The sequence below is a fragment of the Flavobacterium cupriresistens genome (assembly GCF_020911925.1).
Taxonomy (GTDB): domain Bacteria; phylum Bacteroidota; class Bacteroidia; order Flavobacteriales; family Flavobacteriaceae; genus Flavobacterium; species Flavobacterium cupriresistens.
This window is the reverse complement of record NZ_CP087134.1, coordinates 806,247-863,917: the sequence shown is the minus strand read 5'-3', so window position 1 is coordinate 863,917 and position 57,671 is coordinate 806,247. Positions and strand designations below refer to the sequence as shown.

Here is a 57,671-nt window from a genome sequence, read left to right as displayed (position 1 = left end):
AATAATGTCATTTACGGAACCGGAATTCATCATATGGATTTTGAAGGACGTAACCTTCGTGCTGATTTTGACGACTGTTCGGTGATGAGTTTGTATCTTCCGTCGGGAACAAATATTGAAAGATTAGACCATAAATTTATGTTTATGGATGATTTTCAAACGTATATAAACGAGTTAAAACTTACAATACCAAATTTGGTTATTTGTGGGGACTATAATATTTGTCACGAAGCGATAGATATTCATGATCCGGTTCGTAACAAAACCGTATCGGGATTTTTGCCGGCCGAACGTGCTTGGTTGGATACTTTTATGAAATCGGGTTTTGTGGACAGCTTCCGTCATTTCAATAAAGATCCGCATCATTATTCCTGGTGGAGTTATCGTGCAGGAGCCCGAGGCAATAATAAAGGCTGGCGTATCGATTATAATTTGGTAAGCGACTCCTTGCAACATAAATTAAAGCGTGCCGTTATCCTTCCGGATGCCGTGCACTCCGATCATTGCCCGGTTTTAGTAGAGATTGAGTAATCTTGGTATCGTTATTGTTATAAAAATTACGTTTTCAAGTGATGCCCCTGCATTATGCTGTGGTTTTTCTTTGTTCGAAGGGACAAGTAAAAAACACGGTTATCGTGGAGCTTCAGTAAACAAGATGTTTTAAATTAGTAAACGCCTCAAATAAAAATTAAATAAAATGATTAAAAAAGCCTCAATCGGATTGCTAGTATTAGCCTTATCTACAACTTCTTGTGTCTCTAAGAAAATTTACAACGATTTGGAATCTAAATATTCAGATCTAAAAAAAGAAAATCGTTCTGTTAGTGATGAAAATGCAGATTTAAAGAAAGCAAAAAATCAGTTAGAATTAGACCGTGATAAATTAACTAAAGATCTTGCAGGTACCAAAACCGATCTTGAAAAACAAAAAGCGGATCTGGCTGCAGAACAAAAAAAATACAAAGTGCTACAAGATTCGTACAATGCACTTGAAAAAAACAGCAATGATGCTTTGGAAAGCAACATGAATAAAAACCGCGAATTGTTAGCGCAATTAGAAGCAAAATCAAAAAAATTAGCCGAAGAACAAGCGCGTTTAGACAAAACTGCAAGCCGCCTAAATGAACTTGAAGCTATGATTGCTGCCAAAGAAGCCGCAATGAAAAAACTAAAAGATACCTTGTCTAAAGCTTTAAACGGTTTTGAAGGAAAAGGTCTGACAGTAGAACAGAAGAACGGAAAAGTATACGTTTCTATGGAAAATAAATTACTTTTCAATTCAGGAAGCTGGGCTGTTGGAGTAGAAGGTAGAAAAGCGGTTGTTGAATTAGGTAAAGTATTAGGTGATAATCCTGATCTTTCGGTTCTTATTGAAGGACATACTGATGATGATCCATATGTAGGTTCAGGACCAATTACAAACAACTGGGACCTATCGACAAAAAGAGCAACTGCAATTGTGGCAATTTTGACTGAAAATGAAAAAATCAATAAGCAAAAATTAACGGCTGCCGGACGTAGTGAGTTTTCTCCTCTTGCGAGTAATGCGACTCCGGAAGGAAAAGCGAAGAACCGTAGAATTGAGATCATCTTAACACCAAGACTAGATGAAATCGCAGAGATGCTGAATAGTATTAATTAAGTTGCTAAGGTTCTGAGTTGCTGAGACTCTAAGATTTATAGACAAAAGGCTCAAGGATTTTCCTTGGGCCTTTTGTTATTTCAGTGAAAACTTATAGCTCTGGTTTTTAGTAACTTTGATTTTTAAAAACCTAAAACTATGGGACTTCCGGAATTAAAAGATAAGACTTCAGCTGGATTTAGCAGATGAAAGAGTGTTGCGAATTGTATCTTCTGTTTTTGATAATTATTTAAACGAAGTTGTTTCGTATGATGCAAAAGGGAATCCTATATCATTATCTGAATATCATAATAAAGTCGAAGAAGGACTAGGTGATGTCAAATATAATCGAATAGTCTCAAAAGAAAATTTGTCAAAAGAAATGGAAGATTGGGATAATGTGTTAAGTTGCTAAGGTTCTGAGTTGCTGAGACTCTAAGATTTATATGCAAAAGGCTCAAGGATTTTCCTTGGACCTTTTGTTGTTTCAGTGAAAACTTAAAGCTCTGGTTTTTCGTAACTTTGATTTTTTAAAACCTAAAATTATGGGACTTCCGGAATTAAAAGATAAGATAAGACTTCAGTTGGATTTGGCAGATGAAAGAGTGCTGCAAATTGTATCTTCTGTTTTTGATAATTATTTAAATGAAGTAGTTTCGTGTGACGCAAAAGGATACCCTGTATCATTATCTGAATACCATAATAAAGTCGAAGAAGGACTAGATGATGTCAAATATAATCGAATAGTCTCAAAAGAAAATTTGTCAAAAGAAATGGAAGATTGGGATATTGTGTTAAGTTGCTAAGGTTCTGAGTCGCTGAGACTCTAAGATTTATATCAAAAAGGCTCAAGGTGAAATCTTGAGCCTTTTATCGTTTCAAGTAAAAAAACTCAGCACCTTAGTAACTCAGCACCTCAGTACCTTTAAAAAAAAGTGTAACTTTTTTTTAACTTTTGTCCTACTCCCCATTGCTAATTCCCTTTGTATATTTGAAGTCTTATAATTCAGAACAGGCAATCTCAGAGCCTCAGAAACTTAGTAACTTAGAACCTCAAGAAAAAAAAATGAAATACACAACGTTACCGCACACCGATATAAAAGTTAGTAAAATAAATCTTGGCACAATGACTTTTGGTCAGCAAAATACAGAAGCCGAGGGACATGCTCAAATGGACTACGCACTCGAAAGAGGAGTGAATTTTTTTGATACTGCCGAAATGTATTCGGTTCCGGCACGTCAGGAGACTTATGGAAGTACCGAAAAAGTCATTGGTTCCTGGTTTAAAAAATCAGGTAATCGTGATAAAGTAGTTTTGGCTAGCAAAATTGCAGGTCCAAATCCGGGTTTCACCTATATGAGAGATCAATTAGATTTCTCGCCTGCAAGTATTAAATATGCGGTAGAAAACAGTTTAAAACGCCTTCAGACCGACTATATCGATTTGTACCAAATGCATTGGCCGGAAAGAAAAACCAATTATTTTGGACAACGTGCTTTTAACGGTCATGATGATGTTTGGGAAGATAACTTCAGAGAAATTCTGGAGACTTTTGATGTATTAATCAAAGAGGGAAAAATAAAACATATTGGAGTTTCTAATGAAAATGCGTGGGGAATGATGCGTTTGCTGGAAGAAAGTAAATACAACAATCTGCCAAGAATCAAAACCGTTCAAAATCCGTATTCTTTATTGAATCGTCTTTTTGAGGTAGGTTCTGCTGAAGTTTCAAAATATGAAAATATCGGTTTGTTGGCTTACTCTCCTTTAGCGTTTGGCGTATTGACCGGTAAATTTTTAAGCGGAGAAGAACATCCAAATGCAAGAATCAAACTTTTCCCGCAATACACGCGCTATAACAGTGAGCAATGTACACAGGCTACCCGTTTGTATCAGGAAATTGCATACAAGCATGGTTTGACTCTGACTCAATTGGCAATGGGATTTGTGTTACAACAGCCATTTTTGACCAGTGCCATTATTGGAGCTACAACTTTGGAACAATTAAAAGAAAACATCGATACAATTGATGTGGTGCTTTCCAAAGAAATCATTACGGAAATAAACGAAGTTCAGGCAATAATTCCCGATCCGGCACCCTAATATAAAACTAAACCTGACAGGTTTCAAAAACCTGTCGGGTTTAATTTATTTTTATAATTTTTAAAGATCAAATTCATCATCTACTGATAAAGAATCAACAGGAACCGCTGTTGAATCCGGCGCTTTAATTCGCAATAACGAACGGGCATTTCCGGATATATAAACCGGTAATTGTCCAATAGTATCTTCAGGAATTAAAAGACCCCTGCGAAACATCAAATTCCGTAAGAATTTCTGATTCTTTATGGCGTAGTCTTTCAAATTACCCTGATCATTAAACTGGTACATGAATTTTCGTGGTTTAGGAATAATCGTCGCTAAATACAAACATTCATCAACATTTAAAGCCGACGGGCTTTTTTGGAAATAAAAATGACTCGCCTCTCCAATTCCGTATACGTTAGGTCCCCATTCGATAATGTTGAAATACACTTCGAGCATTCTTTCTTTGCTTGCGATGCGATTATTTTCTAAAATATAAACCAATAAAATTTCTTCAAGTTTACGCGAAAGGGTTTTTTCACGCGTCAAAAAGACATTTTTAATCAACTGCATGCTGATGGTGCTGGCGCCGCGAGAGAATTTTTTGGTTCGGATGTTTTTTAGAATCGATTGTTTAAAGGCTTCATTGATAAAACCACGATGCGAAAAGAACGAAGGATCTTCCGTCGTTAAAACACATTTTCTTAAATAAGGCGAAATCTGGTCTAAAGGCGTGTAATTTGGATTTGCATTTCCAACTAAAACCGGACGCTGCATTACATTTTGAATAATAGCGCGATATACAAATTCACCATTTAATTTATTTAAATCAGCTTCCCCGTATTTTGTGATTCTTAAGTCTTCTTTGTTTAGTTTGCTGTCAAAAACCAAGGTGTTCGGTTTGTTTTTGTTGAATTTGAAATCTAGTTTGTAATCAAAATTCCCTGTTGCTTCCATTCCCTGAAAATGAGTAAACAATCCATCGGGAAGCGAGACAATAAAATCCTGCGCTTTCATTTTCGGAATAGCAACTTTTAAGGTGTAGATGGTATCTGATTCTGTATTATAAGAAACATAAGGACGCACTTTTATTTTGTTCAACTGCATGGTCGAAGTACTGTCGATCGAGATAAAATCGTTACCCAATAAGAAACGATAGTCAAAACGCGCATTTTTAATCACTACGTTCTTGCTGGCGATTTTAGGGTGATTTATTTTTAGATTTGAAATCGAAGTGTAACCGTCAATGTGCAATTCACTTCCGCTTTTCTCAATGTTTTCTACATTCAGACGTATAGAATCAAAACTCGCTTTTAGATTATAACGTTCATCCAAATACGGAACTTTTATAGCGCCGGTGTCTAAATTGAAAAAACGAATGTCTGCTTTTTTGTTTCTGGGATCAGCAAATCCTTTTATGTTCCAACGCTGGTCAAAATCCTTGCTTTGTACATGAAGATTGGTTTCGAGTTGTTTGTTGTTTAAAACGAGTTTATTTATGGCAACAGACGTTTTTTTGCCATTGTCGTCAATTTTAAAAATCAGGTTTTCCAATTTCATATCCGTAGGAACCAAATTCAGCAATTTGGAGATAATACGATAAGCAAAAGTAGCATACTTGCGTTTTTCGTTTTTATCGGTGTCGGAAGGGTCTTTTTTAAGAAACGCATCAAAATTGCGGATTTTTCCTTTTTTGACCAATTGAATGTATCCGTTATCTATTTTTAAAGTGCCAACCTGAACGTCACCAATTAATAAATTAGACAAGCTAACGCTGGTTTCTATTTTTTGAATATGAAAAAGAGTGTCCGCATTTTTTGGAGCCAGAATCACATCCGTTAATTTAATACCGGATAAACCTTCAAAAGAAGCGGATTTTACAGAAAAAGTACTGTTGTATTCCACATTCATTTTGAGGGTTACTTTTGCAATGGCTTGTTTTAAAAGCGAATCACGGAAAAAGTAAAATCCTAAAAAAAGCACTGCTAATACCAGGGCTAGTATTAAGAGTGCTTTTTTTGTTTTTTGTTTTGGAAATTTCATAAAGTAGGTTTATAGAAAATTAACCAAAAAGAATACTGGCTACATCTTCAATTTTAGCCACGAGTTCAATTTTGATTCCTGTGTTTTTTAAGGCAATTTTATTGTATTTGGAAACAAAGATAGTATTGAAGCCTAATTTTTCAGCCTCCTGAATTCTTTGATCTACCCGATTTACCGGACGAATTTCTCCAGATAAGCCAACTTCACCTGCAAAGCAAAATCCTTTTGTTACCGGAATATCTTCGTTTGAAGATAAGATGGCTGCAACGACCGCTAAGTCAATCGCGGGATCATCTACAGAAATTCCTCCCGTTACATTGAGGAAAACGTCTTTAGCACCTAAACGAAATCCGGCTCTTTTTTCTAAAACGGCCAGAATCATGTTTAATCTTTTGGCGTTATAACCTGTTGTGCTTCGTTGTGGAGTTCCGTAAACTGCCGTACTTACAAGCGATTGTATTTCGATCATCAACGGGCGCATGCCTTCAAGAGTACTGGCAATCGCAGTTCCTGATAATTCTTCGTCTTTATGTGAAATCAATATTTCAGACGGATTGCTTACTTCGCGTAAACCACTTCCTAACATTTCGTAAATTCCCAGTTCGGCTGTTGATCCGAAACGGTTTTTTAACGAACGTAAAATTCGATACACATGATTTCGGTCGCCTTCAAATTGTAAAACGGTATCGACCATATGCTCCAGAATTTTTGGACCGGCAATGTTTCCGTCTTTCGTAATATGTCCAATTAGAATAACCGGAATGTTGGTTTCTTTGGCAAACTTGATCAGTTCGGCAGTGGTTTCTCTAATCTGAGAGATACTTCCGGCAGTTGATTCGATATAATCCGTATGTAAAGTCTGAATCGAGTCAATAATAACAATTTCAGGTGCCATCGCTTCGATCTGTTTGAAGATGTTCTGCGTTTTGGTCTCGGTCAATATATAACAGTTGTCACTATCCGGCGTGATTCTTTCGGCACGCATTTTTATTTGTTTCTGGCTTTCTTCGCCCGAAACATAGAGTGTTTTATAAGGTAATTTTAGGGAGATCTGAAGTAAAAGCGTACTCTTTCCAATCCCAGGCTCTCCTCCTAAAAGGGTTAAAGAACCAGGAACAAGACCGCCACCAAGAACACGGTTAAGTTCTCCGTCGGTCGTATTCATTCGAATCTCCTGAGCCGAATCAATTTCATTAATTTTTAACGGACGCGGCGCTTTGCCTGTTGGAGTGGGTTCGCTTTTCCAGGCTACTTTTTCCTGTTTTTGAATAATTTCCTCGGCTATAGTATTCCATTCTTTGCAGGCATTACATTGCCCTTGCCATTTGGCATATTGAGTTCCGCAGTTCTGGCAAAAAAAAGAAGTTTTAACTTTTGACATTAGTTATGGTTTTTTTGAAAGCGTATTCATTTCATCAATTTTCTCATACATCACATCCTTATTCAAATCTCCAATAGGCTCCATTTGGGAAGCATTTTGGTATTTTTTAGAGGCTCTTTTCGGGTCGCCCATTTTTTCGTACATCAATCCTAACTCATATTCACCCAACATTGCTTTAGGATAATTGACATTTCCGATTTCTGCCATTTTGCCTAATTCGTCGTAAGCATTCTTTTTTAATATAATGTTCTCAATTACTTTAAAGTCGGTCATTCTAACCGGAATCTGGACTCCTAAAACTTTAGACATTTCATTGTACTTGTTTTCCAGGTAATCCGCGTAACCAGTTTCGAGAATTGCAATTTTATTGTTGTATTCGTCTGAGTTTATCGGTCTGTAAGCTTCAAAAATTTGATATAATGCACTTGGTATAGAGTGCAGAACTTCGGTGTAATGAGTGGTATTTTTAAAAAGATCGTATTTGTAATTTATCAACGGATTATTGGCAATTTTAATGTTGCTGTCTAATTTCTCTATTGGTTCTTTGATCTTTTTGATATCACCGTCGGCTACCGAAAGATAGTAAAAGAATGGTGTTTTTAGTTTTGCTAGTTGTTCCGGAATTCGAACTTCCATTTTAGGAGCAAGTTCAGGACTTAAACAAATATAGGCATTAAAAAGAGGTTGTTCTTTGTACAGATAAAAATTGATAAAACTGGCTGTTGTATCATGTCCGGCAATAAGTCTGAAAGGAGAGGTGCGGTATTTTTTTTCAATATAAGGAACTAATTCAGCGCCAATAAATTCAAAAAAATCAGCTCCCTTTTCAAAAGGCAATCCGGTGTTTTGATCAATAGTAGTATCGTCGTAGCGTTCGCCATCTTTGTTTTGATGAACACCAATAATAATCATTTCGGGTAAATCGTCCCAATAAACACCATAATTTACAGCTCCTGAGAACGGATCAAATAAATAATCACCGTCTAATAAGTATAAAACCGGGTATTTTTTTTCGGGATTAGCTTCGTAAGAGGCAGGAAGTCCGATAGTGATTCTTCTTTCTTCTCCCAGTTTCTCCGATTTGATGTTGTCAAATTTTTTCTGAGAGAAAACGGAAATTGAAATTAAAGTAAGTAGTAGGTAAACTTTTTTCATGATTTGGGGCATTTCAGTGAATTAAAAAGTATTGAAATAGTGTAGCAATATAACATTTTATTTGCTTTTTTAGTATTTCGGAATTCTAAAAACGGTAATGCCTTAATTATCACTTACTATTTACTTTGGATAGGGGTAAAAGAATTCCTCTCTGATAAAAAAAATATCAAATGCTGAAGAAATACGGTGTAAAAGAAAAGCTTAGGTTAGCGAATTATCGTTTTCATTAGGGAAAATGATCCACGGTTTGAAGGTTTTAGCTTCTTCAAATTCCAGGGTTGCATAAGATATGATGATGATGATATCGTCTTTTTGAACTTTTCTGGCTGCAGGACCATTCAGGGTAATATCACCTGAATTTCGTTCTCCTTTAATAGCATAAGTTTCAAAGCGTTCGCCATTATTGATATTTACAATAGCTACTTTTTCGCCTTCAATAATGTTTGAAGCTTCCAGTAGTGTTTCGTCAATAGTAATACTGCCAATATAATTTAAATCGGCTCCCGTTACTTTCACACGGTGAATTTTGGATTTTATAACTTGAATTTGCATGGTGCAAAGGTAATTTAATTTAATGAAATGGTGTCAATCAGTCTTATAGAATTAACAAATACCGCTATAAACGCGCGGTAGTTTTTGTCTTTATTTCTGTGGTCGATAGGTAATAAGGTAGCTTCATCAGCAATAACAAAATATTCTAAGGTAAACCGCTCATTGTTTTGGAAAGATTCTTCAACAAAGGCAATAGTTTCTTCGGGAGTGCTGGTTTGAAAAAGTTCTTTAGCTGCTGTCAAAGTTTTGTAAATTAGGGCAGCTTCTTTTCTTTCTTCCGGTGTTAAACGCTCATTTCGGGAGCTCATTGCAAGTTGATTGTCTTCTCTGAAAATAGGACAGCCAACAACATTTACCGGCATATTGTTTTTTTCTGCCATTTTTTTGACGATTTGCAATTGCTGAAAATCTTTCTCTCCAAAATAAGCATTTGTCGGGGTTACAATTTCGAACAAGCGTTTTACAATTGTTCCGACTCCATCAAAATGTCCGGGTCTGAATTTTCCTTCCATTTGATTTTCTAATCCGTCGAAATCGAAATGCTGAGAAACCGTTTCACCTTCATAAATATCCTCTACAGACGGAGCATATAGAATTATTTTGTCGCTCAGAACACGCATTTTTTTGACGTCTTCTTCGAGAGTTCTAGGATATTTTGCCAAGTCTTCAGGATTGTTAAACTGAGTTGGATTTACAAAAATACTAACTACAGTATCGTCGTTTTCTTTAAGAGATCTCTGCATTAAAGCCAGATGCCCCTGGTGTAAAGCGCCCATTGTTGGTACAAATCCGATGGTCGAATTTGTGGTTTTGATAGTTTTTAAATAGGCTATCAAAGCTACTTTACCGTAGAAAATATGCATGTCGGTATTATTAAAATTTAGTGCAAACATAATATATTAGTTAATAACTGCATAAAATTTTGTAATTTTGCAACGTTTTTATTACCAAAAATTAAGTAAAATACTATTATGAAAGATAAGAGGATATTATATGTATCATCTGAAGTCGTGCCTTATTTGGCTGAAAATGAGGTTTCTTTAATGTCTTATGACGTGCCGAAAATGATTAATGATCAAGGCGGTCAGATAAGAATTTTCATGCCAAGATATGGAAACATCAACGAAAGAAGACATCAGTTACACGAAGTAATTAGACTTTCAGGAATGAATTTGGTAGTGAATGATTTGGATATGCCATTGATTATTAAAGTTGCCTCAATTCCTAAAGAAAGAATTCAGGTCTATTTTATAGATAATGATGAGTATTTTAAACGTAAAGCAACTTTTGCTGACGAAGAAGGGGTTTTGTATCCTGATAATGATGAGAGAGCGATCTTTTTTGCCAAAGGAGTTGTAGAAACCGTAAAAAAACTCAATTGGGTTCCTGATATTATTCATGTTCATGGTTGGTTAGCCGCTATGCTTCCAATTTATATGAAACATTATTACAAAAATGAAGCATTGTTTTCTGAAACTAAAATCGTGACTTCTGTTTACGGACAGTCATTTGATGAAAATTTAGATTTGGAAATGATTAACAAGGTGAAATTTGATGGTGTGCCACACGAATCAGTAGCTGATTTAGAAACACCAAATTATGAGAATATTTTAAAGGCCAGTATATTGCATTCTGATGCTGTCATTATTGCATCACCGAACGTATCTTCAAGTTTAACAAAATTTATAGAATCTTCAGGAAAACCTTTTTTACCTTTCGCCACGAAAGATGCATTCGCTGATGCGTATACAAATTTCTACAAAAGTATGGGTCTTTAAATTTTAACATTATTATAAAACATGTATAATACTTCTTTTTTTAAGAAAACGCTATTAATTGCATCAGTTGTTCTTTTATATTCTTGTGACAAAGATTTTAACGCCATTGGCGACGATTTGATTGGAGATAATCATTTCGGATTAGAATCTGAAAAATACGATGTTGTGGCTTACGATCAGGAAATTAGCCCGATTCAGTCAAATGCATTCACAAATAGTGCTTTAGGTATTTATAACGATGGTGTTTTTGGAGAGCGAACAGCGAGTTATGCTACTCAGGTTGCACTTGAGAGTTACGCTCCGACTATTAGTAAGGATCCTAATCCGGAAGTTGAAACGGTAACACTATCTATCCCTTATTTTAGCCATGCAACAAGTACTAATAATGGTGTAACGACTTATGTGTTAGATTCTATTTATGGTAAACCCGGAGAAAAGTTTAAATTAAGTGTTTATGAATCAGGTGTTCAAATGCGTTCTTCTTATTTTGATAACGGATCTCAGTTTGCACAGTTGTACTATACAGATCAAAATGCTGATTTTAACACGTTTAAAGATCAGGTGAATAGCGGTAAACTTTTGAATGATAGTGGCGATAAGTCACAAAATGCGGAGTTCTTTTTTGATTCATCTGAGCGTTCTGATGATGTAAGAGACCCGACGACGGGTGTGATAACTACAACTAAAGCTATTCCCCAAATGCGTCTGAATTTGAATAAGGAATTTTTTAAAACTAAAATTTTAAAAGCGACTGCTGCAAATCTTTCTTCGCAAGATGTGTTTCAACAGTATTTTAAAGGCTTGTATTTTAAAGTTGAAAAAGCAGGCGGTAGTCCTGGAAATATGGCTTTGTTGAATTTTGCGCAAGGGAAAATTACGATAAAATACAAAGTGAAAACGGATAGCACTACGGATCCGGAAGCTACAACAGAGGATAAATCTATGGTTATTAACCTAAGTGGTGCAACAGCAAGTTTGTTGAATGATGCTAAGGTACCGACTTATCAAAGCGCATTAGATTCAAAAAATGAAATTCTTGGCGATGAATCTCTTTATTTAAAAGGAGGTCAGGGATCACTCGCTATTATTGAGCTTAAGGATTTTGGTTCAAACTTAAAAGATATTAGAGAAAAAAAATGGATGGTTAATGAAGCTAATTTAGTTTTTCATATTGACTCAGAGAAGATGCTTGGAATACCGGATGCAACAGCTGGTACTCGTGAACCTAAAAGAATTTATTTGTATGATTTAACAAATAACACCCCTATTTTAGACTATTTAACAGATGCTACCGGTAGTGGAGCAGCGATGGGGAAAGTAGTGTATAGTGGTATAATTAATGTTGATCCTACCAGTAAAAAGGGAACTACTTATAAAATCAGGCTAACAAATCATATTCGAAATATTATAAGAAACACTACGGCAGTTAATGTTAAATTGGGCTTGGTGGTTACCGGAGATATAAGTACGGCCGGTTCAAATAAATTGAAATTGAAAAATAATTTTATTACTGATGCGCCAAAAGCATCCGTTATAAGTCCGTTAGGAACAGTATTGTTTGGAGGAACATCCACGGTTCCTGAGGCTAAAAGGTTGAGGCTTGAAGTTTACTACACGAAACCAAATTAATAAATATATATGTGTGGAATTGTTGGATATATAGGTCATAGAGAGGCGTATCCTATTATTATTAAGGGATTAAAACGACTCGAATACAGAGGATATGATAGTGCCGGGGTTATGTTGTATGACGGCCAGGATAGCATAAAACTTTGTAAAACAAAAGGTAAGGTTTCAGATCTTGAAGCTAAGACTAAAGAAGGATTTAGTACAAACGGAACTATAGGAATCGGACATACCCGTTGGGCAACTCATGGGGTGCCAAATGATGTGAATTCGCACCCACATCTTTCTAATTCCGGAGAATTGGTAATTATTCATAATGGAATTATTGAGAATTATGCACCTCTTAAAGAAGAATTAATAAAAAGAGGCTATACTTTTAAATCGGATACGGATACAGAAGTATTGGTAAATCTGATTGAAGAAGTGCAGAAAAATGAAGGTATCAAGCTTGGTAAAGCAGTTCAGATTGCTTTAAATCAGGTTGTGGGTGCTTACGCAATTGCGGTTTTTGATAAAAAGAATCCAAATGAAATTGTGGCGGCAAGACTAGGTAGCCCTTTGGCTATTGGTGTTGGAGAAGGTGAATTTTTTATTGCTTCTGATGCATCTCCTTTTATTGAGTATACGTCAAATGCAATTTATCTTGAGGATGGTGAAATGGCAAACATCAGATTGCATAAACCACTTAAAGTTAGAAAAATAAAGGATGATTCTTTGGTTGATCCTTACATTCAGCAGCTTCAGATGAATTTGGAGCAGATTGAAAAAGGAGGCTATGATCACTTTATGTTAAAAGAAATTTACGAGCAACCAAGTGTAATTAAGGATACATACAGAGGAAGACTTCATGCAAATGAAGGAATTGTTCAGATGGCTGGTGTTGAGGATAATATTGAGAAATTCTTAAATGCAAAGCGTATTTTAATCGTGGCTTGTGGAACTTCTTGGCATGCCGGTTTAGTGGCTGAGTATATCTTTGAAGAATTCACTCGTATTCCGGTTGAAGTAGAATATGCTTCTGAATTCAGATACCGTAATCCGATCATTAATAAAGATGATGTGGTAATCGCTATTTCTCAATCAGGAGAAACGGCTGATACTATGGCGGCTATTAAATTAGCAAAAGAAAACGGTGCTTTTGTATTCGGAGTTTGTAATGTGGTAGGTTCTTCTATTTCAAGAGAGAGCCATGCAGGTGCTTATACACACGCAGGTCCGGAAATTGGAGTAGCTTCAACTAAAGCATTTACAACTCAGATTACGGTTTTGACAATGATTGCTTTGCGATTAGGTAAAGCTAAAGGGACTTTGTCAAATAGTGATTTTCATGCCTACTTACAGGAATTAGAGATAATCCCAGAGAAAGTAGCCGAAGCATTAGAAACAAACGATCGTGCAAAAGAGATTGCAGCAGCTTTTAAAGATGCTCCAAACTGTTTGTATTTAGGTCGTGGATATAATTTCCCTGTGGCACTTGAAGGTGCTTTAAAACTTAAAGAGATCTCTTATATTCATGCAGAAGGATATCCGGCGGCAGAAATGAAGCACGGTCCAATTGCCTTGATTGATGAGCATATGCCGGTAATTGTAATTGCACCTAAACAAGGTCATTATGATAAGATCGTTAGTAACATCCAGGAAATTAAATCACGTAGTGGTAAAATTATCGCTGTTGTGACTAAGGGAGATACTCAGGTTCGCGAGTTAGCGGATTATGTGATCGAAATTCCGGAAACTTCGGATGCTTTATCTCCGCTAATTACTACTATACCATTGCAGTTACTTTCGTACTATATTGCAGTAATGAGAGGATGTAATGTAGATCAACCACGTAATTTGGCAAAATCAGTTACAGTAGAATAGATACTAAAAACATATAGATTTTAGAAAAGCGAGATTTAGGTCTCGCTTTTTTTGTGGCAAACTTTTGTCGCATTTTTTTGTTTTCTTTTTGATTAATAAAATGTCTGGGAGTATTTAGGTTTTTAATTATTATCTGGTCATCATGCTGTATAATAAGAGAGGTTGAAATAATTAAAATAAGAACTGGTGATGTCTTAGGTGAGTGCGGAAATGTTTAAAAAAGTGTAGGTTTTGTAAGGAATTAAGTCGGGAAGTTTATTAGTTTAGAAAAGTACATGTCAAAAGATAGTTATATAAATGCAAAGAATGCTATAAGTAAGGTAATTGATATTGCGATTTATTGTTTTAGAAATTATACACCTAATGAGTGGGACACTAAAACATTAGATGTTTTTGTAGAAGCTTATTTAGAATGTAGAGAAAGAGCTTTAAACCCGGAACCACGATATGAGACTTTGAAGAGTTTGAAATATGTGATTAATGATGTGTTTATATACTTTCAAGAAGGTGGTGGTAATTGTGTTGAGGAATTTTGGAAAGAAATAAAAAAGCAAAACTTGCCTTATAAACGAGAGAATAAGATGTTGAAAATCCTAAAGCGAAAAAAGATTAATAACATTCGTGAATATGATTTTGTAATAGATGTGATAGTACCCTACCAGCAAGAAGGATTGATTAATAGTGAGGAAGTTGTACTGTTAAATGAGTTAATAGGTAAATTTGAAAGGTTAGGAAAAAAATAGAAAGCTCAAATATATATAATAATGTGAGTCAACCACGTAGCTAATAAAATCAGTTACAATAGAATAAAAGATTAAAATATATTAAATGTTAAAAAAGCGAGATTTAGGTCTCGCTTTTTTTTATTATCAGATTTTTTTTCTGAACGGTGTATTTTTAGTAAATCCGTAATTTTTCCTTCAAAAATAATATGTGTGCATAGTAATTGTTTTGCATAGGGTTTATTATTTGATTTTAATTTAATAAAAGGCATTGCTAAATCGTCATAATTATCAATTAAAACATGTCGAATATCAGTTTATTTTAACATTTTTTTATACATATGGAAATTATTTGTATTTTGGTAGTATAAACTAACAAAAACTAACTAAATGAGAGTCTATTTATTAATTATGTTGTTTTTCAGCGGAATATCTTTTGCGCAGAATTCAATTACCGGTTCTGTTACCGATGCGAACAGGCAAGCAATCCCAGGTGCTAATATTGTCGTGGTTGGAAGTTCTACCGGAGCTTCTACCGATTTTGATGGTACATTTAAATTGAATGTCTCTACTAAACCGCCTTTTACGATTAAAGTGACGGCTGTAGGTTTTGAGGCTAAAACAATTAATGTAACCTCCTTGAATCAAAAAATAGAGGTAATGTTAAAAGAAGAAGAAACTAAATTGAATGAGATCGTAGTTTCTGCTTCCAGAACTCCTGAGAGAGTGCTTGAATCTCCGGTAACTATTGAAAGAATGGGAATTCAGGATATTAAGAAAACAGCTTCTCCTTCTTTCTATGATGGTTTGGAAAACCTGAAAGAAGTACAGATGAATACCAGTAGTATGTCTTTTAAATCAATCAATACAAGAGGTTTTGCGACTGTAGCCAATACCCGTTTTATGCAATTGGTAGATGGTATGGATAATTCATCTCCTCTTTTGAATTTCGTTTTAGGGAATTTAATAGGTGTTTCCGAAATAGATGTTCAAAGTGTTGAGTTGTTGCCGGGTGCATCATCTGCTTTGTATGGAGCAAATGCTTTTAACGGAATTTTATTTATGAATAGTAAGAGTCCATTCAATTATCAAGGGGTATCTGCTTATTTTAAATACGGAATGACCTCACAAGATGCTGCAGGAGTAAATAATTACTACGATTTTGGGGTGCGATTTTCGCATGCGTTTAATAAATATTTTGCTGCCAAAGCCAACTTTACTTATATGGAAGCTACAGATTGGTATGCTACAAATTATAATGATAAAACAATTGCAGGAATTGACAGAAGCAATATTAACTATGATGGAATAAATGTATACGGAGACGAAGTTTCTACAAATATAAAAGGCGTAGGACAGTCTTTAGCTGCTTTAGGTCTATTGCCGGCAGCTGCTGTGAATTTGTTGCCAAATACAAATGTTAGTAGAACAGGTTATAACGAAATTGATCTTACCAACAACAAGGCCGGAAATACTAAAATTGATTTTTCATTACACGGAAGACCTTTTGGAGATGACAGATTAGAAATTATCTGGCAAAGTAAATTTGGTACCGGAAATGCGGTTTATCAAGGAGCGAATAGATATTACTTAAATGACTTTTTTATGCAACAACATAAAATCGAATTTAAAGGAAGAAACTTTTTCTTGAGAGGATACACAACTTCAGAAGATGGTGGGCATTCTTATGATATGGTATTTACAGGGATTAATGTAAACAGAAAATGGAAAGATGATAAAACTTGGTTTGGTCAGTATGCGGGAGCTTATGCGCAAGCAACTTTAGGGGGAATGACGCCTGAAAATGCTCATGCAGCTGCAAGAGCTACTGCGGATACAGGGCGTTTTTTACCGGGAACATCAGCGTTTAAGAATGCTTTTAATCAGGTAATTGCTGATGAGAGTGTGCTTACAGGTTCAAAACTGGTTGATAATTCAAGAATATACCATTCTGATTTAAATTATAATTTTAAGGATTTGATAAAAGTTGTTGAAATTCAAGTCGGAGGATCTTATAGATTGTATGAGTTAAATTCTCACGGTAGGATTTATACAGATGCAGATGGGCCTATTAATTATAGTGAATATGGTGCCTATACACAGGTGATGAAAAAGTTTTTAGATGAAAGATTGAAATTTACGGGTTCTATTCGTTATGATAAATCAAAAAATTTCGATGGTAATCTTTCTCCTAGGGTGTCTTTGGTTTATTCAGGAGGAGAGAAAAAGAATCATAATTTCAGAGGATCATTCCAAACCGGTTTCAGAAATCCATCCACTCAAGATCAGTATATTGGATTTAATGTTGGAAATGCGGTGTTGTTAGGTTCTGCACCGGATAATTTATTGCGTTTTACTGAGACTTTAAGTGTTTCAACAACGCAAGGTCAGATTTATGCTGGTGGACCAACAGCGATAATGAATGGGGAAAATGCTTATGGTAATTCATATACAGCAAGTTCTGTAAATGCTTTTAGTGCATTAGCCGGAAGTAATCCTGGTGGTGCATTAGGGCTTTTGAGAAAAACAAATGTTGATTATGTTAAACCGGAAGAGGTTAAGGCATTTGAACTTGGGTATCGTTCCTTTATTAATGATGTTTCTATTGATCTTAATGCTTATTACAATATCTATAATCACTTTATTGGGAATCTAAATGTGGTGGCGCCATATTACGGTACTGCGCAAGATTCGCCTACTGCTTCCGGGGGAGTGCCAAATCCTGAGTTTCTTAAGTCAATTCATGCACTTCAGAACGGGAATTACAGAGCGTATCAGTTGTATACCAATACAGATGTTGAGATTAAATCGTTTGGGTTTGGTGTTGGTCTTTCTAAAAAAATAATTGCTGATTACGAATTAGGTGTGAATTACAACTATGCTCAATTTGACTTTGATCAGGCAAAAGATCCAAGTTTTGAAGCTGGGTTCAATACACCGAAACACAGAGTGAAAGTATCTGTTGGGAATGAGAAATTATTCGAAAACTTCGGATTTAATGTTAGCGGAAGATGGAACAGTGAATACAAATGGGAATCAACATTTGCTGATGGTATAATCAAATCGGCTACTGTAATTGATGCACAGATTAACTATGCACTTCCAAAACTAAAATCAGTTGTAAAATTAGGAGCTGCAAATATTGGAGGAAAAGAATATGCTCAGGTACTTGGTGCCGGATTAATCGGCCAACAGTATTTTGCTTCTTGGACAATCAATCCATAATTTGAATTAACGGACGTAACAAACATTTTATTCGCTTTTTGGAATCTCGAATTCGGAAAAGGATAATTATAAAACATACTAAATCATGATAAAAAATTTCAAATGGCTTTTATTGGTTTCGATTACCTTTATGGCCTGTAATAGCGATGATGATACTGCGGCTGTAGTAAACTCATCTGATGGACAGCCCTTGACCTCGGGGACAGCTAATTTTTCGAAATACGTAGCTTTAGGAGATTCTTTTGCGGCTGGTTTTTCAGATAATGCTTTGTTTAAAGCAGGTCAGACAAATGCCTATCCAAATATACTGGCACAGCAATTTGCATTAGTAGGAGGAGGTGTTTTCTCAACTCCTTTTATGGCGGACAATCTTGGAGGGTTTTCTTCGGGAGGTGCTCAGGTGCCGTCACTTGGTGTTAGATTGTATTTGGATGTAGCAACAAGTACGCCTGTTCCGGTAAGTGGTATTTCGGGTACAGATATTAGTACACATTTGACCGGAGCTTTTAGTAATATGGGTATTCCGGGTGCAAAAGCAACGCATTTAGCGTTTGCCGGATATGCTACTGCCAATCCTTATTTCGGTAGAATAGCGTCTTCGCCTACCGCAACTGTTTTGGCAGATGCTTTGGCTCAAAATCCTACTTTTTTCTCTTTGTGGATTGGTGGTAATGATGTTTTGGGATATGCTACAACTGGTGGAGACGGATCAAACCCGATTACTGCTCCTGCTACTTTTGATGCAGTTTACAAAAATCTGGCAACAGAATTATCTAAAAACGGGAAGAAAGGAGTTGTGGCAAACTTGCCATATATCAATACACTGCCGCATTTTACAACAGTTCCTTATAATCCATTAACAATTTCGGTTTTGGGTAATGGGAATGCTGCTGTTGGAACGGCTACTATTAATGCGCTTAATGCACAATTGTACGGACCTTTGAATAAAGTATTAAAGGGATTGGGAGCTGAGGGCAGGATTGCATTGTTGTCTGTAACAGATCCGAATCCGTTGTTGATAAAAGATGAATCTCTGGTTAATTTGGGAGCACAGCTTACGGCTGCTTTTACGCCTATTGTAGGTGCGCAAACCGCAGCTTTTTATGGTGCTGTTTTTGGTCAGGCACGTCAGGCTACAGTAACAGATTTAGTGCTTTTAACCACAAGATCGGCTATCGGGACAGCTCCGACTGCTACTAATTCAGGAATTGGAATGGCGCCACCGGCTCCATTAGACAAGTTTGGAATTACTTATCCGTTACAGGACAAGTTTGTCCTTATTCCAACCGAAATAGATGAAATCAAAGTGGCGACAGATGCTTATAATATAACTATTGAAGCTGCCGCAAAAGCTAACGACTTAGCATTTGTTGATGCAAAGAAAGTGATGACACAGTTGTCATCTGGTGGTGGAATTGTTGCAGATGGCTACACCATGACATCGACGTTTGTAACCGGAGGAACCTTTTCTTTAGATGGTGTGCATCCGTCACCAAGAGGGTATGCATTGATTGCAAATAAATTTATAGAGGAGATCAATCTTAAGTACGGATCAAACTTAAAAGGAGTTAATTTAGGAAAGTATCAGATACTATATCCTAAAGTAATACAATAAAGCCAATTTTTTTTAGTAAAAGAGCCACTTGGTTTTAGACCATGTTGGCTTTTTTTTATTTTGTTAAAAAATACTTTTTTGGCGATTTTGGGCCTGACTTTTAGGAATCAAACAAAATCGTAGTATTTTTTATAAAAAAAATATTGATTTTATATTTTAAAAATTTATCTTTGCGCTCTGAAAAAAGAGGTATTTTCGATAAACCTAAATAGCTATTTAATAAATACATAAGTAATGTCAAAAGTAATAGGAAAAGTTGCTCAAATCATTGGACCAGTAGTTGACGTAGTTTTCAACGGAAAGGATGTTGAACTTCCAAAAATTTATGATTCATTAGAAATCACAAAAAAAGACGGAACATTATTAGTTCTAGAAGTACAATCTCATATTGGAGAAAACACTGTTCGTACCATTTCTATGGACTCAACTGACGGTTTGAGTAGAGGATATGAAGTAGTTGGAACAGGAAATCCAATCCAAATGCCAATCGGTCCAGACGTATATGGTAGATTATTCAATGTAATTGGAGATGCAATTGATGGTTTAGGAAACTTGCCAAAAACAGGAGAAAACGGTTTGTCTATTCACAGACAAGCTCCAAAATTTGAAGATTTATCAACTTCATCAGAAGTTTTATTCACAGGTATTAAAGTAATCGATTTGATCGAGCCTTATGCAAAAGGAGGTAAAATTGGATTGTTTGGTGGTGCAGGTGTTGGTAAAACAGTATTGATCCAGGAGTTGATTAACAATATCGCAAAAGGTCACGGTGGACTTTCTGTATTCGCAGGAGTAGGAGAAAGAACACGTGAAGGAAATGACTTACTTCGTGAGATGTTAGAGTCAGGTATTATTAAATACGGTGATGATTTCATGCACTCTATGGAAAATGGAGGATGGGATTTATCTAAAGTAGATATGCCAGGAATGAGAGAGTCTAAAGCTACTTTCGTTTTCGGACAAATGAATGAGCCGCCTGGAGCTCGTGCTCGTGTAGCACTTTCAGGATTATCTATTGCGGAGTATTTCCGTGATGGAGCCGGAACTGATCAAGGTAAAGACGTATTGTTTTTCGTTGATAACATCTTCCGTTTTACACAGGCAGGTTCTGAGGTATCAGCACTTTTAGGACGTATGCCTTCTGCAGTAGGATACCAACCAACTTTGGCAACAGAGATGGGAGCTATGCAAGAGCGTATTACTTCTACAAATAAAGGATCTATTACATCTGTACAGGCGGTTTACGTTCCTGCGGATGATTTAACTGACCCGGCACCGGCTACAACTTTTGCTCACTTAGATGCTACAACAGTATTGTCTCGTAAAATTGCTGAGTTAGGTATTTATCCTGCGGTTGACCCGTTAGATTCTACTTCAAGAATTTTGACTCCTCAAATTTTAGGAAATGAGCACTACGATTGTGCACAAAGAGTAAAAGAGATCCTTCAAAAATACAAGCAATTGCAAGATATTATCGCGATTCTAGGTATGGAAGAGTTATCTGAAGAAGATAAATTATCTGTATCAAGAGCACGTCGTGTACAACGTTTCTTATCTCAACCTTTCCACGTAGCGGAGCAATTTACAGGTATTCCTGGAGTTTTGGTTGATATTAAAGATACTATCAAAGGATTCAACATGATCATCGACGGTGAATTAGATCACCTTCCGGAAGCAGCTTTCAACTTGAAAGGTTCTATCCAGGATGCAATCGAAGCTGGAGAGAAAATGTTGGCTGAAGCATAATCAAGCCAAGCTTGATAAACTTAAAAAAATAAAAATTCCAAATTCCAATTTTGGATTTTGGAATTTTATAATTTGGAATTTTAAAAAATAGTTATGACTTTAGAAATAGTATCACCAGAAGCAAAATTATTTTCAGGAGAAGTAACTTCGGTTACAGTACCTGGAGTTGATGGAAGCTTTCAAATATTGAATCATCACGCTCCTATCGTTTCTATTTTAGAAAAAGGAACTGTTAAAATTGTAGCTTCAAGCTTCAGTTTTTCTAAAGAAGTAGCGGGTAAATTCACGAAAGTAAATGATCAAACCTATACTTTGGAAATTGAATCAGGTACTATCGAAATGAAAGACAATAAGATAATTGTTTTAGCAGACTAAGACAATTTAAGAATAAGTAAAAAAGCCAGACATCATTGTCTGGCTTTTTTGTTTTTGTTTATTTTAAATGAATGACTTTTTGTTATTGTATTATTCCCCAAAAACCACTCGAAATATAAGTATGTACAGTAAGTCCTGATATAATTGACCAGGATATGATGCCCAAAGCACTTACTGCAAAGGTTTTTGTAAGTTGAAGTTTGGTGTCTTTATTTAAAAACCTATAATAAAAGAGTGTAAAATAAAAGAGCTGAAACAGTAGAAAAAACAAAGCTTGATAATTAGTCGATAAGTGGAATAATAAAGATATGGGTAAAATTAAAAGCGTATTGACGAGTATACAAAAGCCCAACATGTACATACCTGCTACAAGATGCTCCGTATAGTTGTAGTTTTCTTTTTTGTAAAACAGCCAGAAAAAAAAGGCAAGTAGCGGCAGCGCCATCATCGCCATTAGATTGGAATATTTTTTTATGAAATGAAACATTTTTTCTTTTCGTTCGTAAAGATGTATGATTTTCTCTTTTTGAACAGGATTTGAAATAGCGCTAAGCTCCTGATTTTCTTTTGGGATATCAATAGGAGGTGTCTCTTTTGGAATGTTGGAAATGAAAACAAAGATAGCGGCAACCAATAAGAAAAAATTAAGTGGGGGAAAGTACTTCTTTCTTTTGCCATTGATATATTCCTTAGCTACAGTTCCGCTTTTTAATGTCAAAGACATAATAAGTTGAAAAATCCCTTTGTCTGCATGTAAAAAATAATGAATAGCTTCATGAAAAATCTCGTGCGGACTTATACGATGCAAATTTACTCTTTGACTGCACTCAGGGCAATAATTAAAATCCGGATAATTTTCTGTTTCACAGTTTTTGCAAATAATCTTCATTCTTCTCTTTTTTAATGCAATATACAAATTACTCATAATCAGTTTGTGAATTGAAAATTAGAAATATTAATATTTTAATTAACAATACTATTTATGTTAATCGCTAATGATACGTTGCGTTTTTTGCAGAGCCGAATGATTTTTATAAATAGTCTCATTCGCTTAAACAAACAGGATTTCGCGCAAGCTTTTTTGAAAAGATAGAATTCGAAAAGTTGGAATTTGGAATTTCATAAATTGGAATTTCATAACTTTGCTTTTATGAAATTACCTGAAAATCTTATCCAAAAGCTTGAAAACAGAAAGCAGAATAATTCGCTGAGACAATTACCAAGTTTTAATAATCTTGTTGATTTTTCTTCTAACGACTATATTGGGTTTTCTAAATCGGAATCTGTTTTTAAACTTGCACATCATTATTTAATCGAAAACGAACTCATTCAGAATGGAGCGACGGGATCACGATTAATTTCAGGGAACCATTCGTTGTATCAAATCACCGAATCTTTTGTAGCGCAGTTTCATGATGCTGAATCAGCTTTAATCTTTAATTCGGGTTACGATGCCAATGTTGGTTTTTTCGGCGCTGTACCGCAACGAAATGATGTTATTCTGTATGATGAATTGAGTCACGCTTCGATTCGTGATGGGATTATCATGTCTAATGCCAAATCCTATCGATTTAACCATAATGACTTTGAAGATTTAGAACGACTTATTCTTAAATTTCCGGATACGACTATTTACATTGTTACCGAAACTGTTTTTTCTATGGATGGAGATAGTCCGAATTTAGAAGAATTGGTCGTACTCTCTGAAAAATACAATTGCTTTCTGGTGGTTGATGAAGCACATACATTGGGTGTCTTTGGGGAAAAAGGGGAGGGATTAATGCAGTATTTGCAGTTGCACAATCGTATTTTCGCCCGCATCATGACTTTCGGAAAAGGGTTGGGGTGCCATGGAGCAGCTGTCTTAGGGAGTGTTGAACTTAAAGAATACCTAATCAACTTTGCCAGAAGTTTCATTTATACTACGGGATTGTCTCCGCATTCGGTATCTACAATTCTGACTGCTTACCAGCATTTGGAAACTGAAAAGTTGGTTATCGAGAAGTTACGAATGAATATTATCTTTTTTAATCAGCAAAAAAACTTGTTGGGTTTGAAGCCCATGTTTGTTCGAAGTAAATCGGCTATTCAGTCGGCGATCGTTCCGGGCAACGAAAATGTAAAAAAACTGGCGCAACAACTACAAGATAAAGGTTTTGATGTAAAACCAATACTCTCTCCAACCGTTCCGGAAGGGCAGGAAAGACTTCGTTTCTGTATTCATAGTTATAATTCGGAAGAGGAAATCAGTCAGGTTTTGCAGTCATTAGGCAATTTTGTGTTTTAGACGATGTATTGTTTCGCAGAGATTCACAAAGGGTGCGCAGAGAGACGCTAAGTTTTTTGTGAATCTTTGTTTTTTTTCTTTGTGTGTCTCTGTGGAATTTACCATTTGAGAATAAAAAAATCCTTTGTCAGATATTGATTTTACTGATTTTATGTAAAAATGTAAATTTTCTTTGTAACGTTTTTATGCTTTGATTACTTACGAGTCGTAATCAAATAAATCAAAACCATTATGAAAACAATATCACTTTTATCAAAATCAAAAAACTTCCATTTTATTTCTATTTTTTTTACTTCGGCTGTATTTGGATTTGCGGTGGTGAATCAATTTTTGTTAAACCATCCGAACAAACACTTTCTTATTAGTGCTGTGTCCTGTTTTTTATTGGCTGTAGTTTTTTGGCAAAAAAGTAAGATCAGTGAATAAATAGAAGAATTTTTAAATAATTAAACCAAATAATTTTAATCAATCAACAAAATGAAAAATTTTATAAAATCAACAATTGCTATAGTACTATTTATTTTTAATGGAACAACCAACGCTCAAACGAATGCTCCTAAATTAGAAAATTCGCTTCTATGGGAAGTGTCAGGAAAAGGATTAACTAAACCATCTTATTTGTATGGAACCGTTCATATGATTTGCGCAGGGGATTATTTTCTTTCTGAAAAAACAAATAAGGCATTCGAGAAATCAGATAAATTAGTACTGGAAATTAATTTTGCCGACCCTAAAGAGATGGTGGACTTACAGGAAATGGTGATGGGAAAAGTACCATTAAGTAAAAAATTAGCTCCGGAGCAGTTGTCAAAATTGAATGTAATTCTGCAAAAAAATGCCGGAATGACGATACAACAAGTGGACAGTTTTAGTTTGTTGACTGTTATGAGTCTGATCTCAATGAAAAGCTTTGGTTGTACTGACCTGAAATTTTATGAAATGAATTTTATCGAAATGGCAAAAAAACGTCAAATTGAGGTTGGAGGTCTTGAAACCGTAAAATCGCAATGCGAGAGTTTTGAAAATGCCTATTCTGATGTTGAAATGATTGCTATGCTCGAAGAAACAAGTGCTGATGAAACGACTAAATTAGTAGCCAACTATAAAAATGAAGATATGGAGTCTTTGTATAAATTGACGACAGATGAAAAAATAATGAATCTTAAAGCTAAGAAATACATGCTTGACGATAGAAATGCTAATTGGATCAAGATTATGCCGGAGCAGATGAAAAAGGAAAGTGTCTTTTTTGCAGTTGGAGCGGCTCACTTGGGTGGTGATACAGGAATAATTAATTTGTTGAGAAAAGCGGGATACACAGTAAAACCAGTGATGAATTAGAGCTATTTTGAAAGAGAAAGAAAAAGAATTTTTAAATCGAATAGAAAGTCATAAAGGAATCTTGTACAAAGTGTCGAAAATGTACATGGATACGGCCGATGATCAGCAGGATTTGTTTCAGGAAATTGTTTGTCAGCTTTGGAAATCGTATGAGTCCTTTAGAAATGAAAGTCAATTTTCGACGTGGATGTACCGGGTGGCTATTAATACGGCAATTGTTTTCCTAAAGAAAGAAAAACGGAAGGTTGATAAATACGAGATTGCTTCAGAGAATATTAAAGAAGAGGAGGATGATTCGCACATAAGAGAAAGTCAGATTGATCATTTTTATAAAGCAGTTCAAAAATTAGAAAAAATAGACAAAGCAATTATTTTTTACCAATTAGAAGGATTTTCACATAGAGAAATTGGAGATAATTTAGGAATCTCGGAGGGAAATGCCAGAGTAAAATTAAACAGAGCAAAAGAAAAACTAAAAGAAATAATAAAAAATCAGGGATATGGATTTTAACGACATACAAAACGCATGGAACAATGAGAAATCGGATTCGATCATTCTTCCGGATAATTTAGAGAAAATCAGGTCCGCCAATACACCTTTGGACAGGATCAGAAAAAATCTGAAATACGAGCTAATTTTGCAGGTTGTCTTAGTTTTTTTAATCGGATTTGTGCCTTATATCTGTTCGTTTGAACAAAAATTTATTGTGCCTTTCTATTTGTTATACAGTATGGCTGTCGCTGTTACGATATATTATTTGGCGAAGCTGTATTTGTTTTACAAGCGATTGAACACCGTTGCATTAAGTACCAAAGACAGTTTATACGAGACTTATTTTGATATCAGATTAAATATGGAATTGTATAAAACGTTCGGGTTTGCATTGACGCCATTTATGATCTTGTATTTAGTTGTTTTTGTTTATTTTAAATCTTCAAAAGAAGCTGATTTTGTGATGTTTGAATTTAGCAATGCAGAAATTATAAGTGTTTTTTCGGTGGTTGTTTTTGCGATTCTTTCTATGGGATTGGGTTTAGAGTGGTGGGTTCATTTTTTTTATGGCAAGTACGCCAAAGAAATAAAGAAGGTTATAGATCAATTAAAAGAAGAGTAGTTAAACAACAAACCCATCGTAATGATGGGTTTGTTGTTTTTATTGGTATTTTTGCATACTATTAAAAGACAGCAATGAAAATATTTATTACAGGAATTTCTACAGATGTAGGTAAAACGGTGACTTCTGCAATTGTGGTTGAAGCTTTAGAAGCCGACTATTGGAAACCTGTTCAGGCCGGAGATCTGGATAACTCGGACAGTGATAAAATCAAGTCAAAAATTTCAAATTCTAAATCCCGTATTTTTGAGAATAGTTACCGGTTAAATACGCCTGCAAGTCCACATTTGGCAGCAGAAATTGATGGAGTGAGAATTGAATTGAGCGAAATCAAAGAGCCAAAAACCGATAATCATTTGGTGATAGAAGGAGCCGGTGGAATTTTTGTTCCGCTGAATGAAACCGATTTAATTGTCGATTTAATTCAATCCGATTACAAAGTGATTGTAGTCTCAAGGCATTACTTAGGAAGCATCAATCATACGCTGTTGACTATTGAAGCAATAAGAAACAGAGGTTTTGAGGTGGCCGGAATTATCTTTAGCGGAAACGAAAACAAAGCTACCGAAGATTTAATTTTGAATAAAACAGCGGTAAAATGCATCGGAAGAATAGAGGAAGAACCTTATTTTGATCAAAATGTAATCCGGGAGTACGCAGATTTGTTTCGCGAGAATTTGTTAGCAATCTAAAATCAACATTCTAAAATCTAAAATTAGATGACCTTAACAGAAAAAGACAGCCAATATTTATGGCATCCTTATACACAGCATAAAACCGCGCAAACTCCAATAGCCATTTCGAGAGGAGAAGGCGCTTTGTTGTGGGATGAGAATAATAAAGAATATATTGATGCCATTGCATCGTGGTGGGTAAATCCGTTCGGGCACAGTAATAAATTTATTGCCGATGCGATTTACAAGCAATTAACGACTTTAGAGCATGTTTTGTTCGGCGGTTTTACGCATGAACCTGCGATAAAAGTGGCGGAGAAGCTTATTGAAATTTTACCAAAGAATCAGCAGAAAATATTTTTTTCAGATAATGGTTCAACAGCGGTTGAAGTAGCTATAAAAGTGGCACTGCAATATTTTTTCAATAAAAATGAAAAAAGAACTACTATAATTGCTTTTGAAAATGCCTTTCACGGAGATACTTTTGCGGCTATGGCGGCAAGCGGAATCTCTTTTTATACACAAGCTTTTCAAGGAATGTTTATTGATGTGGTACGAATTCCGGTTCCTGTGAAAGGATCGGAACAGTTAAGTTTTGAGGCATTGAAAGCCGTGATTAAAAACCATACTTGTGCCGGATTTATTTTTGAACCTTTAGTTCAGGGTGCAGCAGGAATGGTTATGTACGAACCAGAAGCTTTGGCTACCTTACTTCAAATTTGTAAAGAGAATAAAGTTTTAACCATTGCCGATGAAGTAATGACGGGCTTTGGTAAAACCGGAAAAACCTTTGCAATGGATTATGTTACCGAAGAACCCGATATGATTTGTTTGTCGAAAGCATTAACGGGAGGGACTATTCCAATGGCGATTACGACTTTTACACAAGAGGTTTTTGATGCGTTTTATGATGATGATATTAATAAAGCCTTGTTCCACGGTCATACTTTTACGGCAAATCCAACCGGATGTGCAGCGGCTTTGGCCAGTATTGATTTGTTGCAAACGGATGAAATGCAGGACAACATTCAAAGAATAAATAAAAGTCACCTAAATTTTCAGAAGAAAATCGAGAACCATCCAAAAGTAATTACTGCCCGAACTTTAGGGGTTATTTTTGCAGTTGAAATAAAATCAGATGCAGAAGAAAGTTATTACGGTTCAATGCGAACTAAACTTTACAATTTCTTTATTGAAAAAGGAGTTATTTTAAGGCCGGTTGGTAATATTGTTTACATTTTACCTCCATACATTATGACTGATGCGCAGCTTCAAAAAGTCTATTCGACTATCGAAGAGGCAATTGATATGGTTTAATTGATTTAAACCATATGAGTTATATAAGTTCATTTAAACAACGTTTATTTGACTTTAGTAGCTTAAATATTTAAAAACGTTGCAAACTTTGCAGGAACATTGCGAACTTTGCGGTTAAATAAAAAACATTGAATAAAAAAATCTCCATAACAGCTTTCTCTTCTATTTCTCCATTGGGTAATAATGCTGAAGAAATCTGGGAAAAATATCTGGATAATCAACATTGTTTTTCGAAGCAATTTTTAGATCAGCAGCAAACTTCTGTTGCGGCTTTGGATGTTGAATCAAAACAAATTGTAGCCGAGGTTCGTGAATCGGATATTAAGTACAAATTTTTAGACGACTCTGTTCTGTTTGCTTTGACTGCTTCGCGAAAAGCGGTCGAAAAAGCAGGTTGGAATAAAGAGGACGTTTTCGGAATAAATATAGGTTCTTCCCGTGGAGCTACCGATTTATTCGAAAAGCATTATAAGGAATATATCGATACCGGTAAAGCACAGACTTTAGCTTCCCCAACCACAACTTTGGGTAATATCTCGTCCTGGATAGCGCACGATCTACAAAGCGTTGGTCCGGAAATCTCGCATTCGATTACCTGTTCAACAGCACTTCATGCTCTTTTAAATGGTGTGGCATGGTTGAGATCAGGAATGGCGGATAAATTTTTGGTAGGAGGGAGTGAAGCGCCTTTGACCGATTTTACGATCGCTCAGATGAGAGCACTAAAAATATATTCCCGTGTTGATCAGGAGGAAGAATCGTGGCCTAATCTTGCTTTTGACTTTGAGAAAACGCAAAATACTATGATTTTGGGTGAAGGGGCTGCGGTATGTTGTCTCGAAGCCGGAGAGAAAGAAAATGCTATAGCCTATATTACAGGCGTGGGCTATGCAACAGAAATTTTAGAACATAATATTTCGATTTCTGCAGAAGCGGATTGTTTTCAAAAGTCCATGAAAATGGCTTTAAAGGATACTAATTCGGAGGAAATTGATGCGATTGTAATGCATGCTCCCGGAACCATAAAAGGAGATCTTACGGAGTTGCGTGCTATTGAAAAAGTCTTTGGGGCTAAAACACCTTTATTAACGACTAATAAATGGAAGATCGGACATACTTTTGGCGCTTCCGGAATATTGAGTCTGGAACTTGCTCTTTTGATGTTGCAGCACAATACATTCGTTAATGTTCCTTTTGCCGAAGTACAAAAACAGAGTAAGCCATTAAAGAAAATATTGATTAATGCCGTTGGCTTTGGTGGCAATGCGGTCAGTATTCTAATTGAAAAGGCTTAATTGAAAACATTAAAATAAAGTATAAAAAAAAATCCATTTGTCTGAACAAATGGATTTTTTTTATGCTTAAATCGGTGTTTATATCTTATTGAAATATAACTTTTTTGGTGGTTGTATGATTGTTGTCTAAGATAACCTTAATCAATAGAACCTGATTAGCGGATTGTAAATTTGCTATTTGCAATTCCGTTTCACCAATTTTCTTTTTGTTATAAAGTAGTTTTCCTGAAACATCATAAATCGTAACTTCTTTAATCGTTTCTTTTGCAGAGATTACTTTTATTACTTTGTTTTTAGCCGTAACAAAAACATTGTTTTCGGTATTTTCAAAATCTCCGGTTCCTAATGTTTTATCTGTATAACGCAGTACGAAACGATCCGCAAAAGTTCCTTTTGCAGTGGTAAAGGTATATTTCGCTGTTTTTAAATTATGGATTTTCCCCGTCGTTTTGTCTTCAATGAAAATGTTCTGATTGATCAGATCTCCTTCTATTTTTCCTATTGAGATGGTATAATCACCCGCAGCGGCACTACGATACCCTAAAGGAACAATATCAGTGTCTGTAAAAGGCAGAGCACGTCCTTGAATAACAAGATTACGATCGTTGTTGATACTGTAAAAATCAAGAGCAGGATTACCGTCAAAAGATTCACCGTCATATCTGTTTTCGTAACTATTTGTTGCACCGTTGACATAACCAAGAAGCGTTTGTTTGAAAATTCCTTCTTTGTTGATGATGTTAATCCAGATGCGATTTCTGCTTGCTTTTTCTTTTGATGGTCTTGCCGGTTTAAAGAACTGACCGTTATTTGCGCCACCTTCTCGCATGTAGTTTTTAAAAGAAACTGTTCCCGGGCTGGCCGCACTTGCAAAGAAAGATTGTCCTGCAGCGATATAACCGGATGGCTCAGAATCGTTATTTCCGGGTGCATCATCGCCGGTAGGGGCTTTGGTATTTACTCCCCCTGTTAGATTAAAAGCAGCGTAATCATCAGCAAGATATTTCAGACCATTTGAACCGCCTATAGGGGTATTGTGTGTCCAGAAATAAAGCGTTCCGTTCATGAAAGGATTGTCATCTAAAAAGCTATTAGCGTTCAGAGCAGATGCGTAAGGGTTACCGATCAGGTAAAACTTATCAGCCTCTACGGTCTCACCGTTGAGAGCACCATTGTTTGGAGTACCTTTAAATTCAGCAGTGAAATCCGCTCTATCTACATTAGAAAAGGTTTGCGGAGCACGAATAATGTAACCTTTACCAATTGTCATTTCGGTATTTGAATTGGTGATGACCCAGCCTGTTCCATTAAAGCCCATGTATTTATCAGACAAAGTTAAAGGAGATACATCGACTAATTTTTTAGGATTTACAGGTGTAGACCAGTATCCGTAATCAGTAAGACGAAGTGATGTTTTGCGTTTGTAGGTGATGATCCCTGAATTGATAGTAGGATCATCATTGGTTTGTACTAAACTTGAATTGTTCTCAAAAGTCAGACTCGCTGTGTTTGCAACTGTCAGGCCATTGGTGATTTTTAAAGTATTTCCAATGCTAATTACAACTTTAGCTGTTAAGCCTATTGTACAGCTACAAGCATTTACATCCGTTGTTGACGTGTAGTCTCCTTCAAAAAGTACGGGTTGATTAATTGTTGGAGGCCCATTGGTCCATCCTGCATTCCAGGTTGCCAATTGAGGTATTGGGTTTATAACAACGTTGACTGAAGATACAGACGGACATGCACCGCTACTAACAGTATAAGTATAGGTAGTATTAGCTGCAAGACCTGTTATTGAAGTTGTCGCTCCTGATCCTGTTGTTTGAACAGCACCCGGTGTTCTTGTTAAGGTCCAGGTTCCTGTAGCAGGTAAGCCACTTAATTGTACACTTCCTGTTGCTATTATACAGGTTGGGTGTGTTATTGTGCCTACTATTGGTGCTGTTGGTCCTGCGTTTACTGTTATTGTAGCTGCAACAGAATTTAATGTTGTACAACTACCACTTTGTACAACTGCTCTGTAAGAAGTTGTAGAAGTTAAAGTAGTAATTAAAAGTGTTGTAGTTGTATTTATAATTGTGCTCGGTGTTGTAAGGAAACCATCCGTAGAAGATTCCCATCTTAAGACACTTCCTGTTTGACCTGATAGTGTTAAAGTAATATTGTTTGTTCCAGAGCATGCTTGTGATTGGCTGGTTGCAACTGTTCCCGGAACTGTTGCAGGAGAAACGGTTATTGTTGCTACTGCAGAAGTTGCTTGAGTACAACTACCGCTTTTTACAATTGCTCTATAAGAAGTTGTTGCGGTTAAATCAGTAACAGTAAGTGTTGTAGTTGTATTTGTTATTGAAGTTACGTTGCTGAAATTATTAGTAGAAGATTCCCATCCTACTACTGTTCCCGTTTGGCCTGATAGTGTTAAAGTAGTGCTGTTTGTTCCTGTGCACACTTGTGGTGAGTTGGGGGCAATTGTTCCCGGAACTGTTGCAGGAGAAACGGTTATTGTTGCTACAGCAGAAGTTGCTTGTGTACAACTGCCGCTTTTTACAATTGCTCTATAGGAAGTTGTTACGGTTAAATTAGTAACGGGAAGTGTTGTTGTTGTATTTGTTATTGAAGTTACGTTGGTAAAATTATTAGTAGAAGATTCCCATCCTACTATTGTTCCCGTGTGACCTGATAGTGTTAAAGTGGTACTGTTTGTCCCTGTGCACACTTGTGGTGAGTTGGGAGTAATTGTTCCCGGAACTGTTGCAGGAGAAACGGTTATTGTTGCTACTGCAGAAGTTGCTTGTGTACAACTACCGCTTTTTACAATTGCTCTATAAGAAGTTGTTGCGGTTAAATCAGTAACAGTAAGTGCCGTAGTTGTATTTGTTATTGAAGTTACGTTGCTGAAATTATTGGTAGAAGATTCCCATCCTACTACTGTTCCTGTTTGGCCTGATAGTGTTAAAGTGGTACTATTTGTCCCTGTGCACACTGTTGGTGAGCTCGGACTAATTGTTCCCGGAACTGTTGCAGGAGAAACGGTTATTGTTGCTACAGCAGAAGTTGCTTGTGTACAACTGCCGCTTTTTACAATTGCTCTATAGGAAGTTGTTACGGTTAAATTAGTAACGGGAAGTGTTGTTGTTGTATTTGTTATTGAAGTTACATTGGTAAAATTATTAGTAGAAGATTCCCATCCTACTATTGTTCCCGTGTGACCTGATAGTGTTAAAGTAGTACTGTTTGTCCCTGTGCACACTTGTGGTGAGTTGGGGGCAATTGTTCCCGGAACTGTTGCAGGAGAAACGGTTATTGTTGCTACTGCAGAAGTTGCTTGTGTACAACTACCGCTTTTTACAATTGCTCTATAAGAAGTTGTTGCAGTTAAATCAGTAACAGTAAGTGCCGTAGTTGTATTTGTTATTGAAGTTACATTGGTGAAATTATTAGTAGAAGATTCCCATCCTACTACTGTTCCCGTTTGGCCTGATAGTGTTAGAGTTGTACTGTTTGTTCCTGTGCACACTTGTGGTGAGTTGGGAGTAATTGTTCCCGGAACTGTTGCAGGGTCTACTGTTACTGTTAAATTAAACGGAACTCCTACACAACCCGATGTAGTTGGTGTAACCGTATAAGTAGCGGTTTGTGCCGTAGCTGTTGTGTTTGTGTGCGTGCCCGTTATGTTACCAGTAGGAGTACCTGTACTGGCGACACCTGCTGAGATGTTTCCGGTTACAGTTGGAGCTGTCCAAGTATAAGTTGTGCCAGATGGAATAGTTCCATTGGTTCCCGTTGTTGGTGTCGCCGTAAATTGAGATGCTGAGCAAACAGTTATTGTCATTGGGCTAATAGTAGCCGAAATTACGTCAACCATTACTGGTATTGATGCAACTGTCCCACCACAAGTAATTTGTGCACGATAATATTTTTTTACCGTTTGCGTAGTTGTAAAGGTGGGTCTTGAGTTGGCAACATCTAAATATCTTATTTGTAAATTGTCGATGTTTTGATTGTCGTTTATGGCTCCAACTCGCCCTGAAAATTTAAATTTCCAACTTGATTTATCTTCGGTAAGATAGGCAGCTGGTAATTGTAGATTAGATACAACAGTAATTGGTTGACCTAGAGAGTTTTTTATACTAAGTGAGAGGAATCCCTTATTGTCAACGGTCAATACGACGTCTCTGACTATGCTTGGATTAATATCAGTTCTTATGTTAAAAGGAGCATTAATAGCCGATGTAAAGATAGCGCTATTGTTGTAAAGAATTCTAATGCGGGTACCAGCTGTCACACCATCGTTGTCATAGGTGTCAAATTGGACTATTATACCTGACCCTTCACCGTTTTCTCCTCCACCAATACTATTCACCAATCCACTTGCATAACTCAAACTGAAACCATCTGCTCCATCTCCATCGGAAGCATAATAATCGAAAGAGGTTGTAAAGGCATTTATATTATTAGCTGGAGATTTGTCAACAATGAAACCACCTCTTACTTCATTTCCTTCAATAGTTGTTAAAATTAATTTGCCATTTGTTATACTTGCGCTTCCCGAAACAGCTGTGTTAGCAGGTACTGTATTAAACGAATTGGAATCAAAAAACAGTATCGGTGCTGGCGTAGCATTGGTCCATGGTCCATTAATATTTGCAGAAGACTCCCATAAATAAGTCGCTCCGTCTGCGAAGGTAGTTCCTAGAGATAATGTAAATGGACTACCCGGGCATACAGTAGATGATGTGGTTAAGGTGGTAGGACTAGAAGTGATAGGTGTTGCTGCACAACCATCATTAACGATTATAGTATAATCTTCAACTTGTCCTTGTGGACTTGTTACTGATGTAGAACAAGGATTTGTATCGTAGTCTGCAGATTGACCGATGATGCGAAGACGGGTAATACCAAGGGAGGCAGAAGTTGGTATTTGAAAATAAACGGATGCATTTTTACCATCTGCCCCGTTAGAATTATAAATTGTGCCAATTTTATAATTTTCACCAGTATCAGTAAAATCCCCATCCCGGTTCCAGTCTATATATGCCATGTAATAGATGTTACTGTTCGATGGCGTAGCACCTTTTATGGAGACAGTGTAGTATTGACCTCTAACCAAAGTGGTGTTAAATGCTGTGAAATTTTCGTAACTGGTGGCTCCTGTACTAGACTTATCCAGTGTATTCAGTTTTACATTGGTAATTTGTCTTACCGTTGAGAAACTGTTAAAATTACAGTAAGTGGGAGGAGTCCAGGTGTAGGTTAGGCCATTAGTGTCAGTACTACTACTAATCGGACGTCTATTGTTTGTAGTACCAGTAAGACAAGTGCTGTTATTAAAGCTTCCTGCAGTTGAGTTGGGCCAGTTGTTTGCTGATGTTCCTGCTACTGTTCTATTGTTAAAGTCAGAATTTGTTTTTCCTCGTAAACCAACTTGTACTGGTAAATCTGTATCAGAGATATCACATACGCCGTAAACAATTTGAATGACATTAGTGGATTCGACTAATCTAATCTGAAAATTATAATTTCCAGTAGTTAAGTAACGGTTGGTGTTACTATCATAACGTCTTACATTATTCCATTGCACTACAAATGTTCTGTTTGGTGATGCACCAATGGTATTGTAAGTTATTGTAGAGCTTGTTGTACCATTATTAGCTAAATCTCGGCCTAAAGCACTTATGGCCCCACTATATGCTGCTGCCGACGAAATGGGAGTATATTCGGTGTTGCTTGAGTATGTTGGTTGGGGAGTACTTGAACTAAAAGTTAAGAATCCATTTGTATTGATAGAACATTGAGTGTAATCTATCCCATTGAACGTGAATGTAAAGCCTAAATCAATATTTGCAGTAGAGGAGTTGTCCCATCCAATACCATTATTTGAGTAGGCCGTTAGTACTCCACTGGTTGAAGAAATATTTGAATACGTTCCATTACTTGTAGCAAAAGTATAGTTAGCAATCAATTGTGCATTTCCTGTTTCCACAAAAAACAATAAAAAAAGAAATTGAAGTAAACCAAACACCTTATAACTTTTGGGTTTGTTTATTTTTTGACAAAATAAGAAATCAACGAATAAAAGTAATTTTTTAATCATCAGCGTGTGGTATTTATATTTTAAATTTGTTTTGGGCTAAAACACATAAAAAAAGCACCGGTTCTCTATTATGTCGGATAGTAAACCTGAGTAGTGTTTTTCTTTTGGTTTTAAATTTTAGAATCAGTTATTTAAGTGCTTGTTTTTGAGCATTATTGAATAATCCAATTCGGCGTACAAAAATATTATAATTCTGCACATATACAACATTTTAGAAAAAGAGTTTCTGAGATAATTGAAAAATAAAGGCCGAATTTTAACAACAAAATGACTATTTTTCGCAAGAATAGTTAAAAAGCAGGAAAAAAGCCATGAATTCAATATGTACCCCAAAGGAGGCCTTACTCAAATTAGAACATTTTTGCGCCTATCAGGAGCGCTGTCATGCAGAGGTGGTTGCCAAATTGTACAGTTTAAAGATGACCTCAGACGAAATTGATGTGATAGTAGTTCAGTTAATTGATGGTAATTTTTTAAATGAAACACGTTTTGCGTGCAGTTTTGCCAGAGGTAAACATCGCATTAAATTTTGGGGCAGAATTCGGATCACAAATGAGTTAAAAGCCAGACAGATTTCCGCGGTTAATATCACTTTGGCATTAAAAGAAATTTCGGCAGAAGAGTATGAAACTACTTTTGAACAACTTTCGGAAAGATGCTGGAATAGTATTCATGAAAATAACACGCTTAAAAAAAGGAAAAAATTCTGCGATTATCTGTTGCGAAGAGGTTATGAAAGTAACTTGGTTTATGAAAAAATGAAGGAACTGGAATAAAACTCCATTTTCTTTTCCGGTAGTAAAAATCTAATTTTTGCGTTACTTAAAAAAGGCATTAGCGCTAATCAGATTGCTAGTGTTAAACCTCATTTAGCACCCTGGAACTTATGTTTGTGAATGGAGGCTTTCTTGCATATTACGCATCAAAACTCGCTTTTTTAGACTTTTTAAATTAAAAAACACGCTATTTCTAACTGTTTTTTACGATTATTCTTATATTTTGTCACTTTGCTTTTATAAGAATTAACACAGTTTGATGCTTTTTATGATGTATTTCATCGAGTATTTCTTTTGCTTTGTCGATTATACGGACTTTCTTAAAACCACTTTTATGACTAGTACGTAGTTGTCTCTATCTTTGCAAGCCCAAAATTATATGCCTGCATACTAATCAGATAGAAACAACTAAAATGATGAGAAAATTACTTTTATTTTTACTTTTACCCTTTATTGGTTTTGCACAAGAAGATTTAGTAAAGTGGAATGGCCCTGGAACTAAAGCACCCTCTGTTAATACGAATTACACAGCAGCAGTTGCTGCAGGGGATTTAAGTAATGGAAGTAATTTGACTGTAACTCCTGCGCAAGGAGAAGGGTTTAAAGGAAGTCCATGGACAACCTCATTTGCTATTGATGATACTAAATATTTTCAATTTACAACAGCAGCAAAAACGGGATATAAAATTAAATTGAATGCTTTCAAATTCACTTATAGAGGCGATGCTAATTTGTATGTGAACCGCTATCAGGTTCGTTATTCCAAAGATAATTTTGCCACCAGTACTTTATTAGTAGACGAAACAACAAGCCCGGGAAGAATAAACAAGTCATTGAATTTGTCTAATGTTACCCTATATGCCGGAGAAACGATAACCATTCGTATTTATGGCTATAAACTAAAACCCAATAGCGATCCTAATTCACCATTGTTCTTGATTAATTTGAGTTCAATTGAAAATGGCAATACAACACCTACGATTACAGGTTCTGTTTTGCCTTATGATGCCTCTGACCTGAATGCAAATGATGATCTTGTTTCAACGAAAGAAAAAAGAGCAGTAACCTTTGATCCGTTAACTAACGATACCCACTATAACGGTTCAACAATGACTTACACGCAACCGCCAACGGCTCACGGAACGGTAACAAACACTGACAATATCCTTACTTTTACACCTGCAACAAATTTTAAAGGAACCAGTTCATTTACGTATACGTTAAAAAAAGGGAACAAAACAGCTACAGCTACAGTTTCGGTTTTTGTTGAAGAAGCTACACCTCGGCTAATCATCTGGAATGGTGCAGTAGATCAGCCCAAAGCAGTTGTCACTGATGCCAATATCATTGCAAATGACATTAGTGCTTCAGGTGTTAATCTAACCACAAACAGTAATCCAAATTATTTTAATCTTACTAATGTTCAAACCAGTACGATTAAAAATACGGTGAATCTTAACAAATATGCTCAGGTAAGTGTTAGGCCAAAAGCCAATTACAAACTGACTTTAACGCAATTTAAGTTTATATACAATTCTCCTTCGGGAAATGAAGGAGCAACAAAATACGAAGTACGTTACTCCACAGATCCTACTTTTCCTGATGACGGTAAGATCCTTTTGGGGTCAACCACAGCAGTACAAGGTACAGATACTGAGGTAACCCTTAATTTTCCTGCTAATACTGTGGTGACTAGCAGTCCAAATCAAACATTTTATATTAGAATTTATCCTTATGGGGTTCAAAATATTTACAACGGATATTTTAGAATCAAACACGATTATGGAGGAGAAGTAGGGCCAACCATTTCGGGTATTGTCGATACGTCCAACTTACTTACGGCAAATCCGGATCTAATTACGACCGATTCCAATACGGCTATAATTGTACCGATTCTGGAAAATGATGAAAATTACAGCGCATTGGCATCTATTACTTCAACACAACCGGCTTCAGGAGGGTCTGTTCAGGTTAATGATAAAACCAATGTGACTTTTACTCCTGCTGTGGGTTTTATTGGGACGAGTTCTTTTGTCTACACCTTGTATGACGGGAAAAATTATTCGTCTGCAACCGTTACAGTTACGGTAACGCCACCACCATGTGTTCCCTCTTTAACAGCCAGAGTTAACAGCTGGAAAGGTTATGTTTATACCTATACAGGAAATACTCCCGCGATGACTACTTATGTTGGATCTGTTGCAGAGAAAGCGATGTTTGACCGAAAAATAGGTACAGATGTAATTACAGGAGATACAAGTGTTGCGCCAAATGCATTTTGCGGTACAGTACCAAGCGACAGGTTTTATGTTCGCTACCTGATGAAGGCTACAACAGAGGCCGGTAAATTTAACTTTACAGTAGGAGGTGATGATGGTTACCGTTTGTATATTGATGGTGATTTAGTGATAGACAACTGGCAGGATCAAGGTTATGCAGTAAGATCTACGCTGCACAACTTGAAAGAAGGAACACATGACTTTGTTTTAGAATATTACGAAAAAGAAGGTGCATCCAGATTGTCCATTATATATGGTATGATAAAAGGAGATACTTTACTGCCTTTCGGAGATAATAAGTGGAATGTTTTTGGCTTTAATTCAGCAAATATTGCCTTAGTGGCAGACACCTATGCAGGAACTTATGTAGATACAAGTTTAGATATCAATACACAGTCAAAGTGGAATGCTTTGGTATCACCCTCTTATTATTCGGGTTGGGAAGGTGCTCCAATGCCCGTTGATCAGTTTACCATCACCTATAAACGTAAAGGTTTTCCTTGCGGTCGTTATCAATTAGAACTTGTAAATTGTGATGATGTGGGTGAAATTTATATTGATGGAGTCAAAATATTTACACAATCTATTTATACCAATACTACTTCATTAATTAACGGAGGAAAAACGTATCCTTTGAATAAAACGTCAACTGTAGAAGTACGTTTAAGAGAAGATGGAGGTGATGCCAAGTTAGCCCTTAATTTTATTGATACTCCTTTTGTTTATGATGGATCAGTGGTGCCTCAGAGCGGCTCTTCGATTACGGTCAATAAGAGTACAGTTCTGACTAACGATTTAGAAGTTTGTACTTGTACCATAGCAGCAGGAAAGACATTCACGATCGCAGGAGACAAAACTCTTACCGTTAATGAAAATATTGTGGTAAATGGAGATGGTAAGCTTATAATAAAAAACAATGGTTCCTTGGTTCAGACCAATGATAATGCTACTTATACCGGAGCTGTAAATTCGTTTGACATGGAACGGATTTCAACTCCAATGGTAAATTTCGATTATACCTACTGGTCATCAGCAGTAGCAGATAAAAAATTGAATGTTTTGTCACCCAATACGTTATCCGACAAGTATATGTCATTTAACGGATCGAATTGGGTAATTGAAAATGGAAATACGATTATGAAACCTGGTAAAGGATATATTATTCGTGTTCCTAAACGAGATACCGGATATCCAAATGGTAAAGATTATTGGAACACTAGTACGTATTCTCAAACGGTAAATTTTATTGGGATTCCTAATAATGGAATTATTAAAGGAGAATCTCTTTTAGCAGATAAATTTTATTTAGTTGGTAATCCATATCCTTCGGCATTAGACGCTACTAAGTTTTTAAATGCGAATACTTTTATAAACGGTACTATTTACTTCTGGACCCACAATACAGCAATAGGTGTGGTAGGAATACACAAATACAATTCAAATGATTATGCAAGTTATAATCTTACCGGAGGTGTAGCAACGAGACCTTCTCAAGCACCCGGGCGCAATATGAATACGCCCTCTGGTAAAATAGCATCAGGAGAATCTTTTTTTATTAGTACAAATGATGTTGGAACGGTTACTTTTAATAATAGTATGCGTCCAGTGGGTGCTAACAATCAGTTTTTTAAAAGAGACAATACGTCAAAAAATAAGGAAGCAGAGAACGGTCGCATGTGGTTAAACATGACCAATGAAACCGGTGCTTTTAAACAAGCTTTGATCGGATATATAGAAGGAGCTACCAATGATTTTGAAAACAGATTTGACGGTGAAAGCTTTGATGGAAATGCCTATATCGATTTTTATAGTATTGATAATGGTAGAAATTATGTAATTCAAGGCCGTGCCTTACCTTTTACGGATACCGATATTGTTCCTTTAGGATATCGTAGTTCTATTGAAGGTGAATTTGCAATTTCTATCGAGCAGACAGATGGTGATTTGGTTAATCAGGTTGTTTATTTAGAAGACAAAGTAACAGCTAAAGTTCATGACTTAAGAGCCGGTAAATATACCTTTACGACTGCAAAAGGAACTTTTTCGGATCGTTTTGTACTACGCTACACAAATAAAACATTAGGAATTGATGATTTTGAAAATACAGACAGTGATCTGATTGTTTCCGTAAAAAATAAGGCAATCAAAGTAACTTCAGAAAAAGAGAATATTAAAGAAGTTATGGTTTATGATCTTTCGGGGAAATTGCTTTACGAAAAGAATAAAGTCGGAGCAACTGAATTGCAAATAGCAAATTTACAATCAGCCAATCAGATGGTATTGATCAAGATTGTTTTGGAAAATGGTCACACAACGACCAAGAAAGCTATATTTCAATAAAAAACACTAGTTAAGTTTATATAAAATCCATTTGTCAAAGGCAAATGGATTTTTTTTTGCGTTTTCTTCAAATTGAAAATTAACATACCTTAAATATCCCGTCAAGTGGGTATTGTCAGATTTATAAAAGAAAAATAAATTGCAGTTAAATCTTACAACTATTTAATTCAATCTATCTGACTTTGATTAGAAATATAATTCTTTTAGTAATAGTAGTCAGTTTTATTAATAAAGCCGACTTGTATGCACAGCAAGGAAAAGTGGATAAGAACTTTAATGTACGTGATGACGGTACGATCGGGGATGGTTTTGATAATACCGTTAGAACCTTATTTTTGCAGTCCGATGAAAAGCTGATCGTAGGAGGTGATTTTCTGACTCTTAATGGAATACAACTCTCTTATTTGACTCGGTTGAATACAGACGGATCGATTGACGAGAGTTTCCAGATGGGAAATGGTTTCAACGGAAAAGTCTACAGCGTCTGTGTGCAACCGGATGGAAAAATAATTGTTGGAGGAAGTTTTACAGCTTACAACGGCGTCAGCGTGGGTCGACTAATTCGTTTAAATACGGATGGATCACAAGATATATCATTCAATACAGCAATTGCAGCTGCGACAGGAATCATCTATAAAGTGGGTTTGCAATCGGATGGAAAAATAATTATAGTGGGCAGTTTCACCAAATACAATGCCGTTACCGTAAATAGAATAGCACGTGTTTTACCCAATGGAACATTAGATCCCTCTTTTAATACAGGAACTGGGGCTTCAGCACTCATTACTAATATTGAAATTTTACCGGATCAAAAAATTATAGTAGCGGGAGCTTTTACTGTTTTTAATGGAGTTTCGGCTAACAGAATAGTCAGACTGCATTCTGATGGCAGAGTTGATGAACATTTTAGTATTGGAAATGCTTTTAATGATGATGTAAATGCAATAGCTGTACAGTCCGATGGAAAAATTATTTTAGGAGGAAAATTTACAAATTATAATGGAAACAGTGCCAATAGGATTATCCGGATCAATTATGACGGGACCCTCGATTCTGGTTTCCTATCAGGCTCCGGTCTCAGTAAAAATGCGGTTCAGGTGATCAAAATTGATGCTTCGGGGACTATTGCTGTTGGAGGGTCTTTCACAGGTTACTACAATAATAGTGAGGTAAACCGTTTATTTTTTTTAAATGCTAACGGAACGATAAGAAACGATTTCTATACTGGAGCAGGACCGGGATCTGCTTCCGTTTTAGGATTAGAGAGTACGGCAGACAGATCTTGGTATATCGCGGGATCATTCTCTGTATTTGATAGTCTGAATCAGGGTAGACTGACTAGAATTGATAGCGGAGGAGAACAGGATACCGGATATTTAGCTGCCGGAATTGGTTTTGATAATTCTGTTTTAAAAGTTTTGCCTTTGGCCAGTAAACAAACTATGGTATTTGGGAATTTTACCAGATTCAATGGAGCTTTTTCTTCAAGAATAGCCAGAGTTTTAGAAAATGGAACCTTAGATGATACTTTTAATTCCAAGCAATTGGGAGCGAATAACAGCATAAAAACGGCCGTTTTACAAGCCGATGATAAGATTGTTTTTGGTGGGAATTTTACAAAATACAACGAATCAACTTGCAATAGGATTGCTCGTATTTTAGCAGATGGAACCGTTGATTTAACATTTAGTTTAGGCTCAGGCTTTAATAATCAGGTTTATGCAATGGCACTTCAGCCCGATCAAAAGATAATTGTTGGCGGTAATTTTACGTCATATAATACTGTACAGGTTGGAAGAATAGTCAGATTGTTGGCAAACGGTTTGCTTGATGTTGATTTTAATGTTGGTTTGGGTGCCAATGCTATTGTAGAGGCCGTACTGGTTCAACCGGACGGAAAAATTCTGATTGGCGGACGATTTACTTCTTTTGACGGTACTATGGTGTCAGGTTTAGTACGTCTTCATGAGGATGGAAGTATAGATGCCACTTTTAACACAGGTAGTGGGTTTGATAAAAAAGTAAGTGCAATTGCGTTACAATCGGATCAGAAAATAATAGTAGGAGGGTCATTTTTAATGTACAATGGGACTCCACAAAAACGGATTCTGAGATTGAATTCCAACGGAAGTCTGGATACGACTTTTGATTCCGGATCCGGTTTTAGTAAAGGAGATGTTCTTAGTATTTTAGTACAACCCGATGATCGTATCCTAGTGGGAGGAACTTTTTCAGGAACTTATAAAAGTACAGCTTGCCTAAGGTTAATACGGTTATTAAAGTTGGGGGATTATGATAACAGCTTTCAGGCAAATTTAAACAATAAGGTACGCACTATGCATTTTACTGCTGATCGCAAACTTATGATTGGTGGCGATTTTAATTCCGTCTCCGGAGAATCAAAACATAGGGTTGCTCGTTTAAAAATTTGTTTAGAAGCGACCGATTGGAATGGTATCGCATGGTCAAATGGTTTTCCGTCCGCTGGAAAAGAAGTCACTTTTTCAGAAGATTATCCGGGTTTAACAGCGACAGCGATATGTAACTGTACAATCAAGGAAGGGAAGACCGTTACGCTTTTAAGTGGAAATACTTTAGGGGTTGAATTTGATTATAACGGTTTGGGGACACTGGTTTTAAATAATGCGGCCAGTTTATATCAAGATGATGATGAAATTGTAAATACGGGAATCGTACAAGTTCTAAGAAAATCATCTCCGATTTTAAAATTTGACTATACCTATTGGGCCTCTCCGGTAGTAGATCAAAAACTGATAGCTGTTTCTCCGAAGACATTATCGGATAAATTTTTCTCCTATAACTATGAATTAGATCATTGGAGCATTGAAGATCCGCAACATACTATGACCCCCGGAAAAGGATATTGCATCCGCGGACCTCAGGATTTTTCAGCTACAACAGCTTCGGCATATGATGCAATATTTAAAGGAGTTCCGAATAATGGAAAGATTAGTTTGGGTTTAGGAAAAGAGAATACTTTTAATTTAATTGGGAATCCTTATCCCTCAGCTCTTAGTGCGGATTTGTTTTTGGATAAAAACAGTCAAAACATCAAAGGAACTCTTTATTTCTGGACACATAATACTCCAATTAAAGATCATAAATATACTTCAGATGATTATGCAGTTTATAATTTGTTGGGAGGCGTAGGAACAAGAGCAGCACTTTCTTACGGAATAGAGGAGACCGCACCGGATGGAACAATTGCTTCAAATCAGGCTTTTTTTGTTGTAAGTAAAAATACGGGAGTTGTTGCGTTTGATAACAGCATGCGAATTATTGGTCAAAATACTTCTTTTTTTAAAACAGGGATAAATAATAAAAAGCAAATCAGAACCGGAATCGAAAAACACCGTATTTGGTTGGATTTTGAGAATAGGGAAGGCATTTTTAAACAAATCCTGGTTGGTTATGTGTATGGAGCACCCGATGTGTCGGTTGATAGTTTTAATTCGGAATCTTTTAAAGGAAATAAATGGGCAGATTTTTACAGTATTCTCGAAAATAAACATTTGGTAATTCAGGGAATAACAGCAGTATTTGACAAATCTGATTCAATTTCTCTGGGTTACGAGACTGCTGTTGAGGGGGAGTTTAGTATTAAAATTGCTAAAAAGGAAGGACTCTACGAGAACTTGAATGTTTATTTAGAAGACAAAACGAAGGGAATAACACATAACTTACGGGAAGCCCCCTATCTGTTTACCACTGAAAAAGGAGTTTTTCAGGAGCGTTTTGTAATACACTACACCGAAAAGACCTTAAAAAAGGAAGCTTTGGAGAAATTGGAAGACGGCGTTCAGATAACCGTAAAAGACAAGTCCATAAATGTAGTAGCAGCAAAAACGAACATTAAGTCAGTTCATTTTTTTGATGTTAGTGGAAAACTACTTTTTTATAAAGATAAAATCGATGCGAGGTCATTTCAATTTTCAAATCCGTCATGCAGCAATCAACTTCTAATAGTAAAAGTTGTTTTGGAGAACAATCATACTATAACTCAAAAAATAGTATTCTGATATTAATTAATTCAAGCCACAGGTTCTCTTATTTCTAAAATGAAACAAGTTATTAGGATTGTCAAAAAAAGTCTCACGCAGATTTTAGCAGATTGAAAAAAAATCCGCAGAATCTGCACAATCTGCGTGAAAAAATACCATTAACTTAATGATATTGAGCTAAAGCTGGAGGCTATTCAAATTAGGAAGAGATTGAAAAAGAATAATTAACTAGCAATTTGAGTTAATTAGAAGACTAGTCTCATGAAAAACATTTGATTCGATGCGATTATTTTTTGGGTTAGCTACATCTATGATGCAATACAGAATGTTTTCTTTTTCATGGCTTGAAAATCTCATTTTTTTATCAGTAAATAAAGACACTCGACAAAATGCGTTTTTTGCCGATGAACTACCGTTTTTAAAGGAGAATATGCTGTTTTTATATCAACGCATAATTATTTAAGTGTCTAATTCTTACAATTTTATGTAAAATATTTTGTTGTCTTGTAAATAAAATTGTACCTTGTTGCTATGCTTGTACGACAAACGTACCTATAAGCCCGACGAAGTACATCTCTTTTCTGTTTTTCTCTGCCAAAATATTGATTGCTATTTTAAATACCACAAATTAAAAAGCAGCATTTTAGTATTTTTTTGCTTTTAATTATAAGTTGATTTTGATAGTCAAAATTATTTTTTGAGGTATTTAGAGTTTCATTTTAACCAAACGTCTGTTTGGTTTTAATTTTTCTTTTTAACTTAAAAAGTAGTGCGATGAAAAAAAAATTACCAGCTTTCCCGCTTCAATTTTTAATGCATTGTTTTTCTCAAAAGAAGCTGCATTATAAAAAAACATCATTTCTAAAGGTAAAACTCTCCTTTCTGTTTTTATTTGTTTTTGGCTCTTTATGGGCGCAACCCCCTCACACCTTTACGGCTGATGGTTCATTAGTAGTTCCGGCTGGAATTACTTCGATGGACGTACAAGCTTGGGGTGGTGGTGGAGCTGGTGGAGGAGCCAGTGGAGCCGGATTATTAGCTGGAAGAAGCGGCGCTGGTGGTGGTGGTGGTGCTTTTGCACATGGTGCTATCACAGTTGTGGCAGGAAATACCTTGGCTGTTAAAGTGGCAGGAGTAACGACTGGTACAACAGCTACCGGTGGTAATGGTGGAAGTTCTACGATAACTGGTTTTGAAACGATTCTCTTAGCGGTTGGTGGACATGGAGGTGTTGCGAATACGGCAGGAGGAGCACCAGCCGGAGGTGCCGGAGGGTTAAATACGGCTTCGTTTGGTTCAATAGCAAAAACCTCTGGTGTCACAGGGGGAAATGGTGCTTCTGCTCTATTAAGTCTAGGACTCTCTTCGGGAGCCGGAGGAAAGGGAGGTGATACCGGAGGAGGTGCCGGAGGAGCTGCTCTGAGCAGTCTTTTATTGGGTAATGGCCCCGGAAATTTTGGAACTCCTCCTGGTGGAGGGGGGAGTGGAGCAATGAACTCAGCGTCGGGCGGCGCTCAGAGTGGCGGTAATGGCGCACGTGGTCAGGTTATCGTTACTTATACTTGTCCAACTTATAGTATTACAGGAATTTCAGGAGCAGGTGTTTGTAATTCGGTTGGGAGTACTTCCGTAATAACGGTAACTTCCAGCGCAGCTTCTTTACCTATTGGAGTTTATACAGTAACATATAATCGAACTAATCCCACCGGGACTGCACTTACTGCAGCTATGACGGTTACCTCTGCGGGAACGGGGACTTTTACAGCAGTTGGTTTGACTACTATAGGAACAAGTACAATTACTGTTACCAATCTTACATCGGGAGTGTGTTCTTCAAATATTGCGGCAAACAATACAACAAATGTAATTGTTTCTGCAACAACTGTTGGAGGAACTATAAGTGGCGCAAAAACAATTTGTGCAGGAGCTACAAGTGGTTTGTTAACTTTGAGTGGATATACCGGAACCATTTTAAAATGGCAATCATCAGGTCCATTTGGAACGTGGGATGATATTGTTAACACAGCTGCAACTTATACGTCAGGACCACTTACTGAAACGATAGATTTTAGAGCCGTAATTCAAAACGGTTCTTGTGCTGCTGTAAATTCTGCTACCGTTACTATAACGGTCAGTCCCTTACCACAGGGTAGTTTAACAGCCAATGGTCCGTTTTGTGCAACGGGAGCTGGACAATTAACTTTTACGGCAACCGCAGGAACAGGTCCTTATACAGTAGTCTATCAGGAAAATGGTGGTGCGAATCGTACGCAGACTAATGTGACCAGTGGTACCGCTTTTGCGACTTTTACTACTCCGGTTACAACTTCTACAACTTATACGTTAGTTTCTGTAACTGGGGCTGATATTTGTGCACGAAGTTTAGCATTTACAGGAGGCTCGGCAACAATAACAGTCAATCCTTTACCCCAAGGTAGTTTAACAGCCAATGGTCCGTTTTGTGTTACAGGTTCAGGGCAACTAACATTTACGGCAACCGCAGGTACTGGTCCTTATACTGTAGTGTATCAGGAAAACGGAGGCGCGAATCGTACGCAGACTAATGTGACCAGTGGTACCGCTTTTGCGACCTTTACAACTCCGGTTACGACTTCTACAACTTATACCTTGGTTTCCGTGACAGGAGCAAATAGTTGTGTTCGAAGCTCCGGATTTACGGGAGGCTCGGCAACAATTACGGTTAATCCATTACCTCAGGGTAGTTTAACTGCTAATGGTCCTTTTTGTGCAACGGGAGCTGGACAATTAACTTTTACAGCAACTGCAGGAACAGGTCCTTATACAGTAGTCTATCAGGAAAATGGTGGCGCCAATCGTACACAGACAAATGTGACCAGTGGTACTGCTTTTGCAACTTTTACGACTCCGGTTATTACTTCTACGACTTATATTTTAGTTTCTGTAACAGGGGCAGATACCTGTGTTCGAAGCTCCGGCTTCACGAGTGGTTCTGCGACAATTACGGTTAACCCATTACCTCAGGGTAGTTTAACAGCTAATGGTCCGTTTTGTGCAACGGGAGCTGGACAATTAACATTTACGGCAACCGCAGGAACAGGTCCTTATACAGTAGTCTATCAGGAAAATGGTGGCGCCAATCGTACACAGACAAATGTGACCAGTGGTACTGCTTTTGCAACTTTTACGACTCCGGTTATTACTTCTACAACATATACTTTGGTTTCCGTAACAGGGGCAGATACCTGTATTCGAAGCTCCGGCTTTACTGGCGGTTCGGCGACAATTACGGTTAACCCGTTACCTCAGGGTAGTTTAACGGCCAATGGTCCTTTTTGTGCGACGGGAGCTGGACAATTAACATTTACGGCAACCGCGGGAACAGGTCCTTATACAGTAGTCTATCAGGAAAATGGTGGAGCGAATCGTACACAGACAAATGTGACCAGTGGTACTGCTTTTGCAACTTTTACGACTCCGGTTACAACTTCTACGACTTATACTTTGGTTTCTGTAACAGGGGCTGATACCTGTATTCGAAGCTCCGGCTTTACTGGTGGTTCGGCGACAATTACGGTTAACCCGTTACCTCAGGGTAGTTTAACCGCCAATGGTCCGTTTTGTGCAACGGGAGCTGGACAATTAACTTTTACGGCAACCGCAGGAACGGGTCCTTATACAGTAGTCTATCAGGAAAATGGTGGAGCGAATCGTACACAGACTAATGTGACCAGTGGTGCTGCTTTTGCAACTTTTACGACTCCGGTTATTACTTCTACGACTTATACTTTAGTTTCTGTAACAGGGGCTGATACTTGTGTTCGAAGCTCCGGCTTTATTGGTGGTTCGGCGACAATTACGGTCAATCCACTACCACAAGGTAGTTTAACAGCTAATGGTCCTTTTTGTGCGACGGGAGCTGGACAATTAACTTTTACAGCAACCGCGGGTACAGGTCCTTATACAGTAGTTTATAAAGAAAATGGCGGAGCAGATCGTACGCAGACTAATGTGACCAGTGGTACTGCTTTTGCGACTTTTACTACTCCGGTTACAACTTCTACAACGTATACTTTAGTTTCTGTAACAGGGGCTGATACTTGTGTTCGAAGCTCCGGTTTCACGAGTGGTTCTGCGACAATTACTGTTAATCCATTACCGCAAGGAAGTTTAACAGCCAATGGCCCATTTTGTGCGACAGGTTCAGGACAACTAACTTTTACAGCAACCACGGGTACAGGTCCTTATACAGTAGTTTATAAAGAAAATGGCGGAGCAGATCGTACACAGACTAATGTGACCAGTGGTGTTGCTTTTGCGACTTTTACCACTCCGGTTACGACTTCAACGACTTATACTTTGGTTTCTGTAACCGGAGCTGATACTTGTGTTCGAAGTTCAGCATTTACAGGTGGTTCTGCTACTATCACAATAATTCCACAACCAACTGCGCCCGTTAATGGAGGAATTACTGATCCAACATGTCTAACGCCGACCGGTACGTTAGTTTTAAATGGATTGCCCAATATGAGTAATTATACGATAACGCAAAGCGGTTCTTTTCCCAATACTTATGCGGGAGGCGCTGGCCCCGATCCAACAACATATACAATTACCGGACTTGCACCCGGAACCTATAATTTTATTGTTCAATATAGTGGTAGTTGTGCTTCGCCACCCTTATCGAATATAGTTATAAATCCGCTTGTAACAAACACTTACACTACAGCAGGAGGCTGGTCGGGTGGAACGCCAACAATAAATCATAATATTATCTTTGCTGACGATTATGCGACAACAGGAGATATAAACAGTTGTACCTGTAAAGTAAATGCAGGGAAAAAAGTGACCATAAATGCATTAAACACGCTAACGGTAACTAATGCATTAACTGTTGATTCAGCACCGGGAACGGAATTACTGTTTGAGAATAATGCAAGTTTAGTTCAGGCAAATGATAATCCGTTACTGAATTCGGGCTCTATTAGTTACAAACGTACAGGTAAACAGATTTTTATATACGATTATATTTATTGGTCAACACCGGTGAGTCCACAAAAATTAGTAGATGTGTCACCCTTAACGTTATCCGATAAATATTTTAGTTTTAATGGAACAAACTGGGTGATGACCAGTTCCAATACCGAAATGATAATTGGTAAAGGTTATATTATTCGTGGACCTCAAAGTTATTCAAATACGGTAAGAGCCGATTATACAGCTCAATTTGTTGGCGCTCCAAACAATGGTGCTTTGTCCGGAGAAACAATGGATGCGGGTAACTTTTATTTAATCGGAAATCCATATCCTTCTGCTTTGGACGCGGATCTTTTTTTACCTGCAAATTCTTTTCTGGATGGAACTATCTTTTTCTGGACCCATAATACGCCTATAGGTAGAGTAGGACCATATAAATACAACGCAGATGATTATGCGAGTTATAATGTTGTTGGAGGTGTAGCAATATCTGCAAAAAGTGATCCCGGGCATACGGATAATCCGGCTACGGATGCCGGGGTTAAACCAACGGGTAAAATTGGGGCAGGACAATCTTTTTTCGCCACAACGGTTAGTGCCGGAACGGTCGCTTTTACTAATGCAATGAGGTTGGGGGGTGCGGATAACAGTCAGTTTTTTAAAATAAAAAATACTTCAAAAAATACCGATTTAGAGCGACATCGCATATGGCTTGATCTGGAAAATGAGGAAGGAGCATTTAAACAATTGCTGATTGGTTATGTGGAAGGAGCAACAAACGGTCATGATAATAGATTTGATGGTGTAACACTTGACGGAAATCCGTTTTTGGATTTTTATAGTATTAACAGTAACAAAAAATATGTTATCCAAGGGCGTGCGCTGCCTTTTTTAGATACCGATACAATTCCTTTGGGATATCGTTCTGCAATTGTAAGTGATTTTACTATTTCGATAGATGATTCCGATGGGAATTTGGTACATCAGGCCATTTATATCGAAGATAAAATAACCGGACAAATACATGATTTAAGAGAAAGTGATTATAAGTTTTCAACCGGAATAGGTGTCTTTGACGATCGTTTTATATTGCGTTATGTCAACAAATCATTGGGAGTTGGCGAGTTTGAAAATAAGGGAAAAGAGATTATTGTAAGCGCAAAAGATAAAATAATCAATATCAATGCTTCTGAAAGTACAATTAGTGAGATTCTTATTTTTGATGTAAGCGGAAACATGATTTATAAAAAATCAGCGATTAATGATCCGGCTTTTCAAATTGTAAATTTAAAATCTCAGGATCAGCTTCTTTTTGTAAAAGTTAAGTTAGAGAATAATACAGTATCAATTAAGAAAGTGATGTTTTAAAAGCTAAAACGAGTGTGATGACTTGTTTTTCTTGTAGAGTCGCAGTATTGCAAAGAATCAAACTTTGCGTTTCTGCGACTTTGTGAGGAATAATTTTCAGGTTCAAAGGAACAGAGGCAGAGTGAGACAAAGGTTAAAAAACTTTGCGACTCCTTCTATAGGTAAAACAAGTTTTTAAATACCTTTCCTAAATAAAGGTTTCTCTTTGTCAGACTGAGCGAAGTCGAAGTCAGACAAAGAGAAAAAACTTTGCGTTTTCGCCTCTTTGCGTGATTATTCAAAAAAAAGCGCTTTATTAATACTGATGAACGTAACAAGGGAAGATCCTTCCTTAGTCAGACCTGATGCAATTGTAAAATTTGTAAATAGAATCAGATTTTGAGATTTTCCCTTCTCATTTTTCTAAATAAAAAAATTGCTTTTGACATTAAGCCAAAAGCAATTTAAAATAGTATTTGAGATTTATAAAATCTTTATATTAAACTTTTGCTTTACCTGAAGCTTCAAGATTTCTTTCAATGCTGTGCCCCGGTCTTGACCATTTTGGTTTTTCACCCAGTGGGACAAATTGAGAATCAGCTGCTTCAACCGTTTTAGGTTGCGAAACTTTTGTAAAAGGTTTTTGTGGATTCAATCCTAATAATTCGAACATTTTCATGTCTTCGTGAACATCAGGGTTTGGTGTAGTAAGCAATTTATCTCCGGCAAAAATAGAATTTGCTCCGGCAAAAAAGCACATTGCCTGTCCTTCGCGACTCATATTGGTTCTTCCTGCAGACAAACGAACTTGTGTATCCGGCATTACAATTCTTGTTGTAGCAACCATACGAATCATTTCCCAGATTTCAACTGGTTTTTCATCTTCCATTGGCGTTCCTTCAACTGCAACCAAAGCATTAATTGGCACAGATTCCGGTTGTGGGTTTAAGGTAGAAAGCGCTACAAGCATTCCTGCTCTGTCTTCAATACTTTCACCCATTCCAATAATACCTCCGCTACAAACCGTAACATTGGTTTTACGAACATTTTCGATCGTTTCTAAACGGTCTTCAAAACCACGGGTTGAAATAACATCTTTATAATATTCTTCAGAAGTATCTAAATTGTGATTGTAAGCATATAAACCAGCTTCTGCCAGTCGTTGTGCCTGATTTTCGGTGATCATACCCAAAGTACAACAAACTTCCATGTCCAGTTTGTTGATGGTACGAACCATTTCTAATACCTGATCAAATTCTGCTCCGTCTTTTACGTTTCTCCAGGCTGCTCCCATACAAACACGAGATGATCCGCTTGATTTAGCACGCAAAGCCTGAGCTTTTACCTGACTTACACTCATTAAGTCGTTTCCTTCAACTCCGGTGTTATAACGCGCAGCCTGTGGGCAATAACCACAATCTTCAGGGCATCCTCCCGTTTTGATAGATAACAGTGTAGATACCTGTACTACGTTTGGATCATGGTTTTGTCTATGAAGTGTTGCTGCTTCATACAGCAAGTCCATCATAGGTTTATTATATATTGCGATTATTTCGTCTTTTGTCCAGTTGTGTTTCGTAATGCTCATTGATACATTTTTTTGATGCTCCAAAAGTAGTTAAATTGTTCTAATCAACCAATGATGTGTTCTGTAAATGAATATTTGATAGGCATTTTCAAAAAAGAAACACTCTAAAATCATAGAATTATATTTTTTTATGATTTTAGAGTGCTAAAATGTTTGTTTTACTTTGAAAAATTAATCGGCTACATACTTGTTATTCCAGTATAACATCATCATTAAAGTGACGATAACCGACGATGCGATCCCTTCAAACAATAAACAGATACAGTAAGTTGGTACTGAGGGATTTCCTCCAAACATAAAAGTCTCTGATAATGTTTTAACATAGGCATCTCCACCTCTTGCATAACTATAAACTAACAGCCCGAAAACGCTCATTGCGACACCAACTACAGAGGTTGCCATCGCAGAAACGGCATTCGAAACAAAGTTGGTTTCTCCTTCGTGAAGGTTCATTCGCATGGTTTTATTTACGCCATAAAATATAAAAAACACATTTAAGGTTCGTAAATAGAATAAATGGGCTAAACCTAATACATTCATCAATAAAAAATAAACGCCAATTCCAAGGAATATCAAAAAACCGTTGGTTATTTCTTTAGGTAATTTCATAATGGTTATTTTTAAAGAAGTTAATAGTAAGCGATTGACAAACAGAGTTGTATATCAAATTTACTAAAAAAATAACTACGATGATTTAAAAACGATAAAAAGTATAACAGGAGTTTCTAAAGCTGATTGATAAAAGCTAAAGCATTTGTTTTATCCTGATTGAGCTGCTCTTTGAGTAAGTCAACAGAGCCGAATTTCTGTTCTTCGCGAAGATAAGTTAGCAAAGAAATTTCTATTTTTTTACCGTAAATATCAGCATCAAAATCAAAAAGATGCACTTCTATGGTTTGTTTGTCCCCGTTTACAGTGGGGTTAAAACCGATATTCATCATTCCAAAAACTTTACTTCCATTATGGAATGTTGCCTGAACGACATAAACACCATTTTTCGGGATTTTTTTATAATCTTCCTCAATATGGATGTTGGCAGTGGGGAATCCGATTGTTCTTCCGAGCTGTTTTCCTTTTACAACTTCACCACTTAAAAAGTAATTATAACCTAAATATTCGTTGGCCAAAGTGACATGACCTTCGTCTAAAGCCTTTCTGATTTTGGTTGAGCTTACCGAAACATCCTGAATTTCCTGAGCCGTAATTTGTTCCACTTCAAAACCATATTCTTTTCCAAATGCAATCAGATCATCAATATTGGCCGTTCGGTTTCTGCCAAAGCGATGATCGTGGCCAATGATTATTTTTTGAATATGAAATTGATCTACTAAAATAGAATGCACGAATTCTTCGGCAGTTAATCTGGAGAAGCTTTCGTCAAACGGGTGTATTACCAGATTTTCAATTCCGGTTTGCTCCAGAAGTTTTGTCTTTTCAGCAATGGTATTCAATAGTTTTATTTCCGATTTTTCCTGCAGTACCATTCTTGGATGCGGAAAAAAAGTAAGTACTAAACTCTCGTATTTCCCATTTTCGGTGTTTTGAGTAATTCGTTCCAGAATTTTTTTATGACCAATATGCACACCATCAAAGGTGCCAAGAGTTAAAATAGTTTTCTTGGTTGACCGAAAATCGTTTATAGAATGAAAAAGCTTCAAAGCAAATTATTTAAGATGCTGCAAATTTATACTATCTATTTTAAATTTGATACTCAGCTCAATTGATTTTTTTAATGAAATTGAGTGTCTTTTTGTGAAAAGAGCAAGAGTCATAGGTAAAAAAGGGAAAATCACTTTATTAATGTAGGAATTCACTACACGTATGGAAGCGAAATTTTAATTTAATTAGCTTATCTTTGATGTTTAAAAAATACTTTTGAATTTATGAAAAAACTACTACTTTTTATATTGATTCTTTTTTCTAGTGCCGAAATCAATGCGCAAAGCGATGTTTTATGGCAAAAAGTAAGTTCAGCTTCTATTCTTGGTAGAAAAGTAACGGCTGATGATTCAGAAAAAATGTATTTTAAATTAAACTCAGATTTTCTGAAGACAAAGTTGTCCGCTACCACCGATAAAAAAGCAAAAAGTACTACTACTGAAATTACTTTTCCAAATTCGAACGGAGTTTTAGAGCGATTCTCTGTTTGGGAGTCATCGAATTTTGATCCTGAACTGCAGGCAAAATATCCGGACATTAGGGCATATGAAGGTAATGGGATCGATGATAAATCAGCAAAAATTCATTTTAGTGTTTCTCCTGACGGAGTACAATCTATGGTACTACGCGCAGAAAAAAATCCCGAGTTTGTAGAAAAGAACCCGGATAATAAAACGCAATATGTTGCTTTTGCTTCAAAAAACAGTCTTTCAAAATCAACACTGATTTGCTCTACGAAAGAATCTACAGCTAATAAAAAAACAGCTAATAAGGCTAATACTGGAAAGAGCAGTTCAAATAATAAAGTTTTCAAAACATTGCGATTGGCTCTGTCATGTACGGGAGAGTATACCACTTTTTTTGGAGGGACAAAACAAGGTGCATTAGCAGGTATGAATGCTACTTTAACAAGAGTTAATGGTGTTTTTAACAGAGATCTCGCCATTAAAGTGATTTTGATTGCGAATAATGATGTCCTTATTTATACGGATGCGAATACGGATCCTTATTCAGTTGCTGATGTAGGTGCTGAAGGAGCTTGGAACCAGGAAATTCAAACTACGTTAACCAATGTTATTGGTAATGACGGTTATGATATCGGACATTTATTTGGTGCTTCGGGCGGAGGAGGAAATGCTGGTTGTGTAGGTTGTATTTGTACGAATCCTACAAGCTCTGAACCATTAGGAAAAGGGAGTGCTTATACTTCGCCTTCAAATAAAAAACCTCAAGGAGATACTTTTGATATTGATTTTGTAGTTCATGAATTTGGACACCAGTTAGGAGCCGAACACACTTTTTCATTTGATGGCAGTCAGAGAACAAATGTTAATGTAGAGCCAGGTAGCGGTTCTACAATTATGGGATATGCCGGGATTTCTAAAGGTTACGATGTGCAAAACAGATCAGACGATTATTTTGCCTATGTTAGTATTTTGCAAATTCAGAATGTGCTTTCAACTGCGAATTGTGCAGTGAGTTTACCTTTAACCAACAATCCACCAACAATAAGTGCAGGTCCTGATTATACCATACCAAAAGAAACCGCCTTTATTCTAAAAGGAACAGGTTCTGATCCGGATGGAGATACAGTGACGTATTGTTGGGAGGAAAATGATGTTGCAAGCATTACAGCTGGAGAGACCAGTATAGCTTATCCGACTAAACCGGATGGACCTTTGTTTCGTTCTTTTTTACCGGTGACGTCACCAATTAGATATATGCCTCAGCAAAATGATGTGTTGAACAATAAATTAACATCTACCTGGGAATCCGTTTCTTCTATAGCAAGAACCTTGAATTTTACTTTAACGGGGCGTGACAATGCTGCTCAAGGCACAGCACAGACTAATACGGATGCTATGGTTGTTGTTGTGAATGCTAACGCAGGTCCCTTTGCAATTTCGTCGCAAAATACAGACAATATCGGTTGGATAAATGGTAGTCTGCAAACGATAACCTGGACGGTTAATAATACAAATACTTTAGCGGGTTCTTCCAATGTTAATATCAAACTTTCTACAGATGGGGGATTGACATTTCCAATAACTTTAGTATCAAATACGCCAAATGACGGTTCGGAAACCATAACTGTTCCTGCTGATCTTAAGGCTACCGCCTGCAGGTTATTGATCGAGCCAACTGCTAATATTTATTATGCTGTAAATAGTAAACAGTTTGCAGTAGGATACAACACTGTTGCAAATACAAATACGTACACTTTTGCTGCGCCAATTGTAATTCCGGATAACGATTTGGTATATACTACAAGAATAATTACGGTGTCTGCTCCTACAGGGAAAAATACGATTACGGCAGGATTAAACGATGCTGACAGTGCTGCTAAAAAAACAGTGACTACTGCTGATGGAGCTGAAATTCTTGATGTAGATTTGAATATTAATTTTACGCACTCTTTTTTATCCGATGTTCAGATAAGTATAAAGAGTCCAAAAGGTACCATAGTTCCATTGTTTGATGGTGGTTGTGGCAGTACTTCAAATACCTTGTCTTTAAAATATGATGATGCAGGTGCTGCCCTTTCTTGTGGAGCAAACACCTTGCAAATCGTCGTGCCGGCAGGTAAATTAAGTGCATTCAATAAAGAGAGTCCTTACGGAGACTGGACTTTAATGGTTCGCGATATTGATGTCGGAGAAACAGGAACCATAAATGCTGCATCGATTACAATTAAGACTCAAAAATTTACTTTAGGAACGGACAAGGTTGAGGCGCCTATTGATTTTGTTCTTTATCCAAATCCAAATAAAGGTAGTTTCACGATTCAATTTT

The 57,671-nt window shown here is 36.7% G+C and carries 35 protein-coding genes (2 of these 35 cut by a window edge); 25 read left to right on the top strand and 10 right to left on the bottom strand.

The genetic code is table 11. The annotated features are described in order from the left end of the window. The 5 genes from LNP23_RS03915 to LNP23_RS03895 all read left to right on the top strand — a co-directional run. A protein-coding gene (locus LNP23_RS03915) for an exodeoxyribonuclease III (RefSeq protein ID WP_047777036.1) crosses the window boundary here: on the top strand, positions 1-531 show its 3' portion. The gene continues 231 nt to the left of window position 1, outside the view; only the last 531 of its 762 coding nucleotides appear in the window; its start codon lies off the left edge, out of view; the stop codon is at positions 529-531. Positions 532-697: 166 nt separating this feature from the next. Further along, positions 698-1,642, top strand: coding sequence for an OmpA family protein (locus tag LNP23_RS03910; protein WP_230003876.1), 945 nt, complete (start codon positions 698-700; stop codon positions 1,640-1,642). A gap of 193 nt (positions 1,643-1,835) precedes the next feature. Continuing rightward, entirely contained in the window at positions 1,836-2,036 is a 201-nt protein-coding gene (locus LNP23_RS03905) for a hypothetical protein (RefSeq protein ID WP_230003874.1), read from the top strand. Positions 2,037-2,166: 130 nt separating this feature from the next. Beyond that, positions 2,167-2,427, top strand: coding sequence for a hypothetical protein (locus LNP23_RS03900; RefSeq protein WP_230003872.1), 261 nt, complete (start codon positions 2,167-2,169; stop codon positions 2,425-2,427). A 260-nt stretch (positions 2,428-2,687) separates the two neighbouring features. Beyond that, positions 2,688-3,725: an aldo/keto reductase gene (locus LNP23_RS03895; RefSeq protein ID WP_230003870.1), complete on the top strand. Its 1,038-nt coding sequence runs from the start codon at positions 2,688-2,690 to the stop codon at positions 3,723-3,725. A gap of 60 nt (positions 3,726-3,785) precedes the next feature. On the opposite strand, the gene LNP23_RS03890 is transcribed toward LNP23_RS03895, so the two are convergent. The 5 genes from LNP23_RS03890 to panC all read right to left on the bottom strand — a co-directional run bounded on the left by LNP23_RS03890 (position 3,786) and on the right by panC (position 9,731). Further along, positions 3,786-5,750: a transglycosylase domain-containing protein gene (locus tag LNP23_RS03890; protein ID WP_230003868.1), complete on the bottom strand. Its 1,965-nt coding sequence runs from the start codon at positions 5,748-5,750 to the stop codon at positions 3,786-3,788. A gap of 19 nt (positions 5,751-5,769) precedes the next feature. After that, positions 5,770-7,131, bottom strand: a complete 1,362-nt coding sequence (radA, locus tag LNP23_RS03885; RefSeq protein WP_230003866.1) for a DNA repair protein RadA — start codon at positions 7,129-7,131, stop codon at positions 5,770-5,772. Between the two features lie 3 nt (positions 7,132-7,134). Beyond that, positions 7,135-8,286 carry an alpha/beta hydrolase gene (locus tag LNP23_RS03880; RefSeq protein ID WP_230003864.1) on the bottom strand — a complete coding sequence of 384 codons (1,152 nt, stop codon included), beginning with the start codon at positions 8,284-8,286 and terminating at the stop codon, positions 7,135-7,137. Positions 8,287-8,487: 201 nt separating this feature from the next. Next, on the bottom strand, positions 8,488-8,838 hold the full coding sequence (gene panD / locus LNP23_RS03875; protein ID WP_047777048.1) for an aspartate 1-decarboxylase: 351 nt from the start codon (positions 8,836-8,838) through the stop codon (positions 8,488-8,490). A gap of 14 nt (positions 8,839-8,852) precedes the next feature. Continuing rightward, the gene (gene panC / locus LNP23_RS03870) at positions 8,853-9,731 is read right to left on the bottom strand and encodes a pantoate--beta-alanine ligase (RefSeq protein WP_230003863.1); all 879 of its coding nucleotides are present in this window, start codon (positions 9,729-9,731) and stop codon (positions 8,853-8,855) included. Between the two features lie 78 nt (positions 9,732-9,809). Between panC and LNP23_RS03865 the strand changes: the two genes are divergently transcribed. From LNP23_RS03865 to LNP23_RS03830, 8 genes are all read left to right on the top strand, one after another. Next, positions 9,810-10,616 carry a glycogen/starch synthase gene (locus tag LNP23_RS03865; RefSeq protein WP_230003861.1) on the top strand — a complete coding sequence of 269 codons (807 nt, stop codon included), beginning with the start codon at positions 9,810-9,812 and terminating at the stop codon, positions 10,614-10,616. Positions 10,617-10,637: 21 nt separating this feature from the next. After that, on the top strand, positions 10,638-12,245 hold the full coding sequence (bamH, locus tag LNP23_RS03860) for a BamH family beta-barrel-assembly machinery protein (RefSeq protein WP_230003859.1): 1,608 nt from the start codon (positions 10,638-10,640) through the stop codon (positions 12,243-12,245). Positions 12,246-12,254: 9 nt separating this feature from the next. Then, the gene (gene glmS / locus LNP23_RS03855; RefSeq protein WP_230003857.1) at positions 12,255-14,105 is read left to right on the top strand and encodes a glutamine--fructose-6-phosphate transaminase (isomerizing); all 1,851 of its coding nucleotides are present in this window, start codon (positions 12,255-12,257) and stop codon (positions 14,103-14,105) included. Positions 14,106-14,380: 275 nt separating this feature from the next. Then, positions 14,381-14,848, top strand: coding sequence for a hypothetical protein (locus LNP23_RS03850; RefSeq protein ID WP_230003855.1), 468 nt, complete (start codon positions 14,381-14,383; stop codon positions 14,846-14,848). 369 nt (positions 14,849-15,217) lie between these two features. Beyond that, positions 15,218-18,052 carry a TonB-dependent receptor domain-containing protein gene (locus tag LNP23_RS03845; RefSeq protein WP_230003853.1) on the top strand — a complete coding sequence of 945 codons (2,835 nt, stop codon included), beginning with the start codon at positions 15,218-15,220 and terminating at the stop codon, positions 18,050-18,052. An 85-nt stretch (positions 18,053-18,137) separates the two neighbouring features. Further along, on the top strand, positions 18,138-19,667 hold the full coding sequence (locus LNP23_RS03840) for an SGNH/GDSL hydrolase family protein (protein WP_230003851.1): 1,530 nt from the start codon (positions 18,138-18,140) through the stop codon (positions 19,665-19,667). A 234-nt stretch (positions 19,668-19,901) separates the two neighbouring features. Next, complete coding sequence (atpD, locus tag LNP23_RS03835; protein ID WP_047777068.1) at positions 19,902-21,413, top strand: F0F1 ATP synthase subunit beta; 1,512 nt, start codon at positions 19,902-19,904, stop codon at positions 21,411-21,413. A 93-nt stretch (positions 21,414-21,506) separates the two neighbouring features. Then, on the top strand, positions 21,507-21,788 hold the full coding sequence (locus LNP23_RS03830) for a F0F1 ATP synthase subunit delta/epsilon (protein WP_047777070.1): 282 nt from the start codon (positions 21,507-21,509) through the stop codon (positions 21,786-21,788). Positions 21,789-21,870: 82 nt separating this feature from the next. Here LNP23_RS03830 and LNP23_RS03825 read toward each other — a convergent pair whose 3' ends face one another. Next, positions 21,871-22,677 carry a DUF3667 domain-containing protein gene (locus LNP23_RS03825; RefSeq protein WP_230003850.1) on the bottom strand — a complete coding sequence of 269 codons (807 nt, stop codon included), beginning with the start codon at positions 22,675-22,677 and terminating at the stop codon, positions 21,871-21,873. A 261-nt stretch (positions 22,678-22,938) separates the two neighbouring features. On the opposite strand from LNP23_RS03825, the gene LNP23_RS03820 reads away from it, so the two are divergent. From LNP23_RS03820 to LNP23_RS03790, 7 genes are all read left to right on the top strand, one after another. Next, entirely contained in the window at positions 22,939-24,075 is a 1,137-nt protein-coding gene (locus LNP23_RS03820) for an aminotransferase class I/II-fold pyridoxal phosphate-dependent enzyme (protein WP_230003848.1), read from the top strand. 477 nt (positions 24,076-24,552) lie between these two features. Beyond that, the gene (locus tag LNP23_RS03815) at positions 24,553-25,416 is read left to right on the top strand and encodes a TraB/GumN family protein (RefSeq protein ID WP_230003846.1); all 864 of its coding nucleotides are present in this window, start codon (positions 24,553-24,555) and stop codon (positions 25,414-25,416) included. A 7-nt stretch (positions 25,417-25,423) separates the two neighbouring features. Beyond that, entirely contained in the window at positions 25,424-25,927 is a 504-nt protein-coding gene (locus LNP23_RS03810) for an RNA polymerase sigma factor (RefSeq protein WP_230003844.1), read from the top strand. After that, a complete protein-coding gene (locus LNP23_RS03805; protein WP_047777082.1) occupies positions 25,917-26,531 on the top strand; it encodes a hypothetical protein in 615 nt (204 codons plus the stop codon). Before LNP23_RS03810 ends, LNP23_RS03805 begins: the two co-directional genes overlap by 11 nt. A 74-nt stretch (positions 26,532-26,605) precedes the next feature. Then, positions 26,606-27,223 (top strand): dethiobiotin synthase, encoded by a 618-nt coding sequence (gene bioD / locus LNP23_RS03800; RefSeq protein WP_230003843.1) that lies wholly within the window; start codon positions 26,606-26,608, stop codon positions 27,221-27,223. Positions 27,224-27,250: 27 nt separating this feature from the next. Next, the gene (gene bioA / locus LNP23_RS03795) at positions 27,251-28,522 is read left to right on the top strand and encodes an adenosylmethionine--8-amino-7-oxononanoate transaminase (protein ID WP_230003841.1); all 1,272 of its coding nucleotides are present in this window, start codon (positions 27,251-27,253) and stop codon (positions 28,520-28,522) included. Positions 28,523-28,650: 128 nt separating this feature from the next. Next, positions 28,651-29,817, top strand: coding sequence for a beta-ketoacyl synthase N-terminal-like domain-containing protein (locus tag LNP23_RS03790; RefSeq protein ID WP_230003839.1), 1,167 nt, complete (start codon positions 28,651-28,653; stop codon positions 29,815-29,817). Between the two features lie 85 nt (positions 29,818-29,902). Here LNP23_RS03790 and LNP23_RS03785 read toward each other — a convergent pair whose 3' ends face one another. Next, a complete protein-coding gene (locus LNP23_RS03785; protein ID WP_230003835.1) occupies positions 29,903-35,911 on the bottom strand; it encodes a T9SS sorting signal type C domain-containing protein in 6,009 nt (2,002 codons plus the stop codon). A 311-nt stretch (positions 35,912-36,222) separates the two neighbouring features. On the opposite strand from LNP23_RS03785, the gene LNP23_RS03780 reads away from it, so the two are divergent. The 4 genes from LNP23_RS03780 to LNP23_RS03765 all read left to right on the top strand — a co-directional run bounded on the left by LNP23_RS03780 (position 36,223) and on the right by LNP23_RS03765 (position 51,652). Next, on the top strand, positions 36,223-36,687 hold the full coding sequence (locus tag LNP23_RS03780) for a regulatory protein RecX (RefSeq protein ID WP_230003834.1): 465 nt from the start codon (positions 36,223-36,225) through the stop codon (positions 36,685-36,687). A 413-nt stretch (positions 36,688-37,100) separates the two neighbouring features. After that, positions 37,101-41,306 carry an Ig-like domain-containing protein gene (locus tag LNP23_RS03775; RefSeq protein WP_230003832.1) on the top strand — a complete coding sequence of 1,402 codons (4,206 nt, stop codon included), beginning with the start codon at positions 37,101-37,103 and terminating at the stop codon, positions 41,304-41,306. A 182-nt stretch (positions 41,307-41,488) separates the two neighbouring features. Further along, positions 41,489-45,346: a T9SS sorting signal type C domain-containing protein gene (locus tag LNP23_RS03770; RefSeq protein WP_230003830.1), complete on the top strand. Its 3,858-nt coding sequence runs from the start codon at positions 41,489-41,491 to the stop codon at positions 45,344-45,346. A 756-nt stretch (positions 45,347-46,102) separates the two neighbouring features. Further along, positions 46,103-51,652 carry a T9SS sorting signal type C domain-containing protein gene (locus LNP23_RS03765; RefSeq protein ID WP_230003828.1) on the top strand — a complete coding sequence of 1,850 codons (5,550 nt, stop codon included), beginning with the start codon at positions 46,103-46,105 and terminating at the stop codon, positions 51,650-51,652. A 478-nt stretch (positions 51,653-52,130) separates the two neighbouring features. Here the strand turns inward: LNP23_RS03765 and bioB are convergent, their stop codons facing one another. From bioB to LNP23_RS03750, 3 genes are all read right to left on the bottom strand, one after another. Next, on the bottom strand, positions 52,131-53,219 hold the full coding sequence (gene bioB / locus LNP23_RS03760; RefSeq protein ID WP_047776607.1) for a biotin synthase BioB: 1,089 nt from the start codon (positions 53,217-53,219) through the stop codon (positions 52,131-52,133). 171 nt (positions 53,220-53,390) lie between these two features. Continuing rightward, on the bottom strand, positions 53,391-53,828 hold the full coding sequence (locus tag LNP23_RS03755; protein ID WP_047776608.1) for a hypothetical protein: 438 nt from the start codon (positions 53,826-53,828) through the stop codon (positions 53,391-53,393). A gap of 116 nt (positions 53,829-53,944) precedes the next feature. After that, on the bottom strand, positions 53,945-54,877 hold the full coding sequence (locus LNP23_RS03750; RefSeq protein ID WP_230003826.1) for a bifunctional riboflavin kinase/FAD synthetase: 933 nt from the start codon (positions 54,875-54,877) through the stop codon (positions 53,945-53,947). Between the two features lie 225 nt (positions 54,878-55,102). Between LNP23_RS03750 and LNP23_RS03745 the strand changes: the two genes are divergently transcribed. Continuing rightward, positions 55,103-57,671 carry the 5' portion of a zinc-dependent metalloprotease gene (locus LNP23_RS03745; protein WP_230003824.1) on the top strand. 191 nt of this gene lie beyond the right edge of the window, so 2,569 of the gene's 2,760 nt are visible here — the first part of the coding sequence; it begins with the start codon at positions 55,103-55,105; its stop codon lies off the right edge, out of view.

What these genes read in the sequence shown, in the direction of transcription:
- LNP23_RS03910 (WP_230003876.1), top strand. Translation starts at nt 698, where the DNA reads ATGATTAAAAAAGCCTCAATCGGATTGCTAGTATTAGCCTTATCTACA.
- LNP23_RS03900 (WP_230003872.1), top strand. Translation starts at nt 2,167, where the DNA reads ATGGGACTTCCGGAATTAAAAGATAAGATAAGACTTCAGTTGGATTTG.
- LNP23_RS03895 (WP_230003870.1), top strand. Translation starts at nt 2,688, where the DNA reads ATGAAATACACAACGTTACCGCACACCGATATAAAAGTTAGTAAAATA.
- LNP23_RS03890 (WP_230003868.1), bottom strand. Translation starts at nt 5,750, where the DNA reads ATGAAATTTCCAAAACAAAAAACAAAAAAAGCACTCTTAATACTAGCC.
- radA (WP_230003866.1), bottom strand. Translation starts at nt 7,131, where the DNA reads ATGTCAAAAGTTAAAACTTCTTTTTTTTGCCAGAACTGCGGAACTCAA.
- LNP23_RS03880 (WP_230003864.1), bottom strand. Translation starts at nt 8,286, where the DNA reads ATGAAAAAAGTTTACCTACTACTTACTTTAATTTCAATTTCCGTTTTC.
- panD (WP_047777048.1), bottom strand. Translation starts at nt 8,838, where the DNA reads ATGCAAATTCAAGTTATAAAATCCAAAATTCACCGTGTGAAAGTAACG.
- panC (WP_230003863.1), bottom strand. Translation starts at nt 9,731, where the DNA reads ATGTTTGCACTAAATTTTAATAATACCGACATGCATATTTTCTACGGT.
- LNP23_RS03865 (WP_230003861.1), top strand. Translation starts at nt 9,810, where the DNA reads ATGAAAGATAAGAGGATATTATATGTATCATCTGAAGTCGTGCCTTAT.
- bamH (WP_230003859.1), top strand. Translation starts at nt 10,638, where the DNA reads ATGTATAATACTTCTTTTTTTAAGAAAACGCTATTAATTGCATCAGTT.
- glmS (WP_230003857.1), top strand. Translation starts at nt 12,255, where the DNA reads ATGTGTGGAATTGTTGGATATATAGGTCATAGAGAGGCGTATCCTATT.
- LNP23_RS03850 (WP_230003855.1), top strand. Translation starts at nt 14,381, where the DNA reads ATGTCAAAAGATAGTTATATAAATGCAAAGAATGCTATAAGTAAGGTA.
- LNP23_RS03845 (WP_230003853.1), top strand. Translation starts at nt 15,218, where the DNA reads ATGAGAGTCTATTTATTAATTATGTTGTTTTTCAGCGGAATATCTTTT.
- LNP23_RS03840 (WP_230003851.1), top strand. Translation starts at nt 18,138, where the DNA reads ATGATAAAAAATTTCAAATGGCTTTTATTGGTTTCGATTACCTTTATG.
- atpD (WP_047777068.1), top strand. Translation starts at nt 19,902, where the DNA reads ATGTCAAAAGTAATAGGAAAAGTTGCTCAAATCATTGGACCAGTAGTT.
- LNP23_RS03830 (WP_047777070.1), top strand. Translation starts at nt 21,507, where the DNA reads ATGACTTTAGAAATAGTATCACCAGAAGCAAAATTATTTTCAGGAGAA.
- LNP23_RS03825 (WP_230003850.1), bottom strand. Translation starts at nt 22,677, where the DNA reads ATGAAGATTATTTGCAAAAACTGTGAAACAGAAAATTATCCGGATTTT.
- LNP23_RS03820 (WP_230003848.1), top strand. Translation starts at nt 22,939, where the DNA reads ATGAAATTACCTGAAAATCTTATCCAAAAGCTTGAAAACAGAAAGCAG.
- LNP23_RS03815 (WP_230003846.1), top strand. Translation starts at nt 24,553, where the DNA reads ATGAAAAATTTTATAAAATCAACAATTGCTATAGTACTATTTATTTTT.
- LNP23_RS03805 (WP_047777082.1), top strand. Translation starts at nt 25,917, where the DNA reads ATGGATTTTAACGACATACAAAACGCATGGAACAATGAGAAATCGGAT.
- bioD (WP_230003843.1), top strand. Translation starts at nt 26,606, where the DNA reads ATGAAAATATTTATTACAGGAATTTCTACAGATGTAGGTAAAACGGTG.
- bioA (WP_230003841.1), top strand. Translation starts at nt 27,251, where the DNA reads ATGACCTTAACAGAAAAAGACAGCCAATATTTATGGCATCCTTATACA.
- LNP23_RS03785 (WP_230003835.1), bottom strand. Translation starts at nt 35,911, where the DNA reads ATGATTAAAAAATTACTTTTATTCGTTGATTTCTTATTTTGTCAAAAA.
- LNP23_RS03780 (WP_230003834.1), top strand. Translation starts at nt 36,223, where the DNA reads ATGAATTCAATATGTACCCCAAAGGAGGCCTTACTCAAATTAGAACAT.
- LNP23_RS03775 (WP_230003832.1), top strand. Translation starts at nt 37,101, where the DNA reads ATGATGAGAAAATTACTTTTATTTTTACTTTTACCCTTTATTGGTTTT.
- LNP23_RS03765 (WP_230003828.1), top strand. Translation starts at nt 46,103, where the DNA reads ATGAAAAAAAAATTACCAGCTTTCCCGCTTCAATTTTTAATGCATTGT.
- bioB (WP_047776607.1), bottom strand. Translation starts at nt 53,219, where the DNA reads ATGAGCATTACGAAACACAACTGGACAAAAGACGAAATAATCGCAATA.
- LNP23_RS03755 (WP_047776608.1), bottom strand. Translation starts at nt 53,828, where the DNA reads ATGAAATTACCTAAAGAAATAACCAACGGTTTTTTGATATTCCTTGGA.